The organism is Thiosocius teredinicola (assembly GCF_002009425.1).
Classification (GTDB): domain Bacteria; phylum Pseudomonadota; class Gammaproteobacteria; order Chromatiales; family Chromatiaceae; genus Thiosocius; species Thiosocius teredinicola.
This window is the reverse complement of record NZ_CP019936.1, coordinates 3068842-3125928: the sequence shown is the minus strand read 5'-3', so window position 1 is coordinate 3125928 and position 57087 is coordinate 3068842. Positions and strand designations below refer to the sequence as shown.

Here is a 57087-nt window from a genome sequence, read left to right as displayed (position 1 = left end):
GGCCCACAGTATGGGCGGTTTGGTCAGTCGAGAACTGCTGACGCACCCGAACCTGGTCTGTGCACCGCCCACCTGCTACCGCCCGCACGTCGACCGCCTGATCATGGTGGGCACTCCCAATCATGGCTCTCACCTGGCAATGCTTCGCGAGCTCGGCGAAGCAAGAGAGCAGTTGTACCGGATATTCACCGGGCAGGCAGGCTGGTTCGATGGTTATTTCGACGGCGCGGGCGAGGCGGGCATCGACCTGTTGCCCGACAGCGTTTTTCTGACCGATCTGAATGCAAGGCCGCACCCCGCAGGCACGCAGATGTACGTGATCGCCGGGGTGATGGGGCTCGAGGAGGCACAGCAACTTGCCGACCTTTTCGAATCGGAGGCCGACGAGAACAGACTACGTCAGCCGCTACCGCTTGCCGAGTCTATTGGCGATGGCCTGGTCAGCTTCGATTCGGCACGTCTCGATGGCGTTCCCTTGTATCGTGTGCCGGGCAATCATCTGTCGATCGTGCGCAACGTCAGCATGACCAGCGATCGGGTGCCGCCGGCGCTGCCGATTGTATTCGACCTGCTCGGTGGCGAAGCACCGGTGATCGATTGAGCAACCCTTCAGCCGGCCTTGAACGAATTCAACAGCTGTTGATAGGTGAGCTGATCGCGCTCGAAGAAATGCAGCGTCGGCGCCTGGTAGGTCACAAGGTAGAATCCCGCATCGGTTGCGAACCCATGTGCGATGCGCTCGTAGCGCAGTCCGTCGTGGCTGACGAAACGCACATGGAGTCGAAATGCGTCGTGGCCATCGACCGTACTCGGCGAGTTCGACAGGACCTCCAGGCTCGGCAGGCCGTTGCTATCGCTTGCTTTCATCTCGGCAATATAACGATCTGCCAGTTCGGCGGGCAGCAGGTCGGTGCCGGCATCCTGCTCTGAATTTTCGAAGGCCTTTTCGTGTTCGCGAAATGCCACGCTGATCTGCTGCACCCCAACGCCGTCGCGTGTCACGTACAGAGTCTCGAAGACCTTGACGCGCACCCAGCCATCCGGCAGATCGAGTTCGTAGCGTGGGTCGGTGTAGTGGGCGTTGGTGTTGTCCACCCGGGTCCAGGTGCCGGCGCAGCCGCCAAGCAATAGGGCCAGGATCGATACGATAAAAAGTTTGTACGGCATGGTCTTCCTTTACGGTTGCAGTCGTTGCAGATAACGGCTGACGTAGGCGCGGTCTTGCGCCTCGGGCGATAGCGCAAGGTAGCGTTCGAACGCTGTCGACGCCTCGTCATTCTTGCCCTGTTTCATCAGCAATACGCCCATTGAACGGTAAGCCGGCGCGAAGTCGGGTGAGCTGGCGATGCTGTCGGAAAACGCCTCTACCGCCAGCTCGGCGTCGCCTTCGGCATTGCGCAGGCGATAGGCCTCGCCGAGGAAATAGTCTGGATGAGCGGTATAACGACTGCGCAACTCTTGGTTGCCGAGTATCAGCAACAGCACCTTGTAGTTGTTCATTTCGAGATAACGCGTCAGCGTGAATTCGCGTAGCGATCGCGTGTGTTGCAGAAAAGTCTCTGCGTTCAGCGTTCCGTCTGATCCAGGGGCTTCCCGGGCCAGCGTTTCAAAGGTATCGATCCGATCTTGCAGCTTTGGGTGGCTGCTGAACAGGAACGGTTGTTCGATCTCGAGGACCACCACCTCGTCGAGCAGCTTCTTGAATGTCTTGGCCGCTTCGCGCGGATCGTAGCCGCTGGCAACAATGCGCGCGTAGCCGTCGCTATCGGCCTGGCGCTCATAGGTGCGCGAGTAGCCTGAAAGAATACCCTCGGTAAGCAGCGTGCCGGACAAGGGGATACCGGTCAGCGCTGTTAGCGTGATGCCCACCATCACTGCGCCATCTGCGCTGTTGCGCTGGCGCAGCGAATGCTGGCGAATGAAGTGCGAGGCCTCGTGGGCGAGGATGGTCGCCAGCTGCGCCTCGTTGTCCAGGCGGGCGAGCAGGCCGGTGTTGAAATAGATGTGGCCATTCGGCAGGCAGAAGGCGTTCAGGTGCGGCGAATCGAGCAGTTTGACCTTCAGCGTCCCGACGAACTCGGGATACAGGCGATCCATCACCGATTGCACATAGGCCTCGAGGATGTCGTTCTCGAACGTCAGGTTGCGCTTTCTGATCGTTTGTTCGAGATTCTCGGCTGCATACCAAAGCCGGCTTTGGTCCTCGGTCAGGTTGGCCGCGTCGCTGCCGGCGTCCAGGTCGCGCACCGGGGCATTACTGCAAGCCGCGAGCATAAGGCACCCAGCGAGGCTGAAAATCAAACGCGGTCGCTGCATCACTGAGCGTTCTCGACCGCGGCGGTTTGCGGTTTCAAGGCGGGGTGTTCCTTGAACAACTCGGTCAATGCGGTGTCGACGTCTGCGCGGTTGCGGAAGGAACGGCTGGATGCAGAGGCGGTGTAGTTCAGCCACAACACATCGCCGCTTTCCAGGTCGACCAGTCCGCCGATCAGAAAGGAGTGCCCCATTGGTATACGCGCGCTGAACGCGGCGGCCACGATGAAAACGGCCTTGCGGCCCGATGAAGAGATGACATCTTCGCCGAACAGAAACAGCGCCTTGTCAGCCCCGGTCTTGTCACGCAGAAACGCCAGGCCGGGCCCGATCGTGTAGTCAAAGTGATCGGATTTGTGCTTCCACGCCGCGGTCTGCGGTCCGATCATCGTGTGCCCGACGGCAGCGCCGCCGACGATGTCAAACAATGCGATATGTTCATCGAGCATTCTCTTCTCGTCGTCGCTCAACTCGGGAAGGTCGATGATCTCCAGCTTGCCTCGCAGCGGGCCATCGACAAGCGCGTGATTGATGTGTCGCTTGGCTTCATCGGTCCAGGTGGGGACGGCTTCGTGCAGACCACTGGCCGACATCTCTTTGACCTCCACTGACAGCGGGAGCAGAAGCAGCCTCTGCGGTTGGGTCGACAGCGAGGCTTCGCCCTCCAGCACACGATGGTGCAGTTTTTGGCTCGGCCCCGACGCACAGCCAGCCAGCAGGGTCAGGACGATCAGCAAGCCCGGGAGGCGAGGCCGTGTGAAATCCAACATTGCTATTCGTTCTCTTCCATGGGGAGGTCTGCCGATTTTATCAGTTTGTTCAGCTGGGCCGTGGGAACGAGTATCATCGATAGGTCCGTATCTGGTGACGGGATCGGAGTAGCGATCATGAATCCGAATGAATTGTCGATGGTGGTCAAAGCCATGACTTTCGCGGCCGACAAGCACAAGAATCAGCGGCGTAAAGATGTGGCCGCGTCGCCTTACATCAACCATCCGATCGGCTTGGTCGATGTGTTGGTGCACGAAGGCGGGATTACCGATGTGGCGATCCTGGCGGCTGCCTTGCTCCACGATACGATCGAAGATACCGAAACCACGGCCGACGAAATCGAGTCGGAGTTCGGCGCACTGGTCTGTTCCATCGTGCTCGAGGTCACGGATGACAAACGCCTCGACAAGCAGGCGCGCAAGCAGATGCAGATCGAAAAGGCGCCCGACCTGTCGGTCGAAGCCCGCGCGGTGAAACTGGCCGACAAGATCTGCAACCTACGCGATGTGATCTGCAGTCCGCCCAGGGGGTGGGAAGTCGAACGCTGTGATGCCTATATCGAATGGGCGAAAGCGGTCATTGACGGTCTGCGCGGGCATCATCCGAAACTCGAAGCGGTGTTCGACAGTACCTACGCCAGCCGTCTGGAATCCTGAATGATGTCGTCTTGCCAGCGCGGGGTTGGGGCAGCTCAGGAAGCATAGTGCCTGCGCGTCGCCTCGATCTGCTCAGTGATCTCTTTGCGTAACTGCTGTGGCGCCAGCACCTCGACGTCGGCACCGTGCTTGAGGATCTCCATCAAGAGTTCCCGACTTTGCGCGTAAGGCACTTCGAGGATCAGGTGGTCGCCATCCCAATTCTGTGTCTGTCTCGGGTGCCAGGTCTCGTTCGCCACCCAGCGCGATGCGACCGGCGAGAAGCGTAGTCGGGCAAGTTGATCGGCGCGGCCGCCGAAGATGCCGAAACCGCTGCCCATGGCCGTATCCAATCGCTGTTTGCCGACACTGCGCGCTTTGCTGTTGAGTAGCTGTACGCCGCGGCAGGCGTCGAGGGCGAACAAACGCAGGTCATTGACCTGGTGGCACCAGGCGAGCAGGTACCAGTTTTCGCGGTAGTGCAGAAGACGCTGCGGTGAGACCTCGCGTTCGCCGAGTTCGTCGCGGCTGCGCGTGTAGTAGGTGATGCGCAGCCGGCGCCTGCGCACCGTGGCGGCAGCCACCACCTCGAACCCTTCGCTGCTACCTCTCTTGGTGGCCGAGTGCAGGATCTGGATGTACGACAATACGTCTTGAGGGTCGTCGTCTGCCGTGCCCAGCAGCTGCGTGATGCGCGTTAGCAGCGCCTGCGATTCGGCAGGTATCAGGCCTGGCTGCATGCTACCCGCCAATTGATGCATCATCAGCAGCGCGTAGATCTCGCTCTGGTTGAACCACAGACCGCGAATCCCATAGGCATGGTTCGGGTCGGTCTGATCTCCGCCGAGATAGTAACCTCCCGGTTGCCCATCCACCCCGCGCCGCCACAGGATCGGTGCGCCCAGTCGATCGCGCAGGTACTCGATATCGCGCTTGAAGGTGGCGCGCGAGATCTCCAGTTCATCGAGAAATCTGCGAATGCCGACCGGATGGCGGCTGTACTCGAGCATATGCACGATCTGATGGATGCGTTCGGTCTGGCTCATTTCCCGTCGTCCGACAGCGGTTGCCGATAACGGCCATTTTACCAGCCAACTGGCTCATTTTATGAGCCAGTTATCGCCGCATGCTGTCGGCAACGGCAGGCATCCGGGTGCTGCATGGCAGCTCCGATGTCGGTGTCGGCATCAACCTCGCTGGGAAAGGAGCAAGCTATGGCGAACTGGCAAGACAATCTGGAGATCATCGGCGCGGAACTGTTTCAGCGGTACCGCAAGCGGCTGATGAAGAACGGGATCGCGTTGGAGATCTGGCAGGACTATCCGGGGCTGTCGCTACCCGATCTGTGGGTAAGGGTGCACGCCGGTCGACAGATTCTACTCAACGGCGACGACTTCATCGCATTGCAGGCGATCCGCGACGGTTCGTGGGATAGCTATCGCCGCTCCGTGCCGATACGCGAGAAGAACGCCGGTCTGCGACAGGACCGGTTGTCGCAGGTGATGGTACGGGTGGGTGCCACGATATTCGCTGCCTTTTGCCTGCTTACGATCATCGGCATCGCGATACGCCAACCCGGCTTGGGGGCGATGATTGTTCTGGCGGCACCGTTGGTGAGCGTCGTTTATCTGAAGCGGCGAAGCAGGCGGGCACACGCCACTAGCCCGGCATGGCAATAACGCAATTGCGTCCCTGGCGTTTGGCCGTCAGCAACCCCTGGTCGGCCCGATCGAGCAGGTCGGCAATGCTTCTGGTCGTGCTGCCGGCCTGAGCGACGCCGAGGCTGATGGTTACGTCGAGCGGCCCGACCGTGGTCTTGATCGGTTCCGAGCCGACGAACTCGCGCAAGCGCTCTGCAACCTGCACACCGGCTTCCAGATCGGTGTTAGGCAGAACCACGGCGAATTCTTCTCCCCCGTAGCGCGACAACAGATCGTCGTCCGACAGTGCCCGGCTGATGCGTCGTGACACGATCAACAGCACCTCATCACCGACGGCGTGTCCATGCTCATCGTTGATCGGTTTGAAGCGATCGATATCGATCATGATGGCGGTAAACGCGTGACCGTCGCGCACAGCGTTGGTCATTCGCCGACCCGCAGTCTCGTCGAAGCTACGGCGGTTCATCAGGCCGGTGAGCGGATCTTCGCGTGCCTGGCGCTGCAATGTGTAAATCGGGCGCAGCACAAACAGGCCGATCGCAATAGCGGCCGTGATCGTGAGCAGGCTCATTGCGATGCCCAGATAGATGCTCTCGCGCTGACCGTCACGGATGGTCTTGGCCAGTTCATCTTCCGGTGCGTAGACACCCATGACCCATTGGTTCTGGCCGTGCGCCAACAGCGGAACGAACATGCTCACGTAGCGTTTGTCGCCGATATTGAAGGTGTCGTAGTGGGTGTAGTTGAGGGCGATCAGATCGGGGAAGCGCTGCTTCAGGCGGGAGCCGGCCCGCGCTGTGATCTCATCCATTTCGTGCAGGCGTTTGAGGCGCAGGTTGCTGCCATTGTCGCGCTGCGCGAGATCGGCAGCGTTGGGGTGGGCCAATACGCTGCCGTTGCTGTAGACGATGAAGGCCGCGCCGGATTTACCGATGCGTTGTGCGGTCAGGAAGTCCGATAGCGCGGAAAGCTCGATGTCTGCGCCCATCACGCCGGTGAGTTCGCCGTCCCGGTTGTAGACGGCGCGCGCCACCGTCAGTCCCGGCCGCTGCGAGGTATAGAAAATATAGGGATCGGTCCAGACCTCACCATCCGCCACCGTGGCGCGTTCGAACCAGGGGCGTTTGCGTGGATCGTAGGTGTCGTCGACATCGAACTGGCGATCCAGTTGATTCAACTGGGCATCGCGGTTGATCAGTTCAACGCGCGATTCGTCCGGCTTGGAGTTCTGCACGATCTTGCTCAGAAAGCCACCGAGCGATTGGGCATTGTGGCGCTTGCTGAATACGAAGTTGCCTTCGGTGTCGCCGAAGTACAGACCATCGATCTGTGGGATCACGCGCAGTTGTTCGAGGAAATAGCGTTCGAGCTTCTTCGGGTTTCTGCACGATAGTAATCCGGCTTCGAAAAGGCTGGATGCGAGGGATACGCTGTCTTGTGCCTGGCGCAGATAGCCGACCGCGTTCTCGCGGGTTTCATCGACGACATTCTGCAGGAGTTCGTGGGTGTGTTCTCGCAATGCCTGATCGGCGGCGAATTGCTGCGACGCCAGCACGACGAAGACCGTGAAGGCCTCGACCAGAATCAACAGGCCCAACAGGCTGATCAGCAAACCGTGTTTGCGTGAAGACCGTTCGGCACGATGTCGGATAGGCAACGTCATTCAGTTGTTGATTCTTTGTTGCATTCTTACCTTGTCTGCGCCGGCTTCGTCTTGCAAAGAACAAGACAGTTGCTCAACCGGGGCATAGATAGCGCTATGCATCCCGTAGATCGGCCAGCGCCGAGTGCAGTGATCGACGATGGCCGGTGCGGCGACAAATCTCACGCTGCAGCAGCGAGCGCGCAAAACCAGATGTAGGGAAACGCTTTGGCTCGGAAGTCGGCCGTTCATGCGTCGCCAAATCACAACGGGCGGCGACGCCATTTTGGCACCATTAGCCTCGTTGGCATAGACGTATCGGGCATTGACACAGGCAGGCCCGCTTTTGCGTGATTGTCAAGAGGGTCTCGCCACCCGGAATTCGCGTCTCAAGACCGTTGCGGCTCACAGACCGATCGGTCAAATGATCGTTGGGAGCAAATCGCGACTCCGCGAAGGCATGAGTTAACCCCATCTGGGCCCGCCGTCCGTATCAATGCATGAGAGAACTGTCGATACAAGGAGAATCAATTATGCAGTTGTTGAAAGTCGCAGCCATTGCGGCAGCCATCGCGTTGACCGGCTGCACCGCCAGTTTCGAGCCATCGAGTAGCAAAACCCGGATGCCGGCGCCGTCGGCACCGCCACCATCTGTAGAGCAGAGCATCGGCCTTGCCAGCCCGATCAGCGCCGTACTGCACGGCGGGCCGGGGCAGATAGTCGATCGAGAGCGCTATGCAGAAATCGAGAGTCACGGCATCAAGCTTGTAGCCAAAGAGCCCGTCTCGACGTTCAGTATCGATGTCGACACCGGGTCATACAGCAATGTCAGAAGAATGCTGATGGAGGGGCATATGCCGCGCAAGGACGCCGTGCGCGTTGAAGAACTGATCAACTATTTTGCCTATGACGACCCGGCGCCGCGCGATCGGACGAAGCCGTTCCTTGTATCCACTGAACTGGCCCCGACGCCGTGGAATCGGCAAACGCGCCTGCTGCGGATCGCGTTGAAGGCCTGGGAACTGCCCGAGGCGCAATTGCCGCCGAGCAATCTGGTGTTTCTCGTCGACGTTTCCGGATCGATGCACGCCTCCGACAAGCTGCCGTTGCTAAAACGATCGATCAAATTGCTGACCCGGCAGCTACGACCGCAAGATCGCGTCAGCCTCGTCGTCTATGCTGGTGCTGCCGGTGTCGTGCTCGAGCCCACCCCCGGCGACCGCCAAGCCGTTATCGAAAATGCCCTCGACCAATTGAGTGCGGGCGGGTCGACGCATGGCAGCGCCGGCATCATGCTGGCCTACGCCAAGGCCCGTGAGGCATTCATCGAACGTGGGGTGAACCGGGTGATCCTGGCGACCGATGGCGATTTCAACGTCGGCACGGTCGATCACCGCGCCTTGCTCGACCTGATCGAACGTGAACGCGAAGCGGGCGTCTCGCTCAGTGTGCTGGGATTCGGAACGGGCAACCTCAACGACGAAACCATGGAGCAGCTGGCCGATCATGGCAATGGCAATTACGCGTATATCGACAACCTGATGGAGGCACGCAAGGTGTTGGTCGAACAGGTGGGCGGCACGCTGCTGACCGTGGCGAAGGACGTGAAGATCCAGGTCGAGTTCAACCCGGCCCGGGTAGCGGAATATCGACTGATCGGCTACGAGAATCGTGCCCTGCAGCGTGAGGATTTCAACAATGACCGTGTCGATGCCGGCGAGTTGGGTGCGGGTCACAGCGTGGTGGCCCTGTACGAGATCGGGTTGGTCGGCGAGGGCGGATCGCGGGTCGACCCGCTGCGTTACGACGACCAGCGCCGGCCGTCATCGCCCCCGTCGCACGTTGCCGAGCTTGCCTTCGTGAAGCTGCGCTACAAACAGCCTGACGCCGACGTCAGCGAGTTGCTGCAGTATCCTGTTCTCGAACGGCAGTCCACGACGGCTGCATCTGACGATTTCCGGTTCTCGGCCGCCGTTGCCGCCTTCGCCCAGCGCCTGCGCGGGTCGGCGTTCATCGAGGACTTCGACTACGCCGATATCCAACAATTGGCAGGCGGCGCGCGAGGGCAGGATGTCGCCGGCTATCGCTCTGACTTCCTGCAACTGGTTAAACTCGCCGCAGACTTGCAGCCGGTCAAAGGTGCGATGGTTGGGCAACATTCGGATGACGCAGACCGATGAACAGCTGATGAAACGATATTGCGATGGCGAAGGTGAGGCCTTTGAGCAGCTCTACCGGCGCCATCGCGGTCCCGTATTTCGCTACGTTAAACGTCTGTGTAGCGAAGGTACGGATGTCGAAGCGGTGTTTCAGGATACCTGGATGCGTGTGATCGGCCGTCGTGACCAGTGGCGGCGCGATCAGTTGTTCAAGCCGTGGCTGTTCCGCATAGCGCACAACCGGGTGATCGACCTGTGGCGGAGTGAAGGACAGCAGATTGCCGATGACGACTGTGCGCCCGATGAGCTACCTCACCAGGGATTGGCGCAGGAGACGATCGAGTTGTTGCGTGATTGCGTGCAACGCCTGATGGCGTTGTTGTCGGCGTTGCCCGAAGTTCAGCGCAGTGCATTCCTGTTGAAGGAAGAGGCCGGCCTCAGCCTGGCGCAGATCGGCGAGGTCACCGGCGTTGAACGCGAAACCGTGAAGAGCCGGCTGCGCTATGCGATGCAGCGACTACGGCGCGGCCTGGACGGATGCGATGACTGATCTCGACGACGAACACATCGCGGCGTTGTATCGGCGCACCCGCGACGATCAGCCGACGGCCGACAGCGATCGATTGATTGTCGATGCCGCACGGCGTGCTGTCGCCCGACGTCGGCGTCAATGGGTGGGGCAGTGGCTGGCCGTGGCGGCGACACTGGTGCTCGGCGTCGGTGTCGGCTGGCAGGTCTGGCTGTCGGATGAAGAGCTCGAATTTGAGGCGCCGAGTGAAATCGATGTGGACGGCGCGCCGCCTGCTGCGCCTGCGGCGCCGATCACCGAGCCGACACCCCGTGGTGCGCCACCGGGGCAGAGTCGTCCTGCGCCGGGGGCTGACCATCCGCTCGGCTGGCACGCGCTGCCGGCGCCGCCGGCCCAATCGTCAACAGAGTCTTCTGCCGCATCGCCCGCTGGTGCGCCGCTCGCGCCGACCTTGAAAGATGCGGTGCGCGGCGAGCTCAAACAGCGTCAGCAGCGGCTGTCTCCCTCCGCCATCGTTGCGATGCCGCAATGCCCGGATGCGCTACCGCTCGACATTGACGATCAAGCCGCCTGGCAGCGGGCAATCGATAAGGCGCGTGAACAAAATGACCGGCAAACACTCGATTGTCTGCGCATGCATTACCATCAGCGATTCGGCGTACCGGCACGGTAGTCCGGTGCGTGTCACCAGATGGCGATCACCGGGTGGGTGAACTCGATGTTGGCCAGGGAGCGCGGGCCGCCCGGCGGGGCGAAGTGCATGAGCGTTGCGTTGACCTCGGGCGGGATTGCGCCGACGCGATGCACCAGGTCTTCGCGGTCGATGCCCTGACGGATCAGAAAAACCACGTAGCTGTGCCATAGCGCCATCGCATTGATGCTGCCCGGGTCGGTCAGCTGTGCATCTCGTGCCGCACCGGCGACGCCGGCATCGAGATCGGGCAGCGACATCAATCCCCGCGTCTGGGCCAGCATCGACCGTATCGGCTCCAATCGGCGCCATACTGAGTCAGCGACGCTGATGGCGCGCGGGCTCGAACCCGGTACGTCGATGTAGCGGTCGGCGGGGTGCAGACAGCCGGCATGCAGCAGTGGAAGCTCGAAAGGCGACACGCCGGACAGCAGCAGGGCGGCGTGCGCTGCGACTTTCGGATCGGCCACCACGATCAGCGAGCTCAATTCGGCGACAGTCAGTTCGCGCGGCAGCACCGGCAGGTTGGGTGGCGGTGCGTTCGCCGGTCCGCCGTGGCCCGGCTGGTAACCCAGGTGCGCATTGGCCTGCGGGGCGCCCAGGGCCTGCGCCTGTTCGCCGGGATAGATACGAATGCCGAGATAGGGCGGGGTGGCAGCCGGTTTGCTGCGTTCGGACAGGTATTCGACAAGCCAGGTGGCCAATAGCGCCAGCGCAAAGGCGATCCCCAGCGCGATCAGGATGTCGCGCTCGTAATCCGGGTAGATCGGCGTTGTCGGTTCACGCGCCCATTCGACGACCTGGATCGGGGGAAACTTCTCAAGGTTGGTGACCTGAATGGCGGCCAGGCGTTCCTTGTTCTCGGCGTACAGGCGTTCCAGGCGCGCCAGGCTTTCTTCGAGCGCCTTGAACTCTTTGAACTGCTCGGTAAACGATTGCACGTTCTTCTGGTGGTCGGCGTGTTTGCGTTCCAGTTCCTCGACCGAGACCTCGGCCGCTGCAACTGCCTGCAGCGCCTCGTCGCGCACCGTGACGCTGGCGCGCTCGAGCGTCTCGGTCAGTTCGATCTTGAGTTCTGCGACCTCGTCGGGCAGCGCTTTGAGTTTCGGGTCGCGCTCGATATACACCTGGGTGTACTTGCTGCGCAGATTCGCCAGCTGCGATTGCTTGCGGCGCAACTCGCGCTGCAGCTTGCTGACTTCGGATTTCAACTCGTTGGGGATTACGGTTTCGCCGCGCGCGATCGCCTCTTCCACTGAGCGTTGATGCGCCTGCGCATCCACCAGTTTCTCGCGCGCCTTGTTGACGGAGTCGTTGAGACCTTTCAGGCGCGACAGGCTGCGGTTTTCGGACCGCTCCAGGCTGATGATGTCGTTGTCTTCGCGAAAAGCCAGTATCTCGGCGCGCGCCGCTTCGATCTTGCCTTCGAGTTCGACCTGTTGGTCTTCGATCTCGGCGGAGGTTCGGGCAGTGATTTCTTCGATCTGTCGGGCGCGCAGTTTTTCGTAGTACTCGGCCCATAGGTTCACGATCTGCTTGAGCGCGGCCGGCTCGGTGCCGTCGGCGCGCAGTTCGAGCAGGTTGGTGCTGGGCACCGCGACCACGTCCAGCTGTTTGCGCAGGTCGTCCGCTGTGAGGTCAAAGCCGCTGCTACCCTCCATCAGGTGGCGCGAGAGCTCGTCCAGCATGTCGTCGCCGAGCAGCAGCCGGCTCTGGATCGTGACATGCTCGACATCGGCCGCGGCACTGCGGGTGTCCACCGCCTTGGGCTTGACCGTGAGTACCGACGCACTGGCGCGGTAGACCGGCGAGCGGCCGTAGACGAACGCTGCGCCGATAGCGACGCCCAGGAGCAAGACGAGAAAGAAGACCTTCCAGCGGCGCCAGCCGCGTTTTTCGTGGGCCGGTTCGGCGTGTTGTGGTCCCTGGACGAGTTCGACGCTGGGCAGCAGCGGTGTGTTCACGTGACGTAGTTCCTGGTTGACGATTTTTTTCGGCAATAGCGATGCCGCTTGGGCCGTTCCTGGCCCATAAGGCGATCATGCCATGCGTCGGCCAAAGCGCGAAGTGTACCCCTAGGCGCCGGTCGATGTGTCGGCCCGGCGTGACGCAGTTGGCACGTCGTGAGCTGGAACTGTGTCGAAAGACGGCGTTTGGGCGGGCGCCACGCTGTGCTCCACCGTGTGGCCATTCACATCGCTTCAAAATGACATGAATTAACGATATATAACAAATAGTTGTAATTAATTATTAATGTTGATTATCGATATTCTGGCATGCTGCGGCAAGCTGGTCAGGGGCCCTCACCGTGGCCGTTGCAGCAGCGTTCGAGCAGCGCCGTCTTCAATTGTTCGAGGTCGGCGCATGCGGCAATGGCGGCGGCATCGAGGCAACACAGCGGCGCGTCGTCTTGCAGCCGAAATACCGCCGGCAAGCTTTGTCGTGTGTCTGGGTAGCGTTTGCAGAACTCGTCGCGGTGTAGGAATTCGCACCGGCAGTCGAGTTGCTCGACGAATGCCTGCCACTGCCGGCGCTCGCTGAAGTAGCCGTGCGTCAGCGAGCACAAGGCGCACTGATAGGTCGATGGTGAGAATATCTTGTGGCCGATGTCGGCGAGCGTGTTGAACAAACCGCTGTCGGCGTTGTAGACGAACAGCAACGACCCTGGTCGGTCGTTCATGCGGCGGAGTCGGAACGTCGGGTCAATGTTCTGGTGAGTTTTACCGCCAACAGCGCCCAGGGTGCGCCGTGGAACACCAGGTCGAAGATGTCGAGCGGCTTGGTGAGCGTGCCGTTGAACAGCATCTTCAGCTTCTCCCAGACATGCGGCTCGGGCACGAAAGGCGCAAGGCCGAGTGTCAGCGCGATCATGATGAACAATCCAAGCGGTTGGCGATCGATCCAGTTCACGGTAGTCCTGCTAAACGATAGTTGGGTTATATGCCGATCCGACGAGGGCTCGCAGTTGCGGGTAATGTTCGAGATCGTCGATGTCGTCGACGTCGCGCAACGCAGGTAGCTCAGTCCACGACCAGTTCAACGCGCTGAGGCGGCTGCGCGTCGTGCTCAGCACCTCGCCGGTTCCCCAGGGTACCCGATCGAACAGACGTTGATCGAGTCGTCGTGCGCCGATCAATACATAACCGCCATCCAGCGCCGGCCCCAAGACCACGTCGTGGTCATCGAGCGCGCGGAACGCGGCGGTGAGAAAAGGTGGATCGATAGCCGGGCAGTCGCTGCCGATCAACACGACCTTCGCGCAGGCTTGCAAGGCACACTGCATGGCGTAAAACATGCGTCGACCGAGATCGTTGCCGCGTTGCTCATGACAGGTCATGCCATAGCGATGCAGCAGATCGCCTATCCATTCATCAAGCGGTGGGTCATCGTGTGGCGGGGCGTCGAGCCACAGCTCGCGGTGCTGCGCCGTCGACTTCGCTGCGGTTGCGAGGGTCTGTTGCGTCATGGCGCGGTGCAGTCGGGTAGCCCCTTCGGTGCCAAGCGTGGGAATCAGTCGTGTCTTCACCCGGCCGGCCACGGCATTGCGTGCGAACACGATCAGGCATGTAGAGGAATCGGGCGATGTCATCGATACAGCTTCGCCAGCGTACTGGGTGGAACGCCCAGGGCGTAGGCCATGCGCAACCGCCACATCAACAGGATCGTGCGCACGATCCCGGCCGATTCCCAGCGCCGACTGGAGGTGACGATGCGCGGTTGTCTAAGACGCACTGGCCGCGCCAACGCTTTGAGCGACTTGCTCAGCGCGATGTCTTCCATCAGGGGGATCGACGGAAAACCGCCGAGCTGCTCGAAGATCGAACGCTGCACGAAGATGCCCTGATCGCCGGTCGCAATCCCGCTGGCGGCGCTACGAAGGTTCATCAGGAATTCGACCACACGAAGCAAACGCGCAGCACCGGACAGGCGCACATCGACAAAGCCCCATACCGGCGGCGAGGTTCGCTCCAGCAATGTTGCCGCCGCCGTGGGGGCGAGCCGCGAATCGGCGTGCACGAACCACAGCGTGTCTGCGCGGGCGAGCGCAGCGCCCGCATTCATCTGCGCAGCTCGCCCTCGTGCGGCGGTAGTCACCACGCTGTTGAAGGTGCCGGCGATCGAGCGGGTTGCATCATCGCTGCCGCCATCGACCACGATGATCTCCAGCAGTGCTTGATCACAGGTTTGTGCCGCCAGGTCGGACAGCAACAGCCCGATGGCCCGTGCCTCGTTGAGCGTCGGAATAATGATCGAAAGTGCTGGCGCGTGCGGCTGCATGCTCAGTTGTCCGACAATGCGCCACCACAACTCGAACCCTGGCCGGCGGTGCAGCCAAAGCAGTGATCGGCGACACGAATGGGATTGTCGAGCAGCGAAAGGGCAGACAGATCGGCCAGGTGCAGGCGCTTTTTGCCGTCTGCCTCGAGTGTCAGGCCAAGCATCTGGTTGAAATCGCAATCGTACAGATACCCCTGCCAATCGACCGAGATCAATGAGCGACACATAACCTGGTCGAGATTGGCGTCCTTGTGGTTACGCTTGAGCAGCGCCATGTAGTCGTCGAACTCGCCACGCGACAGCAGGGTGCTGCCGAAGCGCTGGATGGGCAGATTGGCCAAGGCCAGCAGGTGGTTGAAGCGCACGCCATAGCGGTCCTGCAAGACACGTCGATAATCGGCCTCGAGACCGCCTTGCGCCGGCGGCAGCGTGGGGCCCTGCGGGTTGTAGACCAGGTCGAGTTGCAGCGGTGAAGCGAAGTTGCCGTAGCCCAGGGCATTGAGTTTCTTCAGGCCGTCGATACTGCTCGCGAACACGCCCTTGCCGCGCTGCCGGTCGACGTTGTCTTCGAGGTAGCAGGGCAGCGAAGCGACAATTCGTACGCGGTGTTCGGCAAGGAACGCCGCAAGGTCTTCCTGGTCCGGTTCGTCGAGGATCGTCAGGTTGCATCGATCGATGATCTCGACACCCAGATCGGCTGCACGGGCGACCAGGCGACGGAAATCGGGGTTGAGCTCGGGAGCGCCGCCGGTCAGGTCGAGCGTGGTGAACAGCTGTCTGCCCAAGATGTCGATGACCAGGTCGATCGCCTCGGCCGACATCACCTCGGAACGATTCGGCCCGGCAGCGACATGGCAGTGCAGGCATTGCTGATTGCAGCGATAACCGAGGTTGATCTGCAACGTTTGGGTTCGGCCCCGCCGTATCGCGGGAAAGCTTGACGGCAGGAGTCTGTCGAGCGTATCTAGCATCGGTCGTTGACCTAAGAGTTGTCGCTTGCCGAGGTCGAGTTACCTGGTTGGTGGTCGCTATACCTGTATGACCGGATTGTCGTCGATTGGTTGTCGGTTGCCGAGCGTTAAACCCTTGTGGCGCATCGGTAAATCCTGACTATCCTTAGTTGAACGGGTTCTATTGAATCTATGTTCTTCAAATTTCGTCGTTTTTTCCATTTTGGACGCGTACGTACAGGGGGCGTCGGCGTGGAAAGGGCAAGGCTTGGGGGCCGGACGGGCGTCCGGCTGGGGCATTGCAGGTTAAGGCTGTCATTGGTGTGAGCAAGCTAGACAACGCTGATGGACAATTGAGTATGCCGTCGTCGACCTTGATGTTCGACGTCGATGACGCGGATCAGGCCGCCGAATACCTGCGCGGTGCGCTCAACATGCTGGGCAAGCTCAGCGTCGCACCCTCACCACTGTTTTATACACTGCTCTACACCTATTGCGCGGGCAAGAGCGTGCGCCTCAACAAAGAGCTCGATACCTTGCTGGAGAACCAGGGTAGCCTGGCCCAGGACGAGGCAGCAGCGCTGTTCCAGCGGTTTTTCGGTGGTGCGGCCGAGGCCTTGGTCGAGGATATCCGTAAAGAGCTTGTGGCCATGGTGGCGCAGGTCATCGGCTCGCTGGTCGACATCGCCGGCAAGACGTCGTTGAGCAGCGACAGCGTGTCGTCGCAGATCGAGAAGCTCGCCGATACCAAAAATCCGACCGAGGTCGTTGCCGCGGCGACCGCGATTCTTTCCGAAACCCGTCAGTTCGTAACCGATTCGCGGGCGCTCGAAGCCGAGTTGCTGTCATCGGTCGAAGAGATGCACAAGCTCAAGGAGGAGTTGTCGAACGCCAAGCGCGAGGCGACGATCGATGGGCTGACCGGGGTCTTCAACCGCCGGGCGTTCGACAAGCGGCTGACGGACCTGATGTCGATGAGCGACGGTCTGGCGTCGGGGTTCTGCCTGTTGCTGCTCGATGTCGACAATTTCAAACGTATCAACGACACCTACGGGCACATCGTCGGCGACAAGGTACTCAGCGAGTTTGCCAAGCAGATCAGCCGACTCACGCGCCGCAGTGATTTCATCGCACGCTATGGTGGCGAAGAGTTCGCCGTGCTGTTGCCGGGTACCCGCATCACCAATGCCTTCACGGTGGCCGAGAACATCCGGGCAACGCTCGAAAGGGTGCGTCTGCGTCGTTCCAGTTCCGGTGAATCGCTCGGTGCGGTGACCGTGTCGCTGGGTGTCGCCTGCTTTCGCGAGGGCGAGACTGCCGAGCAGTTCGTCGCGCGTTCCGACAAGGCGCTCTACCGTGCCAAGCGACTGGGGCGCAACCGCACGATCCTGGCCGACTGAGCGTTTCGCCCACGCGCTGCACGGATCATTCGACTGCATCTTGCAGGCCGCCCCGATCGTGCCGGCTCGACTACCTTTATCAGTATGGGCCCTGCATGCCCGGCACCTTGATGCGTGCCGAACCGATCCGCGGAAAGAATGATGACAAGAAGCAACGGCAATCGACTGATTCAGACATTGAGCAAACTACTGGCGGCGAATCCCCCGGACGGGGTGGGGCACGTCGAGGTCGCGCAGGTTGAACAACTACTGCGCGTCTACTACCGGCATATCCCGCCGGGCGATCTCGAAGAAACCGATCCGCAGGATCTGCTGGGCGCCTTGATCGCACACTGGCGGTTGATGCGCCAGCGGCGACCGGACGAGTGCAAGGTGCGCGTCTACAACCCGGAACAAGAAGAGCACGGTTGGCGCAGTGCCGATACGATCGTCGAAGCCGTCGCCAAAGACATGCCCTTCCTGGTCGATTCGGTATCGACCGCGCTCAACCAGCGCGGATTGACCATCAGTCTCACCATTCACCCGGTGTTCGGGGTGGCGCGCGACAGCAACGGTGTACTGACGAAGCTGCGCGACCCCAAGGCCGATATCGAAGACGGCACGCTCGAAGCCGTGATCCAGTTCCATGTCGACCGACAACCGCAGGAGGCGCTCGCTGAACTCGAGGCGTTGGTGAGCGCGGTTATCGCCGACGTCGACCTGGCGACATCCGACTGGTTGAAGATGAAGCGTCAGGCGGAAAAGTTGCAGGAGGAACTGGGCGCCGATGAGGGTGCAGAACCCGGCGAGGTCAAATCCTTCATCAACTGGATGATCAACGATCATTTCCTGTTCATCGCCAGTTGTACCTTCGATCTCGACACCAGTGGCGAACAGGCTGTCATGAACTTTCTGCCCGGGTCGGGATTGGGCGCGCTGCGCGGTGGAGAAGATGCCGCCGCACGGGCACAGCAATGGATCTCGGGCATCGGCATCGACCTGTCCGCTTTTGACAACGACCTGATCGTCACCAAGGCGAATGCGCGATCGACGGTGCACCGTCCGGCATTTCTCGATTGCGTGGCCTTGAAACGCCACCACGCCGAAGGTGATCACGTTCAGGTGCATTGCCTGATCGGCTTGTTCTCGTCGAGCGCCTACAGCACGCCGCCGCGACAGATACCTTTGTTGCGTAAGAAGATCGAGAACGTGTTCAGCGGCGCACAAGTATCGCCGAACAGTCATTCTGGCAGGGTGGTCGCCAACATCCTCGATAACTTTCCGCGCGATACCTTGTTTCAGATCAGCACCGACGATCTGCTGGCGACAACGCTTGGCGTGTTGGGCTTGCAGGAGCGGCAGCGCACGCGGCTGTTCATCTTACGTGACCCGTTCAAGCGCTTCTTTACCTGTCTGGTCTATCTGCCACGCGAACGCTACAGCCGCGAGGTGCGCATCGCCATACAGAATATTCTGATCGAAGTGCTTGGCGGTACCGATGTGGTATTCGAGACGCAGTTCTCCGAATCGATCCTGGCCCGCGTGTACTTCGTGGTGCGCGTGCCGGTCGGCTCGGAACCGGAATACGAGATCGACGATCTCGAGGCGCGGGTCGTCGAGGTCGCGACGACCTGGCTGGACGGCCTGCGTAGCGCCTTGTTCGCGCAGGTGGACGAGGTGGTGGCCGCGCGCTATCTGCACGAATACGGCCAGGCCTTTCCGGGCGGCTATCGCGAAGACTTCCACCCGCGTATCGCGGTCAACGATATCCAGCGCATAGAACAGGTCCGCAGTTCCGGCGAACTCGACCTGCATCTGTATCACCCGATGACCGAAAGGCCCGATCAGCTACACGTGCGCGTCTATGCGCCGGGTGAAGGGGTGTCGCTGTCGCAGGTGATCCCGATGCTCGAACACATGGGCCTGCAGGTTGTCGGCGAGCGGCCGTATCGCATCCGTCATCCGCAGGCCGATCTGTGGATTCACGATTTCTCGACACGGCGCAGCAGCGATGCGCCGACCGTGTCGGCCGAGGTCAGACAGTTGTTCGCCGACACCTTTCTGCGGGTGTTCAATGGCGACATCGATGACGACGGCTTCAACGGCCTCGTGCTACGCGCGCGACTGTCGTGGCGCGAGGCCTTGCTGTTTCGCGCCTACAGCCGATATCTGCACCAGATCAAGGTGCCCTATACCCAGGCGTATACGATCAACGTGCTCAATCGCCACCCGGAAGTCGTCGGCATTCTCAACCAGATATTTCGCCGGCGGTTTTCACCGCAGTCGTCGATCGACGGTCCGAGCGAGGCCGCATTGCGCACCCAGTTCGATGTGGCCCTCGAATCGATCGCCAGCCTCGACGAAGACCGCATCCTGCGCGGCTTTCTCAACCTGATCGACGCCACCTTGCGCACTAATTTCTTTCATCCCAACAGTGAACAGGCGCGTTGCGCCTACCTGTCGTTCAAGATCGATCCGGGCAAGGTCAGCGATATGCCGTTGCCGCGCCCCATGTTCGAGATCTTCGTGTTCTCGTCGGAGATGGAAGGCGTGCATCTGCGTGGCGGGCGCGTGGCGCGCGGTGGCTTGCGCTGGTCGGATCGCATGGAAGACTACCGAACCGAGATACTCGGCCTAATGAAGGCGCAGATGGTCAAGAACACGGTTATCGTGCCGGTCGGTTCGAAAGGCGGTTTCGTCGTCAAGCGCTACCCGGAAGGCGCGGATCGTGAGCAGCGTCTGCAGACCGGCATTGCCTGCTACAAAACCCTGTTGCGCGGCATGCTCGATATCACGGACAACTTGGAGGGCGCGCAAGTCGTGCCGCCGCAAGGCGTTGTACGTTTCGATGGCGACGATCCCTATCTGGTTATCGCTGCCGACAAGGGTACGGCCACGTTCTCTGATATCGCCAACCAGGTGTCCGCCGATTACGGTTTCTGGCTCGGCGATGCCTTTGCCTCCGGGGGCTCGGCCGGGTACGACCACAAGGCCATGGGCATCACTGCCCGCGGCGCCTGGGAATCGGTCAAACGCAATTTTCGCGAACTGGGGCTGGACACCCAATCGACTGATTTCAGCGTGCTGGGTATCGGCGACATGTCCGGCGACGTGTTCGGCAACGGTATGCTGTTGTCGCAACACATTCGTCTCGTCGGGGCCTTCAATCATCTGCACATCTTCCTTGACCCGAACCCCGACGCGGCCGCCTCGTTCGCCGAGCGTGAACGGCTATTCCAGCTGCCGCGCTCGGGCTGGTCCGACTATGACCGCAGCTTGATATCGGAAGGCGGCGGCGTGTATGCCCGCGATGCCAAATCGATCGACGTCTCGCCGCAGGTGAAGAGCATGCTCGGTCTGCAGGTCGATCGTCTGACCCCGAACGCCCTGATCCGTGCGATGTTGCGTGCCCCGGTCGATCTGCTGTGGAACGGCGGCATCGGTACCTATGTGAAGGCATCCTTCGAGTCTCACGATCAGGCGCGCGACAAAGCAAACGATGCGGTCCGTGTCGACGCGACCGAGTTGCGGTGCCGCGTCGTCGGCGAAGGCGGAAACCTTGGTCTGACCCAGCTGGCGCGTATCGAGTATGCAGGGGGTGGCGGCCAGATCTACACCGACGCAATAGACAACTCGGCCGGCGTCGATTGTTCCGACCATGAGGTCAACATCAAGATACTGCTCAACAAGATCGTCGCCAACGGCGATATGACCTTGAAGCAGCGCAACCAGTTGTTGGTCGACATGACCGACGAAGTCGCGCGCCTGGTGTTGGCTGACAACTATGCGCAGACGCAGGTGATCAGCATGGTCGCGGCTGCGGGTGGAGCGAGGCTGTATGAGCATGCGCGCTTCATGGAACTCTTGGAGAACAAGGGCGTTCTGAATCGCGAACTTGAAGGCTTGCCGCCCAAGAAGGTGCTAACCGACCGGATGGCGCAGGGGCAGGGTCTGACCAAGCCCGAGGTTGCGGTGCTTTTGGCCTACAGCAAGATGAACTACTTCGAGGCCATCGTCGCCTCGGATATCCCCGACAACCCTTTCATGCTCGACCGCTTGATCGGGTATTTCCCCGACGTGCTCGGCGAGCGGTTTGCCGAAGACATCAAGGAACATCGCCTGCGCCGCGAGATCATCGCAACGACGGTTGCCGGTGACATCGTTGACCACGTCGGCCCCGGCATCGGGTTCCGCGTGCGCGAAGAGGTGGGCACCGATATCGCGGGTGTCGCATTGGGCTATGTGGCGGCAAGCAGCATTTTCGATACCGCCGAGCTGTGGAATCGCGTCGAAGCCCTCGACAACCAGGTCCCGGCAACGATCCAGATCGAGATGCTGACCACGATCGCCGACTTCCTGGAGTTCTCGCTGACGGCGTTGTTGCGCGGTTACAAGGATTGCTTCGATCTGCAGGCGCTGGCCAGTCGTTTTCATGACGGCGTGGCGCTGTTGAAGAAGTCAATGCCCAAGCCGTTGGCCAAACAGGAAAAGTCAGAGTACGAGCGCCATGTCCGCCACCTGGTCGCCAACAGCGTGCCTCGCGATCTTGCGCAAGAGATTGCGGCGCTGATACCGCTCAGTGGTGCGCTCGACATCGTCGACGTCGCGACCAGTGCCGATACCGAGATCGCCGACGCCGCCTGGGTGTACTCGGCCCTGAGTCACACCCTGGAACTGGACTGGATTCAGAAACAGATCGAATCCCTGACGGTACAGACGCATTGGCATCTGTTGGCGCGCACCAAGTTGCAGGCGGCGTTGAACAAGCATCGCCGCGACCTCGCAGCGGACGTGTTGCACGCGGGCAAGAAGGAACGCACCGCGCGCGGCAAGCTGGAGCACTGGATACATCGCAACCGCAGCATGGTCGATCGTCACGAAATGCTGATTGCCGAGTTCAAGGCCGGCAATATCTTCGACTTTGCGATCCTGTCGTTGGTGGTGGCCGGCGTCGGCGAGCTGTTGCCGAGCGGCCTGCCGCAACCGGCGTCCTGAAACCTCAGGGGCGGACCACCATCACGGAACAAGGTGCGCGTTCGACCACGTGCGTTGCGCTCGAGCCGAGAAACAGCTTGCTCACATCCTTGGCGCGCGACGGGATAATGATCAGGTCGACATGGTGCTTGTCGGCATACTTCACGACCGCCTTGTGCGGGCTGCTGCCTTGGCGCACGTCGGTTTTGACTTTGTCGGGCTGGCGAAAGTGCTGCGCGACGAACCGTTTGAGTTCGGCACAGACCTCTTTGTTCGCCTGCTTCATTGTGTCTTCCGGAAAGAAGTTGGCGACCAACGGCAGACCGAAGTCGGGTATCACGGTGATGACCGTGATGTTGGAGTCGTAGTGCTCGGCGACGTCTTGGGCGATCGCGATCGCCCGTTCCGACAGCGCCGTTTCCTGCAGATCCACGGGTAACAGGATTTCCTTGAACATGAGCGGTATCTCCGGTCAGGCGATTTGCGGTTGCGCTGCAGGGGGACCCATTCGGCGTCGTTGCAGCCAGGCGACGAAACCCAGCAGCAACAGGGCAGGGATGAACATCAGGTGTTTCGGCGGCCGGTCGGCTGCGATTTCCAGGTTCACGATCTCCCAATCGAAGTCGATGCCTACCTGCTGGGCCGAGCTGCCGAACATGACATTGTCGGCGTACACTTTGCCGTCTTCGGTGCGCACCTCGAGGCCGGCATCGGCAAGCCGCTCGGCACCGTCACCGGGCTTGCCCAACGGCAGCATCACGACCTTGCTGATGAATTTGCCGTCGAGGTTCTCACCTTGCACCGACATCCGCAGCTTACCGTTCTCCGGTATTGCGGCCGCACGCTCGGTGATCTGCGTGGCCGGCAGGGTTTCGGTCGGCGGGTAGATTTCATCCCACCAGTAGCCGGGCCGGAACAGCGTGAACGCGACCAACAGCAATGCCAGCGATTCCCACAGCCGGCTCTTGGTCAACCAGAACCCCTGGGTGGCGGCGGCGAACAACAGCATGGCAATCGTCGCTGACACGATCACGATGATCAGTTCGAACCAGCTCTCGATGCCGATCAGCAGCAACTCGGTATTGAAGATGAACAGGAAGGGCAGGATCGCGGTACGGATGTCGTACATGAAACCCTGGATGCCGGTCTTGATCGGGTCGCTCTTGGCGATCGCGGCGGCAGCAAAGGCCGCGAGGCCTACCGGTGGCGTGTCGTCGGCCAATATGCCGAAGTAGAACACGAACATATGTACGGCAATCAGCGGCACGATGATGCCGTTGGTGGCTGCCAACGACACGACGACCGGAGCCATCAGGCTCGACACCACAATGTAGTTGGCGGTGGTCGGCAGACCCATGCCGAGGATGATGCAGATCATCGCGGTGAAGATCAGCGCTGCCATCAGATTGCCGCCGGAGATGAACTCGACAAATTCGATCATGACTTGACCGATGCCGGTCAGGGTGATGGTGCCGACGATAATGCCGGCCGCAGCAGTAGCCACACCGATGCCGATCATATTGCGCGCACCGTGTGCCAGACCGTCGACGCAATCGAGCAGGCCGCGTTTGAATTCACCTTGGGTTTGATGCTTGCGGAAATAGGCGAGCAGCGGGCGCTGGGTAACGACGATGACGATCATCAGTACCGTTGCCCAAAATGCCGACAGGCCGGGCGAGAAACGCTCGACGATCAGGCACCACATCAAGACGACGATTGGTAGCAGGAAATACAAGCCAGCTTTGACGGTCGGACCGGTTTCCGGAAGCTCCAGCACCGGGTTGTTCGGGTCGTCCATTTCCAGTTCGGGGTAGGTCGTCGCGAATTTCAACAGGCCGATATAGGCCGCCGCGACCAGTACGCCGACGATATAGATCGCCGCATCGCCGGCAAGATCCTTGATCCAGCCGATGCCGTAATACACCGCAAAGCCGATGATGCAGGCGCCGGCGACGATGCCGGTAAAGCTCAGCAGCTTCTGTGCGATGGTCGGGTTGTTGCGGCGCGGCAGGCCGCTCATGTTGGCCTTCAATGCCTCGAGGTGAACGATATACACCAGCGCGATGTACGAGATCACGGCAGGCAGGATCGCGTGTTTGATGACCTCGATATACGAGATGCCGACGTATTCGATCATCAGGAAGGCTGCGGCGCCCATGACCGGTGGCGTCAGCTGGCCGTTGGTTGAGCCGGCGACTTCGACTGCGCCGGCCTTGGTGCCGGGGAAACCGACGCGTTTCATCAGCGGAATCGTGAAGGTGCCGGTGGTCGCGACGTTCGCGATCGACGAGCCTGAGATCAAACCGGTAGTCGCCGATGCGACGACTGCCGCCTTGGCCGGTCCGCCCTTCATGTGACCCAGCAGCGCGAATGCCACCTTGATGAAGTAGTTGCCGGCACCGGCCTTTTCCAGCAACGCGCCGAACAGCACAAACAGGAACACGAAACTGGTCGACACGCCCAGCGCGATGCCGAACACGCCCTCGGTGGTCAGCCACTGGTGCGACATCACCTTCTGCAGACTTTGTCCCTTATGCGCAATCACGTCCGGCATGTACGGTCCGCCGAACGTGTAGGTCAGAAATACGATCGCGACGATCATCAACGGCGGGCCGAGCGCCCGTCGGGTCGCCTCGAGCAGTAACAGCATGCCGATGATCGCGGTCACCAGATCGAACGTCGTCGGTGCTCCCGAGCGACCGGCAAGATCGGTGTAAAAGATATAAATGTAGGCCGCACTGAAGGCGCCGAGGGCGGCGAACACCCAGTCTTGGATCGGGATGTAATCCCGGGGCGACGATCTCAGTGCCGGGTAGGCGGTGTAGGCGAGAAAGATCGCAAATGCCAGGTGGATGGCCCGCGCCTCGGTATCGTTGAATACGCCGAAGCCAAATTGAAAGGGGAGTGGTGAGGCGTACCACAGTTGAAACAGCGACCAGACGATCGGTACGCCGTAAAGAATCTTGCCGGGTAATCCGGCGGGATGCCGAGCGCCTGTGTCGACTTGTGCGACCAGCTCGTTGACATCGTTATCCATCGCGTCGGTTTTGTTTTCTTCTGCCACGACTTTCTCCCACGGCTTACGGCATCGCCAAAAGGGCTCTCGACATCGAGTGCCGACCGTTGCGCGAAGGCCGACACGTCACCCGCAGTGGGCACCGCGGGTGGAACGCCCGGCCGAGCGAGAGTCGCGCGGCCGGGCATCGACCGGTCTTACATCAGGCCGGCTTCTTTGTAGTACTTGGCGGCGCCGTCATGCAACGGGGCCGACAGACCGTCCTTGACCATCTCTTCTTTTTTCAGATTGGCGAAGGCGGGATGCAGCTTGCGGAAGTCGTCGAAGTTTTCGAAGACGGCCTTGACCACCTGGTAGACGGTATCGGCCGGTGTGTTGGTCGACGAGACAAAGGTGGCACCGACACCGAAGGTTTTGATGTCGTCCGGGCTGCCTGAGTACATGCCGCCGGGGATGGTGGCGACACGGTAATAGGAGTTGTCGCCGACGAGCTTCTCGATGACCGGACCGTCAACCGGTACCAGCACCGTGTCGCACGAGGTGGTGGCCTCTTTGATCGAACCGTTCGGGTGGCCCACCACGTAGACCATGGCGTCGATCTTGTTGTCACACAGCGCTTTCGACTGCTCGGCAGCCTTCAGCTCAGAGACCAGCGAGAAATCGTCCTTGGTCCAGCCTTTGGCCTGCATCACGACTTCCATCGTGCCGCGCTGACCGGAACCGGGGTTACCGATGTTGACGCGCTTGCCTTTGAGGTCGTCGAAGGTCTTGATGCCCGAGTCTTTACGCGCGACCACGGTGAACGGCTCGGCGTGCACCGAGAACACGGCGCGCAGGTCTTTGTTCGCTCCGGCCTCTTCGAACTTGCTGGTGCCGTTGTAGGCGTGGTACTGCCAGTCCGACTGGGCGACACCCATGTCGAGTTCACCGGCACGGATGGTGTTGAGGTTGTATACCGAGCCGCCGGTCGATTCGACCGAGCAGCGGATACCGTGTTCTTTGCGGCCTTTGTTGACCAGGCGACAGATGGCGCCGCCGGTGGGGTAGTAGACGCCGGTAACGCCGCCGGTACCGATTGTGATGAATGATTGTGCGCTTGCGGTGGTGACGCCACCTATTCCGATCGCCGCCACGAGTGCTGCGCTGAACAGAGTGCTTTTGCCAAGCATAGAGATTCCTCCGGGCTGTTATTTGTTGGTTGTGCGAATGGCTGATCACCGCCACCACGTTAGCCGAGAGAATGACACGCTCCGCCGTCTGCGACGCGAATATCCACCAGACATTTCGCTTTCGGTGGTGATTGATCCATGCGCTGGGACTTGGGTATGGACTTCTTAACAGATATTAGGCTCGAAGGCCACGATTTGGGGCTTTTTGACGTCGAATCACACCGATATCAGAATGCCAAGCGGGCCTGTTTCATCGTTCGCTAATGATGTTTCGACCTTAGCCGCAGGCAATGCCTTGGATACATCATTGAAGTTGTTCGGGGATGAAGCGCAGATTGTCCTGCATGCTCGAAAACCAGATCTCGCCGTCCTGAACAAGACATTGCAGCGTCATGTTGCGCTCGGCAAAACGGGCCAGGTGCTCGCTGACGCCATCGGGCAGTTTATAGACACTCAGGGCATCGAGATTTGCCACCTTGGAGGCGATCTGCTGCCACCATACATCCGCCGACCGCTGTTGATAGCAATAGACGACCACGCGCCGGGCGCGTCCGAGTGCCTTGCGCAGCCGACGCTCGTCCGGCTGGCCCACTTCTATCCACAGATCGATGTCGCCGGTCAGCGACTTCTGCCATATGTCCGGCTCATTGTCCTGGCTCAGACCGCGCGTGAAATGCAGATCGGGATGTGCGTGCAACGCAAAAGCCAATAGCCTCACCATCATCCGTTCATCGGTCTCTGAAGGGTGGCGCGCGATCGTCAGTGTGTGGTCGTTGAAGTATCCGCGGTCGAGGTCGGAGATCTGCATAACGCAGCGAAAGATGGTGGCATTCAGCGCCATGGCGGTCAGTTGTTCCTTGCGGTTCCGTTCCGAGGTGGGCGAGTGGGATCGCTAGAGTCGATGCGCCATATAGGGCATGATCGACCAAAGCCTGCTGGTAGAAGCGTTACCCCGGCACCCCGATTCCGCGCAATATGATACCCAAGGTTCTCGATAAGATCAGAATGCGACTGGCGGAGCGACTCGACGAGTCGCGCATCCGCCTCGCGCGACCCGATGCGTTGATCCAGTTGGCGGCGCTGGGCTTGCTGACCGGTCTGATCGCCGGCGGTGTGATTGTGCTGTTCCGTTTGTTCGTCGAGGGTGTGCAGGAGGCGCTGCTGCCCGGAGAAGGGCCGGAGAACTTCGAGGCTCTGCCGCTGTGGGCGCGCCTGGCCCTGCCGGTTGCCGCGGCGATACTGCTCGCGGCGATGTTTCGCCTGGGCGGCAAGGGGATTCAGGTGCTCGGTGTGGCGCGCGTGATGGAGCGCATGGCCTATCACCAGGGGCAATGCACCTGGCGGGCGTTCTTTCTGCAATTCTTCGGCGCAGCGATTGCGTTGATCGGCGGCCATTCGGTGGGGCGCGAAGGTCCGCATATCTTTCTGGGCGCGTCTTCCGGCAGCCTGCTCGGTCAGCGTCTGTCATTGCCCAACAACGTAATCCGCGCGCTGGTCGGTTGCGGTACCGCGGCGGGTATCGCCGCATCGTTCAACACGCCGTTGGCGGGCGTGATCTTCGCCCTCGAAGTGGTGATGATGGAATACACCGTCGCCAGTTTCATCCCGGTCATTCTTGCGGCGGTCAGCGCGACCACCTTGTCGAACCTGGTGTTTGGCAGTGAGCCGGCGTTTGCCGTGCCGGCGATGGACATGGGGTCGTTGACCGAACTGGTACTGGTGTTGGTTCTCGGCATCGCGGCCGGTGCGGCGTCTGCTGCGTTCATCCAGATGGTGCAGACCGTTGCGCGCTACGCCAAGCCGCTGTCGATCGGCTGGCGGATGCTGCTGGCCGGCGTGTTCGTCGGTGCCGCGGGCTGGATGCTGCCGCAGGTCATGGGTATCGGCTATGACTCCGTCGATGCGGCGTTGCACGGCGACTTTGTGTTATCGATGCTGCTGCTGTTGTTGGTCGGCAAGTTGCTGGCGACTTCCGTGTGTATCGGCCTTGGCGTGCCCGGCGGCATGATCGGGCCGGCGTTGTTCATCGGCGCGATGCTGGGTGCGCTGTTGGCGCACATCGCGATGTTGACGCCCTACGGGCTGGATACGCATATCGGCTTTTTCGCCCTGGTCGGCATGGGTGCAATGATGTCGGGCAGCCTGCAGGCGCCGTTGGCGGCGCTGACTGCGATGCTCGAACTCACCGATAACCCGGAGATTATTCTGCCGGGGATGTTGGCCGTGGTTGTTTCGGGTCTGACGGCGAGCGAGATCTTCGGCAAGCAATCGCTGTTCATCACCATGTTGCGCGCCAACGGTCTCGACTACGGCACCAATCCCGTGTTCCAGGCACTGCGCCGCATCGGCGTGGCCAGCGTGATGAACCGCGACTACGTGCGCCTCGATACCGAAATCTCCATTGAACGCGCACGCGAGGTGTTGAAGGACAATCCCAGCTACCTGTTGATCGATCACGAGGGCGAGCACGCGGTGGTGATGCCGGCCGTCGATCTGGCCAAGCATCTGGGGACGCTCGATGAAGAAGGCAGCGAGGAGACGACCGTCGACCTGATGTCGATCCCGGGCAAACGACTTGAAGTGGACACCATCGAGTTGCAGGCCAATCTGCAGGAGGCCTGGACGCGGTTCAACGACACTCACGCCGAGGCATTGGTCGTATGGCGCATGACCGCGCCCGGTATTCGCCGTGTTTACGGCATTCTGACGCAGGACACGGTCGAACAGTCGTATCGCTGAGTGCTGTTACTTTTCGAGCAGACGCGGCATCAATTCGACCAGGTTGCATGGGCGGGTGCGATAGTCGAGCTGATGCGAGATCAGTTTGCTCCAGCCGTCTTTGCAGGCGCCCGACGAACCGGGCAGGCAGAACACGAAGGTTGCGTTGGCTACGCCGGCAATCGCGCGCGACTGCATGGTCGAGGTGCCGATCAGCTCGTATGACAACACGCGGAACATCTCGCCGAAGCCATCGATGATCTTGTCCAAAAGGGGCGTCACCGCTTCGGGTGTGCCGTCGCGACCGGTAAGACCCGTACCGCCGGTCGTGATCACCGCGTTCACGTCATGGTCTGCAACCCAGCGTGAGACGACCGCGCGAATCGCGTACTTGTCGTCGGGCACGATGGTCTGCTCATAGACCGTGTGGCCGCCTTCGGTGACCATTTTTTTCAGTACGGCGCCGGACTTGTCGTCGGCCTCGGTACGCGTATCGGAGATGGTCAGCAGACACAGGTTCAGTGGGATGAAGTTGCGCTCTTCGCTCATTGGGATGTCGCCACGATCAGGTTTCGAAGTCAGGCCGCATATTCAACACCACTCGACAGCCAGATGCGACAGGCACCTTCATCCGACACCATGCAGGGGCCGATCGGGTGGCGCGGTGTGCAGGCCGAGCCGTACAGGCGGCATTGGTTGGGGTAGAGCTTGCCGAGCACCACGCGTGCGCAGTCGCAGCCCGGTGGCATCTCGCCGATTCTGCGGCGTTCGCTATCGGCGTGGTCGGCAAAGCGCCGGCGAGCGTCGTGTTGCGCATAGTCCGGCCGCAATGCATAGCCCGAGTCAGCAATCTCGCCGATACCGCGCCAGTTGGCCGCGACGATATCGAATGCCTGCGCCATCTGCTCGCGTGCGACGGGGTTGCCGCCCGGCCGCACGACGCCGGCATAGCAGTTGTCGAGAAACGGTCGGTGTTCGAGGTGCTGGCGCAGCACCGAATAGGTCGCCGTGACCAGGCTGTCGGTCGAGAAACCGGCGACGGCCACCGGTATGCCGTGTTGTTCATGGACGAAGGCCCATTCCTCCGGGCCCATCACGGTCGCTACGTGACCGGGCGCGATCAGGCCGTCGAAACCGGCCTGCTCGGTATCCAGCAACATTGCCACCGCCGGCCAGGTCAGCCGACCGGAGAGCAGTAATGTCAGGTTGTTTGGGATGCCTTCGAGCAGCATCGCCGCGACCGGCGCCATCGTGGTTTCGAAACCGGCGGCGAAGAACACGACCTCGCGCGTCGGATTGTCGTTGGCGATCCGCCGGGCTTCGAGCGGCGAGGCGATCGGCCGCACATCGGCGCCGGCCGCGCGCGCCTCGGTGAGTGATCGGATCTCGCCTTTTGCGACATTGACCGGCACGCGCAGCATGTCGCCGAACGCCACCAGGATCACGCCATCGTGCACTGCGAGTTGGATCGCCTGGTAGATGTCCTCTTCGGGACACACGCAGACCGGGCAGCCCGGTCCGGGAATGATCTCGATGTGATCGGGCAGGGCGCTGCGCAGGCCGGACTGGCTCACGGTGCGTTCATGGCCGCCGCACACGTTCATGATGCGCACCTTGTCGCTTGTCGGCAGCGCCGCTATGCGGCTCAGCCAGGTGCGGGCATCAGTCATGCGTATGCGCGTGGTGATGAGGGTGTGCGTGCAGCTGCTGGCCTTCCGGTTGGATCGCCGGGCGTACCGTTGCGCCGTCAGCGACTTTGGCCGCTACAGCTTCGCGCGCCTCGCGCAACCAGGCCAGCCAGTCGTCGAGGCCGACGCCGGATTTGGCGGACAGCGCGATCAGCGGCGCAGCGCTGGCCAGTTGACGCAAATGACCCTCGGCCTTGCTCGGCGAGAAATCATCGAGCACCGGCAGCAGGTCGGCCTTGCTGATCAACACCAGGTCGGCAGCACGGAAGATGACCGGGTACTTGGCCGGCTTGTCGTCACCTTCGGTGACCGACAACAGCGTGACATTGCGGTGCTGACCGAGGTCGAAGCTCGCCGGGCACACCAGGTTGCCGACGTTCTCGATGAACAGGATGTCGACGTCGTCGAGATCGACGGCATGTAGCGCGCCGTGCACCATGTGGGCATCGAGGTGGCAGGCGGTGCCGGTGGTGATCTGCACCGCGTTCACGCCCTTGTCGCGAATGCGCTGTGCATCGTTTTCGGTTTCCAGATCGCCTTCGACAACGGCGATACGCAATTCGTCGCCGAGCGCCGTGATGGTCTCTTCCAACAGACGCGTTTTGCCCGAACCGGGCGACGACATCAGGTTGATCGCCAGTACGCCGTGCCGGTCGAAGTGCTCACGGTTGTGTGCGGCGACGTGATCGTTTTCGCTGAGCAGGCCTTCGAGCACCTGCACCGCCTCGCGACCCGACTCGGTGCGCGCGAGCTTGCCATCGCCTTCGAGCAGGTATCGGTTGCCGTCGGTAATGTTGCATCCACAGGTATCGCACATAGCGTACTCCTCAGGCGTGTTGACGCCTCTCCAGTTCCACACTGGTGAGCAAGAGTTCATCGCCGCTGAGCAACTGCGTGCGAAAGTCGCCGCAACTGCCGCAGACCAGCTTGTTCATCGTTGCATCCGATTCGGCGCCGCAAGTCAGGCAGCGTACCCGGATGGGTTGGGATTCGACCTCGAGGGTGGCGCCTTCGGCGATGCTGCCGGCCGATGCAATGGGGAAGGCATCGGCGAGCAGTTGCGGTTCGACACCCGAGAGCGGGCCGATGCTCAGGCGGATCGCCGTAATGCACTCGGCCTGTTCACGTTGCGCCAGCAATTCGATCTGGCGCATCAGGCCCTGGCATACGGCGAGCTCATGCATGACCGCCGTTTTCCCTGGCGAGCATCTCGTCGTAGATCTCCCACGCGGTCGCGGCGTCTTCCGGCGTGACTTTCTGAATGGCGTAACCGACGTGCACGATCACGAAGTCGCCGGTATCGAGCGGCTCGTGCTGCAGCATGAACAGGCTGACGTCACGCTCGACGCCCTTGGCCTCGCAGCGTGCGGTGAAGCCGTCGATCTGTTTGATTTGCATCGGGATGCCCAGGCACATGTTCTGTTACGTTACCCTCACGCTTCAGTTACCTCTTATCGAACGAGCCTGCTCATGTGTCGCACCCTCATACTCGGCATCGGCAACAACCTGCTTTCGGACGAGGGCATCGGTATCCATGTCGTACGCTACCTCGAGCAACACCACGCGGATGCGCCCAATGTAACCTACCTCGACGGCGGAACACTGAGCTTCACGCTCGCGGAGCCGATCGCCGAGCATGACAACCTGATCGTTGTGGATGCGGCGCGCTTCGGCGAGCCGGCCGGCACCGTCAAGTGTCTCGAAGGCGAGGCCATGGACCGCTACCTGACCGGCAATCGTTCCAGCGTGCACGAGGTCGGCCTGATGGATCTGTTCGATATCTCGCGACTTTCCGGTACCTTTCCGCAGCATCGCGCCCTGATCGGCATAGAACCGGCGAAACTCGATTGGGGAGAGTCGCCGAGCGCAGCGCTTGCGCCCACCATTCAGCCGGTCGCCGCGGTGGCTTTAAACCTGGCCAATCGTTGGTGTCATTGATTATTACCGAGACTAACGACGTATCTGTTGACGCACGTCATACCGCCGAAATTCAAATGCTTTAGATTGGAAATCGTCCATATTAGCGGGCGTTAATAAAGCATGAGCGGTTTGGATTCGATTCCTGTACGGGTCGACGACGGTCTGCAAAAGGATTTCCGCACCGACAATCTCGCCCCGGTCCTGCGCCAGCTGGAACAGGCACTTGCCGATCTCGCTGAAACCGGTGCCGAGAGCACCATCGACCTGGCGGCGATGCCTTTCAGCGAGCGTGACGAACGCGAGCTGCGCGACCTTTTGGGGCGCGGCGAGGTCAGCGCCGACATGGATGCATTCGGCCCGACCGAGGTCTACGAGACGGCCTATTCTGGCGTCTGGTTCGTCGAACACCGCAACGCTGATCAGTGTCGACTGACGCTGCACATTGAAGTAACCCGCATGCCGAAGATTCTGATGACGCCGCAGGGTGACGTTGTCGACGCGTTGGCGCGTCTGCGCGCGGCGCTACAACAAGAAACCGACTCCCAAGAGGAAGTCCAATGAGCGATAAAGATACTTTGGCCGTACGCCTGCGCGAACATGGTATATCGCGTCGCGGTTTCATGAAGTTCTGTGCGGCGACGGCGTCGATGATGGCGCTGCCTGCAAGCATGATCCCGCGCATCGCTGCGGCGTTGGAATCGGCAAAACGGCCGTCGGTGATCTGGCTTTCGTTTCAGGAATGTACCGGTTGCACCGAGTCACTGACACGCAGCCACACGCCGACGATCGAAGGGCTGATCTTCGATCACATCTCACTCGACTACCATCACACCCTGCAGGCCGCTGCCGGCGATGCCGCCGAACAGGCGCGCGAAGCAGCGATGCATGAGAATCAGGGCAAGTACCTGCTGGTGGTCGATGGGTCGATACCGATCAGGGACAACGGCATCTATTCAACGATTGCCGGGATGACCAATCTCGACATGCTCAAAGAGGTTGCCAAGGGGGCAGCGGCGATTGTGTCGGTCGGCACCTGTGCGGCCTACGGCGGACTGCCGAAGGCCGACCCGAACCCGACCGGTGCGGTCGCCGTGTCCGAGATCATCACCGACAAGCCGATCGTCAACGTACCCGGATGTCCGCCGATCCCGACGGTGATCACGGGTGTACTCGCGCACTACCTGGCGTTCGGCCGTTTGCCCGAACTGGATGAACTGAATCGACCCAAAGTGTTCTTCGGGCAGACGATTCATGACCGTTGCTACCGCCGGCCGTTCTACGAGCGTGGCCAGTTTGCCGAGACCTTCGACGACGAGGGTGCACGCAAAGGCTGGTGTCTGTTCAAGCTCGGTTGCAAAGGGCCCATCACCTACAACGCCTGCGCCACCGCCAAGTGGAACGAAGGCACGAGCTTTCCGATCGAAGCGGGACACGGCTGCATCGGCTGCTCGGAGCCTGCGTTCTGGGATAAAGGCGGCTTCTACGAAGCCTTGTCGAAGGGTACGCACGGCTCGGCCGAAGGCATTGCGATGGCCGCCGGCATCGGGGCGGCAGTAGGTGTCGCCGCGGCGCTCGGTTCACGCTCCCGGCAGGCCCAGGCCGACCGGAAGGAGGAGGTATGACTCTGCTCGATTTTGCCCGTGGGCCGGCGCTCGAATGGGCGTTGATCATCTTCGTCGCCGGCAGCCTGTGGCGCCTGGTCGGCGCCTGGCTGGTACGCCGTGAGGCCGATCTGTCTGCACCGCGTTCGGAAAGCACGGCAGCCGGCGGTGTGCGTACCGTATTCAGCCGCTTCTGGCCGCGCAAGGAATTCCAGTCGAAGACGGTGTATGCCTGGGTGCTCGCCTATGTCATGCACATCGGGTTGGCGATCGTCGTGTTCCTGTTCACGCCGCACATCCTGTTCATTGAGGGATTGCTGGGCATCTCGTGGCCCGGTGTGTCGAACGACTTTGTGATGTTCGCCGGTGCAGTCACCATCGCCTCGATGGTTGCGCTGCTGGTACGACGCTTGACAACGCCGTATCTGAAAGCGATCAGCAACGTCGACGATTACATCAGTTGGCTGCTGACCCTGCTGCCGGTCGTGACCGGAATGATGGCCTATGCCCATATCGGCGGCCCGTATCCGACGGTGCTGGCGCTGCATATTCTCAGCGTCGACCTGATGCTGGTGTGGTTCCCGTTCGGCAAATTGTTCCACGCGATTCTTTGGGTGCCGTCGCGCGCCCAGCTCGGCGCTGCGATGCAACGCAGGGGGGTTAAGGCATGACCGTCAATATGGAGATGTTCAAGCAGTTCGCGGAGATGCTGCCGCGACTCGGTGACAATGCCCAGCCGCCGCAGATGACCGATGCCGAACGCGTGTCGACCGCCAAGGAGACATTCATCCGCAAACTGAACGGGCGCATGGCGATCGACCTCGAATCCTGCATTCATTGCGGACACTGCGCCTCGGCATGCCATTACTTTGTCGGCACCGACGATCCCAAATACGTGCCGATCCGTAAGCTCGACCTGCTCAAACGTGTCTACCGGCGCGAGCTGTCGCCGCTGCGTTGGCTGCACCGCCTGTACACCCACGACATCACCGTCAAGGAACTGCAGGAATGCCAGGAGCTGGTGTACGACAGTTGTACCGAATGCGGACGCTGCTCGATGGTCTGCCCGATGGGCATCAACATCGCCGGCATGGTCAACGTGATGCGCCAGGGCATGGCCAACGCCGGTATGATTCCCGCCGAGCTGATGGCGATGGAACAGGAGCAGGGTGGCCACGAGTCGCTGTTCGGTGTCGGACCGGAACAGATGAAAGGCGCCATCATGAAACTGCAGGAGTCGGGCCTCGACATCCCGCTGGACAAAGAGAAGGCCGACATCCTGATCACCACCAGCGTCATCGATATCCTGCTGTTCACCGATGGCCTGATCGCGACGGCGCGCATCATGAATCATCTCGGTCTCGACTGGACCTTGCGTTCCGACGGTTACGAGGCAGCCAACTTCGGCCTGCTGTCCGGTTATGAGCGGGTACAGAAGGCGGCGTCCGAGCGCATCATCGCGGCCGCCAACGCCTGCGGCGCCAAGACCGTGATCATTCCCGAATGCGGACATGCCTATCCCTCGATGCGTTGGGAGGCCGCCAACGAACACGGTGGACCGCTGCCGTTCGAGGTGTTGGCGATCTCCGAATTCCTCGGCCGCGAGGTGAAATCGGGGCGGCTCAAGCTGAACGCCTTGGGGCGCTCACGCAAGGTCACCTTCCACGATCCGTGCAAGCTCGCGCGCCATTCGGGCACGATCGAAGAGCCGCGCTGGGTATTGGATGCACTTGGCGTCGACTTCCGCGAGGTCGAGTCGTCGAAGGAACTGAACTGGTGCTGCGGCGGCGGCGCCGGGGTATTCCTGATCAACAGCGCGGCGGACCTGCGGCAGAAGGCGTTCCAGATCAAGATCAACCAAGTTGAGAAGACCGGTGCCGACTCGGTGGTTACGGCATGCGGAAGCTGCCGCCTCAACTTCCTGAACGGTGCGATGCGATCGGGATGGGACAAGGGAATCGAATCGCTGGTCGAACTGGTGGCCGAGGCGTTGCCCGAGCAGCAGCCGACAACCCATTGACGCGTCTCTTGAGGCACAACAGCGATCGGCATCAAGGAGCCGGTCGGCGAGACCAACAGAAAGGTAACGAAAATGACTGAACGTGTCGTTGTCGATCCGATCACCCGCATCGAGGGACACCTGCGCATCGAGGCGCAGATGAACGGCAAGCAGATCGATGCCGCCTACTCGTCGGGAACCATGGTGCGTGGCATCGAGTTGATCATGCAGGGGCGCGACCCACGCGACGCCTGGGCCTATGCGCAGCGTATCTGCGGGGTGTGCACCTTGGTGCACGGCATCGCCTCCGTGCGCGCAGTGGAAGATGCGCTGGACTACGAGATTCCGCCGAACGCGCAATTGATCCGCAACCTGATGATCGCCGCGCAGTATGTGCACGATCACGTGATGCACTTCTACCACCTGCATGCACTCGACTGGGTGGATGTGGTCAGCGCCTTGCAGGCCGATCCGAAAGCGACCGCCGAGCTGGCGCAGAGTTTGTCGAACTGGCCGAAGGCCTCGGCGGGCTATTTCGCGGACACGCAGAAACGGCTGAAGACCTTCGTCGAGGCCGGTCAGTTGGGCATCTTCGCCAAGGCCTATTGGGGGCACCCTGCATACAAGCTGCCGCCGGAGGCCAACCTGATGGCGGTATCGCATTACCTCGAGGCGCTCGAATGGCAGCGCGACGTGGTCAAGCTGCATGCAGTGTTCGGCGGCAAGAACCCGCACCCGATGTTCCTGGTCGGCGGTACGCCCAACCCGATCGATCTCGATTCGGATTCGGCGGTCAACGCCAGCCGCCTGGCGTTGGTGCAAACCATCATCGACAAGATGCGCACCTTCGTCGACCAGGTCTACGTGCCGGACACGTTGGCCGTCGCCGGCTTCTACAAGGATTGGTTCTATCGCGGCGAAGGGCTCGGCAACTTCCTGGTGTTCGGCGATTTCCCGTCTGCCGAAGCGGGCACCAACCTGCGCGATCCCGGCAGCTGGTGGATCCCGCCGGGTGCGATCGTCGACCGTAATCTCAACGAGGTGCAGGAAGTCGACATGCGCGCCGATGCCGAGATCCAGGAGTTCGTGGCGCACAGCTGGTACGACTACGAGGACGGCAACGACAAGGGGCTGCACCCGTGGAAGGGCGAGACCAAGTTCGATTACCAGGGCCGCGGCGGGCCCGATACCCCGTACAAGCAACTCAACGTCGACGACGGCTATTCGTGGTTGAAGTCACCACGTTGGAAAGGCAAGCCAATGGAGGTTGGTCCGCTGGCACGGGTGCTGGTGTTGTATGCCAAGGGTGACGAGGCAACCCGCGCCCTGGTCGACGACACGTTGGGCAAGCTCGGCGCCGACAAGCGTGCCTTGTTCTCGACCCTGGGGCGCACAGCCGCGCGGACGCTCGAAACCAAATTGATCGCCGACAAGATGCAGAGCTGGATGGATTCACTGATGGCCAACATCAAGGCCGGCAACACGCGCACCTTCAATGAGACCTTATGGGAACCTTCCAGCTGGCCGAGTGAGGCCAAGGGTGTAGGCTTCATGGAAGCGCCGCGCGGTGGCCTGGCGCATTACATCGTGATCAAAGATGAGAAAATTGATAACTACCAGGCCGTCGTGCCATCGACCTGGAATGCCGGTCCGCGCGACCCGCAGAACCAGGCCGGTGCTTACGAGGCTGCATTGGCCGACAATCATGAGTTGCACGATCCCAAACAACCGGTTGAAATCCTGCGCACGATCCACAGTTTCGATCCCTGTATTGCGTGCGCTGTTCATCTGACCGACGAAGACGGCGAGGAGATGTTGCAGGTCAAGGTGCGGTGACGTCGCGAAAATAATAAGGGCGCACCCTAAACAGATTTAGTGCAAACAGGTAAAGTGGAGTTGGCATTCGTATAGCGGCAGTGTCGAGAGCAGTAAGCCGCAGGAGTTGAACGTGCACGATAGCCACATCGGTCTTGCCCATGGCAACGGCGGGCGCTTGATGCGCGAGCTGATCGACAGTGTTTTCGCCCGCCACCTCGGCCGTGGAAATCCCATCCTCGATGTTCACCTCGATGCCGCGCCGATCGAGTTGCCGCGTGGCCGCACGCTGATAACCACCGATGGATTCACCGTGCAGCCGCTGGAGTTCCCCGGCGGCAACATCGGTTCTCTTGCCGTGCATGGTACCTGCAACGATCTGGCGGTGGCGGGTGCTACGCCTTTCTATCTGACACTCAACGCCTTTATCGAAGAAGGCCTCGAAGTGCAGCTGCTCGAGCGTATCGTGATGTCGATCGCCGAGGCCGCCAAAGATACGGGCGTGGCCGTCGTCGCCGGGGATACCAAGGTGGTACGGCGCGGCGAGGGCGGAGGCCTCTACCTCGCCACTACCGGCGTCGGTATCGCGCCCAAGGCCAAGGTGTTGAAGATGTCCGCTATTCGGACCGGCGATCGCATCCTGGTCAGTGGCCCGGTCGGCGATCATGGCGTAGCCGTGATGCTGGCGCGAGAGGCCTTCGGTATGCGCGGTGACCTGCAGTCGGATGCGGCGAGCGTTCTGCCTCTGACGCAGGCGGCGTTGGAATTCGACGGGCTGCGTTTCATGCGCGACCCGACCCGCGGTGGACTCGCCACCGTTATGCATGAGCTGATGCACGTTACCGGTCTGCAGATTCGACTCGAACAGACCGCGATCCCGGTGCGCGAGCCGGTCTCGGCGGTCTGCGAGATGCTCGGATACGATCCCTTGTTCCTCGCCTGCGAGGGCAGGGTGGTGGCTGTGGTCAGTGAACAGGATGCCGACCGCCTGCTGACGCGCTGGCGGATGCTGAGTAAAGGCGAGCACGCCAGTTGCATCGGTACGGTCTGCTCAGGCAAGCAGCGCGTTATTCTGGTTACCGAACTGGGCGGCGAGCGCGTGCTCGAGGAACTCGAGGACGATCCCCTGCCGCGCATCTGTTAGCCGATCGGCATCCCGTCGCTGTCGGCAGCGCGCCGGCCGGCATTGATCGACGATCGATATTAAGCCAGGTAAAGCCCCCAGCTTACTTGGCGTTGAAAAAGCCAAGGCTGTCACATTTCACCCGCCCGCCACAGCATTGCTGTACCACCCCATGCGAACATAATTCCTCACGCAAGCGAGAAGGAACATCGCTTCCGATCCACATCGGATAGCGATCGAGGCTGTTTTTGTTTCTGAATATCCGCCTGGGAGGGATGGGACATGCAACTGATCCGCTACGGTGAAGAGCAGAGTTATCCTTTCAGAAGCCAGCGATTGTTCAGTGAGAACGGCGATTGGTATTTCCAGACCCGCGAAGGCGAACTGGTCGGGCCGTTCCACAATCGGAGCGAGGCGAAACATGGCCTTGCCGTCTTCCTCGCACAAACCATCTATACGGTACCCAGCCGGCTACGTGCAGTGAATGACGAGATCGTCGGCGTGCAAGACGGGGTGCATGATCTGGTGCAGGAACTGAGCAGTTTTTTCGAATCGAAAACCAGCTCGGGTGAATCGGCAGCCCTTGCATGGGCGAACAAACGGATCGCGGAGTTGCGAGGCGCTCAACCGACGGGTTCGGAAAAGGCGCGCATCGACGTGCTGTATTACGTGATGGATCAGGATCACCGCTTTACGGCCCGATAGCAACGATTCGCACGTGGGCACCCAGCACGCCTGCGCTGGATGCCCATCGTTCACTCGATATCAGGCCAGATCAAAACGATCCAGGTTCATGACCTTGTTCCAGGCGGCGACGAAGTCGTTGACGAACTTCTCTTGCGCGTCCGCCGTCGCGTAAACCTCGGCCAAGGCACGCAGTTCGGAGTTCGAGCCGAAGATCAGGTCGACCCGGGTAGCCGTCCACTGGGTTTCGCCGGTTTTGCGATCGGTCCCTTCGAACATGTCGTTATCCGAAGACATCGGCTTCCAAACCGTGCCCATGTCGAGCAGGTTGACGAAGAAGTCATTGGTCAGGGTCTCGGGCCGGTCGGTAAAGATGCCGTCTCCTGAATTCGCTACGTTGGTGTTCAATGCGCGCATGCCGCCGATCAATACGGTCAGTTCGGGCGGCGTCAACGTCAGCAGTTGTGCCCGATCCAGCAGCATCTCTTCGGCCGAGCAGGCGTACTTGGCTTTCTGATAGTTGCGGAAGCCATCGGCCACGGGCTCGAGTACCTCGAATGCCTCAATGTCGGTCTGTTCCTGCGATGCATCCATGCGCCCGGCTGAGAAAGGAACGGTGACCGAATGGCCCGCGTCTTTCGCTGCTTTTTCGATCGCTGCGCATCCGCCGAGCACGATCAGGTCGGCCAAAGACACTTTTTTACCGCCCGACTGTGCTTCGTTGAATTCACGCTGCACGCGTTCCATTGCCTCGAGCACTGTGGCCAGTTGCTGCGGACGGTTCACCTCCCAGTCCTTTTGCGGCGCGAGTCGGATGCGCGCACCGTTCGCGCCGCCACGCATGTCCGAACCGCGATAGGTCGACGCCGAGGCCCAGGCCGTGGCAACCAGGTCCGACACCGACAGGCCGGTCTCGAGAAGCTTGGACTTGAGGGCGGCGACATCACCGTCATCGATCAGTTCGTGGTCGACTTCGGGAATCGGGTCCTGCCATAGCAGTTCTTCGGCCGGAACCTCCGGGCCGAGGTAGCGCGAACGTGGGCCCATGTCGCGGTGGGTCAGCTTGAACCAGGCGCGCGCAAAGGCATCGGCGAACTCTTCCGGGTTTTCGTGGAAGTGGCGCGCGATCGGTTCGTAGGCCGGATCCATACGCATCGACATGTCGGCCGTGGTCATGATGATCGGCCGTTTCTGTGAGGCGTCTTCGGCCGCAGGTGCCTGATTGCTGTCGGTGGTCTCTTTCGGCGTCCATTGCCATGCACCCGCCGGGCTCTTGGTCAGTTCCCACTCGTTGCCGAACAACATATCGAGATAGGTCATATCCCAGGTTGTTGGCGTCGGTGTCCAGGCTCCCTCAAGACCGCTGCCGATCTGGTCACCGCCTTTGCCGCTGGCGTGACTGCTACGCCAGCCCAGACCTTGTTCCTCGATGCCGGCAGCTTCCGGTTCAGGTCCGACCAGTGCGGCATCGCCGGCGCCGTGACACTTGCCGAAGGTATGACCGCCAGCCGTCAGCGCCACAGTTTCGTAGTCGTCCATCGCCATGCGCGCGAAGGTCTCACGCACGTCACGGCCCGAGGCCAGCGGGTCGGGCTCGCCATCCGGGCCTTCGGGGTTCACGTAGATCAGGCCCATCTGTACGGCTGCCAGCGGGTTTTCCAGATCGCGTTCACCGCTGTAGCGGCTTTTCGGCTTGTCACTCGTGGCGAGCCATTCGTCTTCATTGCCCCAGTAGATGTCTTTTTCGGGTTCCCAGATGTCTTCGCGGCCACCGGCGAATCCGAAGGTTTTGAACCCCATGGATTCAAGTGCAACGTTGCCGGTGAGAATGAACAGGTCAGCCCACGAGATCTTGCGGCCATATTTCTGCTTGATGGGCCACAGCAGTCGGCGTGCTTTGTCGAGGTTGACGTTGTCCGGCCAGCTGTTGATCGGTGCAAATCGCTGGTTGCCGGTCGCTGCACCACCGCGCCCGTCATTGGTTCGATAGGTTCCGGCGCTGTGCCATGCCATGCGGATGAAGAACGGTCCGTAGTGTCCGTAATCCGCCGGCCACCACTCCTGCGAATCGGTCATCAGTGCGTGCAGGTCCTTTTTGACGGCATCGAGATCGAGACTGCGAAATGCCTCGGCGTAGTTGAAGTCTTCGTCCATCGGGTTCGACTTCGACGACTGCTGACGCAGGATGTCGAGGTTCAAACGGTTCGGCCACCAGTCGCGATTGGACATACCACCGCCGGCGGTATGATGAAAAGGGCACTTGCTCTCTGTCGACATCGGTATTTTCTCCTGTGGCACGAACCACGTGGTTATTGCTGTCTGTTGATAGGTATAGCCGGTCGCTGTTCGCGAGACCAATTGCACTTTCCAAAGGCGTCAATAGCTTGCGGCAATTGGACGCAACGCCGCGGTGGCGGGGCGACGTCGAAAACGGCGATCCGGCCGGTATAGTGCGTGGTTGAGTGCTTGCGACAGAAACAGCTACAGATCGAACGACGGGGGCGATATGCATGATGATGGCCTGGTTTTCTCTTATTTGATCGACGGCGACGGTAAGGGGAGCCGCTTTGATTGGGCGGAGGTGGCCACGTGGAATCCAGGCGATGGGTTGCTGTGGGTGCATCTGAATCGTGATTCGGAAGACAGTCGACATTGGCTGCGCGAACAAAGCGGCCTCGATCCCCTGGTGGTCGATGCGCTGCTTGCTGAAGATACCCGGCCGCGATGTGCGCAGATGGGTGGTGGCGTGATGCTGTTTCTGCGCGGAGTCAACCTGAATCCCGGCGCCAATCCGGAAGACATGGTTTCGATCCGCGTGTGGTTGGAAGAGAGCCGTATCATCACGGTGCGTATCCGCAGGCTGCTCTCAGTCCACGATCTGCGTACCGCTATCGAACAAGGCCATGGCCCGACCAGTACCGGCGATTTTGTCGTGCAGCTCGCGCAACGCCTGGTGTCACGTATGGCCGGCGTGATCGGCGATATCGATGACGAAGTGGACGCGCTACAGGATAGAGTCTTGGTTGAAGAAAGCCGGCAGTTGCGTGCTCAACTCAATGACCTGCGACGAGAGATCATCGCATTGCGTCGCTACGTTGCGCCGCAACGCGATGCCTTGGCGCAACTTACCGTAATGCGCACGAGTTGGTTCGAGGATCGCGATCTGTTGCGTCTGCGCGAAGAGGCCGATCGGGTTACGCGCTATGTCGAAGATCTGGATGCAGCGCGCGAACGCGCTGCCGTCACCCAGGAAGAGCTCGGCAATAAGCTCTCCGAGCAACTGAATTCACGCATGTATGTGCTGTCAGTCGTCGCTGCGGTGTTTCTGCCTTTGGGATTCCTGACCGGCCTGTTCGGCATCAACGTGGGAGGCATCCCGCTTGCCGACAATCCGCGCGGGTTTGTCGACATCCTGATCGTGCTGCTGTTGATTACTGGTCTGCAGGTGTTGCTGTTCCGATGGCGACGTTGGTTCTGATCGAACCGCGTAGCACCAGGTCGAATTGACAACATGGGTTTGGCAGAGTGGGTGTGCGCTTGTTTGCGTTTAGCGGGCGGCTGCGACAGGTGGTGGTGTCGATGTCGGTAACCTGGCGCTTGCAAGCGCAGTCGATGCGATATCCAGTTCACTATCGTCGCTTGTACAAGTGAACGCCGTTCATCGCGACCACCGTTAATTCATGACAGTGCGCTTTTTATTCCGCAGCAGGTTGTCGGAAGCGCGACTGGTTCGCAATCTGACGCTTACCGGCAAAGATTGAAGCTCATCGGCCGATAAACAGTACCTCGTAGTGCAGGTTGTGGAACTACCGGGTGAGCAGACGCAGATCGGCCAAATTGATGTTCCTGTCGGGACTGCTTGCAGTCGTAGTCAGCCTGTTGGTTATCGTTGGGATTGCATTCGATCCCAACGACTACAAAGACGAACTGGCCGCTGAAGTGCAACGCCTCATCGGCAGGCAACTCATCATTGAGGGGGGCCTGCATCTGCGTCCTTCCCTGAATCCCACGCTCGAGATCGGTAATGTCGCCCTGGCCAACGCAGACTGGGGATCGGACCGGGAAATGGCGCGGGTCGGTACCTTGAGAGTACAGCTGGCCTTGCGTCCTTTGCTATCGGGCAAGGTGCATATACAGCGTATCGAGATCGAAGACGGAACACTGCTTCTAGAGTCGAACGCCGACGGTGAGTCGAACTGGGAGCTGCAGACGGTCGACGGGGATGGCGATGGCGTGGTCCCGCAGATCGACGTTGTTTCCTTCACCAACGTCACACTCGCTCGCAAGCAGGCGGACGGCGATCTCACTGAATATGCCGTCGACAGTCTGCGCGTCACACCGGAGATCCTGGCGAATGGGCTGTCTTTGCACGAAGTCCACCTTCAGCTCGGCGCCGGTACCTATCGTGGCGAACTGTCCTTTACGGTCGACGAGGATCGCCAACAGCTTGTCGGTGAACTCGCAACGGACGTTGTGCGTGTCGAACCGTCAGCCGAAGGCGTTTCAGATCGTTCGTCGCAGGGCTCACGCGCAAAGCTGTTCAGCAGCGAGAGGCTTGATTTGAGCGTGCCGACGACGCTGGAGACGGACGTTCGCGTGCAGATCGGCAAGCTCGTCAATGGATCCTTGAGTCTCGATCGGGTGTCTCTGCAGATCACGACGAAGGACGGTGTGCTCGAAGTCAAAGACTTCGCTGCGCAGCTCGGCAGCGGTCAGTTGTCGGCGCAGCTCACTATCGATGCATCCGTCGAGCCGCCCCGGTCGGCATTGTTGTTCACCGGCAAGAACCTGGATGCCGGTGCGCTCCTGCAGTCGAAAAGCGGTAACCGTTGGCTGAATGCACGTGGTGAGCTTCACGTCGACGTGCACGGGCGAGGGAATTCGCTGGCAGAGATCATGGCCGGCCTGCAGGGTACGAGCCGCTGGATCATCGGCAAAGGCCGTGCCGACCTGAAAGACGTCGATACACTGGTCGGCGGCCTGAGCACCGCCTTGGGTTCGTTGTTCAACGACGATTCGCGGTCCGCGCGTCTGAACTGCTCCGTCGGTGACTTCAAGATTGCGAGAGGTATTGCCAGCAGTCGCCTGTTGCTGGCCGATTCAGAGAACTCGACGCTATACGGCACGGGAAAGATCAATCTGCGCTCCGAGCGGCTGCAACTCGTCCTCAAACCGGAGCCGAAGTCCATCACGCTGAATGTCGCTGTGCCGGTGGAGGTTGGCGGTAGCCTGACCTCACCGACCTTTACCCCGGAGAAATTTGGTGCGGCCCGCAAGGCAGGGGGCTGCTGGCTGCGGTCGGAGTGATCTCGTTTCCGCCGGCGGTGTTGCTGGGTTTGGGTGAACTGGGCAGCGGTGAAGACAATCCGTGCCTGACGCTCGCCACCAAGGGCCGACAGCGCGTCGCGGTGCGGCGCAAAGACAGCAACGTGATCGAACGCGCTGCCGATGACGTCGGCGATGCGCTGAAGGGTATCGGCGGCGCGGTGAAAGGCTTGTTCGACTGACGGCGGATATCGTGGATAGCCGCGCAGTGCGTCCACGCTATGCCGAGGTCGGCGGGACGCTCTCTGCTTTCGTCCGACTCATGACAAACGCTGTTGTTGTCCACCGCCATCAATAGTTGGCTGGCCCAAGTCACACTGCTGACGCAGCCTCACGCAATGCTAAATTGCTACCGCAAAGATGACCGAAAGCAGCAACAGAACGGCAAACGATAGGTTGATCCGGCGTGACAATCTGGGATCGTGCAGAAAGTGCCTCAACGTGCTGCCGGCATAGAGCCAGGTGAAGTCGATCACGGTCAGCATCGACATGATCACCAGCCCCTTGAGCCAGGCGTTGTCCACTGCATCGTCGGGTATCACTGCGAATCCGGAAAACAGGGCGGCGAACACGGCATAGGCCTTTACGTTGGTCATCGCCAGCAGCAGGCCGGCAGCAAAGCCCGGCGCCTCCGGTTGCGTAGCATGCCGGCCAAGCGCAGAGGCGGTGGCGATTCGGTAGGCGAGGTAGATCATGTACGACATCGCGACCACCGTCAGTATCGGCCCGATAAGCGGTTGCGCCAATATCGCACCGGCCACGCCGCTACCGACCATCAGCAGCGTCATCGCCGCGCCGCACAGCAGTCCACCGAGAAAGCGGCGCGCGGCGCGAAACCCAAAAGCGGCGCCGGCGCCCGCCAGGCCTAGAGTCGCCGGCCCAGGTGATGCCACCAAAGCAACAACCGCGGGCAGGAAAGCGGCCAGTTGGGCAGAGTCGATGGTCACTAGCGGCTATCTCATGGTACTCAGGCCGAAACGTTCAATGCGTATTCTGCAATGGCGACACGCCGTCGCGCCCCGATTGATCGCTGGTCTGTCCACCATGGTCGATGCATATCCGTCCGGCTGAACGGTGCGTCGAGCCTGATGAGACGCTTGATAGTTACAAGCCGCATTGTTTATTCCGTAAAAGGCGCAGCGGCTACGCAATAGCTATCGTTCGACAAACCATTGAACGGCTCAAGCTTAGTCGTCACCCACGAGTCGGGCTGCAGCGCTCAATGAGGACGTGTAAGCTGCCGCGCACCACATCCAAACCATCCGGCGAGCATGGCAGTCATCTGGACCAAGGCAACACGTGATACGCATTTTGAGGTGCGCCGTGCCGGCAGGTCGATACGACTGTACACCAACGGTGTGTTTCACAGTCAGTTCAATGCGGCGAACCCGATTAGCGATACGGTCTGGAATCTGCTGTTGCTACCGGCCTTTTTTGGGCCGTCGAATCGGATGCAGCGGGTATTGGTACTCGGCGTCGGCGGTGGTGCCATCGTCCGCTTGTTGCGGCAGTTCGTTCAGCCCGAGCGGATCGTCGGTGTCGAGCTCGATCCGACCCATATCGAAATTGCCCGCCGGTTTTTCGGTGTCACACCACAGATTGCCGAGCTGGTCGAGGCCGATGCCGTTGATTGGCTGGATCGGTACCGCGGGCCGCCGTTCGATCTGATCGTCGACGACCTGTTTGGCGAACAGGATGGTGAACCGGTGCGGGCCGTCGAAGCGGACAAGAAATGGTTGGGTCTGCTGTCACGCAACCTGAGCGACGACGGTGTGCTGGTGATGAACTTCATCGGCACGCACGCGCTGCGCGCCGCAACGGCAGAGTTGCGGGAGGCTATGCCGGGCCGTTTTGGCGGGGCGTTTCACCTGAGCCTGCCCGACTATGAAAATGCTGTGGGCGCGTTCATCCGCGAACCGTTGTCGGCGAGGCGACTGCGCGATGCCTTGCGCACGGCAAGCGCACCAGGCGTAGCGAAGCTCGGTCGGCTGCCGTTTCGCATTCGTCGCATTCAGTAGCCGCTGGCGTGTGCAACGCTGCTTGCACTGTCGGTGCGGAAGCAGTGGCGGCGTGCACTCAGCCAACAAAAAAGGGCCCCGAAGGGCCCTTTGCGAGCTATTGCTCTGGGCTGAATCAACCCCAGCTGTCGTTCTTGATGTTCTCGAACCAGCTGTAAGCGTACTGCACCTCGCGGGAACGCATCTCGGGGCTGCTGTCTGACGGCGTCAGACCGCCCGAGCCCGAAACCTTGCCCAGCTTGCCGTCCTGCAGGTCGTAGACCATGGCGACCGAGATGGCATCGTTCGGCCCGACAACCGAGTAGCAGGTGTTGACCAGCGCCGGATCGCCCGGCTCGCGACCGTTGAGCAGTTCGACAATCGCTGCGGCGCAGACTTTTGCCTCTGAGTTGGCGGCGTAGCCCGACTTCGGTAGCGGAGAAGCCACCGAGGCATCGCCGATCACGTGCACACCCGGCTGCATCGAGGATTCGAACGAACGTCCATCGATCGGGCACCAGCCTGCGTCGTTGGTCAGGCCGGCCTTTTCAGCGATCGCTGCTGCTTTTTGTGCCGGGATGACGTTGGCGACGTCGACCTTGTGCGCGGTGTCACCGACATACAAGGTGTTGGTTGCCGCATCGACGCGCGTTACCTTGCCGCCGTCCGATGCACCGACCCACTCGATGGTGCCTTTGTAATAGCGCTCGAATGCCTGCTTGAACAGGCCCATCTTCGAGAACTTGTCTTTGGCGTCCATGATGATGAGCTTCGACTTCGGCTTGTGCGCCTGAAGGTACATGCCGATCTGACAGGCACGCTCATAAGGCCCAGGCGGGCAGCGGAACGGGTTCGGCGGTGCGGCGATTGCGACGACGCCGCCGTCGGGCATCGCCTCGAGCTGCTTGCGCAGCAGCACGGTCTGTTCGCCGGCCTTCCATGCATGCGGCATCTTTTCCATCGCGGCAGCGTCGTAGCCTTCGATGTTGTCCTGGAAAGAGATACCCGGAGCGACAACACAGCGGTCGAACTCGAAGGTCTGGCCGCCGGCCGTCATGACCTTTTTGCCGGCCGCGTCGATATCGGTGACCGTGTCGTGCACAACGTTGACGCCGTGACCCTTCAGGCCATCGTAGGTCACCTTGATCGATTCCATCTTACGATGACCCGACAGCACCTCGTTGCTCATGAAGCAGGTGTAGTACTCGGTGTTGGGTTCGATCAGCGTGACGTCGATCGAAGAGTCGGCCATACGGATGTACTTGGCTGCCGTCGCGCCGCCGACACCGCCGCCGACAACGACCACTTTTTTGCCACCGGCCGCGCCGACAATTGCAGGGAATCCGAGCGTGCTGATGGCGGCTGCGCCGCCGGCAACCTGGATGAACTTTCTACGTGTGAAATTTGCCATTGTTCTTGATCCCCCTGATTACTTCTGGCTGGCGAAGTAGTTCAACACGGCAGCGATTTCGTCATCGCTGAGTTTCTCTACCTGCTTCTTCATCTTCTTGGGCATCTCGCGATGTCCGCCCTGGAAGTCAGCCATGCTGTACTCGAGGAAGGGCAGCCATTGGCCGGCGAGGATACCGGCGTCGTCATCCGGCAGAGCGCCATTCTCGTCGTGGCATTTTGCGCAGCTCTTGTCGTAGACCTCTGCACCCATCTTGGCCTTGGCCGCGTCGTGCGGTACCTCGGCCTTGTAAACGGGCAGCCCGGCGAAGTAAGCGGCCATCGCATCGATCTGTGCCTCGGAATAGCCCTTGGCGATGCGGTTCATGATGGTGCCGGGGCGTTCGTCGTTCTTGAAGCCGTTCATCGAATCGATGAAGTAGGCCTTCGAAATGCCGGCAAGGTTGGGTGAAGCGGGGCCGACACTCTTACCTTCGGTGCCGTGGCATCCGGCACAGGTGTTGGCCAACATGGTAGCGGTGGGTTCGGCGTTCACCTGGGTGGCGCCGACCATCAAGACAGAGCCGATCAGCGCGACAAGCGCCTTCTTATTGCAGCCCATATTTCCTCCTAAGGTCTCTTTGATGGAAGGGTGGTCTTTATTCAAATGTGCGATGGTTGGATCGATTGACTGACGGCGGTCGTCATCATCGTGCCCGGCGTCACTGGGTTTCGTGACGTTTGTATCCTGGCATCGATAATCGCGACCGCTATCGCAACCGATATCCCACGCAGCACACCTCAACCTCGTCGATCTTTGTTTTTAGCAGGCGATCACTTTGAAGATACCGGTCGTGCAGTCCCGGTTGATTGTTGTATTGCCGGATTCGCCTTTACGTTTGCGTATCACAACGCAAACGCCCTCATTCTGGCCCGAAAATCTCAGTACTTCAATAAAGGTTATTTGGGCTAAAGCAAATAATGCTTTGATTGCATGGACAAGTTGCGCCCGAGGCGTTCCGCTTTTGCGCGTGCAACGTTGTCGTCAAGTGCAGAAAACAGCGCTTGGCAATATCGTTTTAAAACGGTGCGCCAGCACTGCCCAGAGGACTGAACAACAGGAATATCCAGCCGCCCAGCATCGCTAAACCGACCAATAGGATCAGGGCCCAGGTCGCCTTTGGTGTTGCTTCGAGTGATCGTTTGCGCTGCTCGTGAGAGAGTTCCGCCATCCCCAAGTCTCCGGATGAGATTTATCTGTAGACACCGTTGTTGGCCGAGCGGGGCGTTCATCGTCTTGTGCGAAACGGCGAAACGGTACGGCTGGGGTCGCAGTTCGTTTGGGGACGGAGGCGCGGTACTCCACAGAGCTGTTCACTGTTGACGCCCGGCCCCCTGTCGGCAAACGAAAGATACCGCTGCACGGCTCGGAAAGGAAGGGTTAGATGATATATAAGTGATTGGTTAAAAAAGGAATTAACTTAGACGTATATGCGTTAGCATGATGATTGAGAAGGGGTTTTTCAGCTGTTTGGTTTTCACATTCGGCTTTTGCCCGCGCCAATTGTTTGTACTGAACTTGTCTCAGCTCAAGGGTTGGCACTTTCGATACCGCTATCGTTGGCCGCCGACGAGATCGCCGGGTGACGCCAAGATCACCCGCGAGATCGATCGGGTCGACCAATTAACAAGAAATATTTCTGGCGGTTGATTGCCGCCACACATGTCGTTTCGACGCTCAAAGGGGGAGAAGATGATGAAACGCACGGCATCTGCATGGCTGCTGAGTCTGGTTACGATGGGATCGCTGCTGCTCAGCGCCATGGCAGTGGCAGGGGAGGAAGCGGGCAACGGCAAACCGATCAACATGCTGGTCGAGGTGCAAAGCCCCCTTGGATTCGATGAGACGCTCGAACGCCTCGAAGCCAACGCCAAGGAGTTGGGGTGGAAGGTGCCGTCGAAGTGGAAAGTCGATTTTCAACGCAACCTGAAGAAAGTCACCGGTACCGACATCGGCCCGAATCGCGTACTGAAGATGTGCGAACCCAAAGCGGCGGCCAAGTTGCTGTTGAAAGACGAGTACAAGCAGTTGACGGCCATGATGCCTTGCACCATCGCGGTCTACGAGAAATCCGACGGCAAAACCTACATCTCGATGATGAACCTCAAGGTCATGGCCGAGATGTACGGCGGCGATGTCCGCGACATGGCCGAGGAGCTCGGCCCGCAGATGGAGACCATGCTCACGTTCGATTGACGTAGAATGATGCTTCTACAGTTGATCGCCCGGGAGCAGTCTGGGCCGGGAGATGACGATGGCAGATCTGAGCGGGCTGACGCTGCTGCGCAACGATCCGGAAATGGCCGCACGCCTGATCGATGAAGCGCAACAGGGCGATCTTGACGCGCAATATGCCGCGGGCTTGATCTATGCCGAAGGTCGCGGGGTCGAGCCCGATCTGGTGCAATCCTACTTCTGGCTGACCCAGGCAGTGGAGCGCGGTGATGCCGATGCCGAAAAGCTGCGCCGTGTCGTCGCTTCGCAGATGAGCGACGCAGAGTTCGACGACGCCAAGCGGCTGGTCGCGGCCGCCAGGGCAGTGATGCCTGGATATTCTTCTGACCGTCGTCATCACTGAGTGTATTTATCTAAGGTTTGATTTGACGGAACGCCGGTTTCTGCATAGAATTCGGGCGCTGTCATCGGGACCGCAAGGTCGGAGGCAGTGGCGGTTCGAACAGGGGCCGCGTCCTGGAAAGCCCCGTTGATGGGGTTTTTTTGTATCGCGATGCACCGAGCGAAGTGTGTTCGGGGTAATGATTCAGGAATGGGCCTAAGGCCCATTTTTTGTTTTTGGGCGGTTGACGGGATTGAGCATGCAGAAGGCACCACCCTTTCTCGCAGATCTGGTGCGAGGCGCGGTCGATGCGTTGGGCTACGAGTTGGTGGGCGTTGAGTATCTGTCGCGTCCCAAGGCTGGGCATCTGCTGCGGATATACATCGACAGCGAAAACGGTGTCGGTCTGGGCGACTGCGAGAAGGTCAGTCACCAGGTGAGCGGCGTGCTCGATGTCGAGGATCCGATCAAGGGCGAATATGCGCTCGAGGTGTCCTCGCCGGGTATGGATCGCCCCCTGTTCGAGATAGCGCATTTTGAACGGTTTGCCGGGCAGGTGGCGCGCGTGAAACTGAACGCAGCGCTCAATGGCCGGAGTAATTTCAAAGGCACGATCGTCGGCGTAGACGGCGACGACGTGCTGATGCAGGTGGATGGCGAATCAGTGAGGCTGCCGTTTTCGCAGATGGCGTCGGCCCGTTTGGTTCCTCAGTTTTAGGCGGAAGGCGAAGCGATGAACAAAGAAATCTTGCTCGTTGTCGATGCGGTATCCAACGAGAAGGGCGTCGAGAAAGAGATCATCTTTCAGGCAATCGAAGCTGCCCTCGCGTCGGCAACTCGGAAGAAGAACGGTGGAGAGATCGAGGTGCGAGTCGCCATCGATCGAAAAACCGGTGATTATGAAACCTTCCGCCGTTGGCTGGTGGTCGACGACGCCGAGTCACAGATACTCGAGAATCCGATTGGCGAGATCACGCTGTCGGCGGCGCGTGCCGAGCAACCCGAAATCGAACCCGGCGACTATGTAGAAGACGAGATCGAATCGATCGAGTTCGGCCGTATCGCTGCGCAGACCGCAAAGCAGGTCATCGTACAGAAGGTACGGGAGGCGGAGCGCGCCAAGGTTGTCGAGGCGTTCGAAGATCGCGTCGGTGAGCTGATCACCGGTATCGTCAAACGTGCCGACCGCGGCTCGATCGTGCTCGATCTGGGCAACAACGCCGAGGCCCTGGTGCCGAAGAGCGAAGTGATTCCGAAAGAGACCGCGCGCGCCGGCGACCGTTTGCGCGGCTACCTGTACGACGTGCGTTCTGAGCAACGCGGCCCGCAGCTGTTCGTGTCGCGTACCGCCCCCGAACTGCTGATCGAGTTGTTCAAACTCGAGGTACCCGAGGTTGGCGAGGGACTGATCGAGATCGTCGGTGCAGCCCGCGATCCGGGGCTGCGCGCCAAGATCGCGGTGCGCGCACATGATCCGCGTATCGACCCGGTCGGCGCCTGCGTCGGTATGCGTGGGTCGCGCGTGCAGGCGGTATCGAATGAACTCGGTGGCGAGCGCGTCGACATCATCCTGTGGAACGAGAACCCGGCACAGTTTGTTATCAATGCCATGTCGCCGGCCGATGTCACCTCGATCGTGGTCGATGAAGACGCCCACAGCATGGATATCGCGGTCAAAGACGAAAACCTCTCGCAGGCGATCGGCCGCGGCGGTCAAAACGTGCGTCTGGCCAGCCAGCTCACCGGCTGGGAGCTCAACGTGATGAGCGAGGAGCAGGCCGCCGAGAAGAGTGAAGTCGAGGCGCAGGCCTACATCGAGCAGTTTATGCAGCAGCTGGATGTCGACGAAGAAGTGGCGGCGATCCTGGTGCAGGAAGGTTTCACCAACATCGAAGAAATCGCCTACGTCGAAGACGCGGAGATGGCCGCGATCGAGGAATTCGATCAGGAGATCATCGACGAGCTGCGCAACCGTGCGAAGGACGCCCTGTTGACGCGCGCCATCGCCAACGAAGAGGTGCTCGGCGATCAAGAGCCGGCGGAAGACCTGCTGACGATGGACGGCATGGATCGCAAGTTGGCCTACCAACTGGCGTCACGTGGCGTGGTTAACATGGAAGACCTTGCGGAACAGTCGATCGACGAACTGATGGAGATCGACGGAATGGATGAGGAGCGTGCGGGACAATTGATCATGACCGCGCGTGCACCCTGGTTTGAAGAGAGTGCCGAGTAAAGGGGATCGAATATGAGTGAAGTCACGGTCAGCCAACTCGCCTCCGATGTTGGTATACCGGTGGATCGGCTGCTCAAGCAGCTCAGTGACGCGGGCATCGCGAAAGCGACTGCCGAAGACGTCATCACCGAACAGGAGAAAATGGACCTCCTGAACCACCTGCGTCGTAGTCATGGCAAAAAAGAAGCAGCCGGTGGCGGTGGTCGCAAGATTGCGCTGAAGCGCAAGACGACGACCGAACTGCACCAGCCGGCCAGCGGCCGCGCTACCGCGCGCACGCCGGCAGCGCGTACCGGCAAAACGGTCAGCGTCGAGGTACGTCGCAAACGCACCGTCGTCAAGCCGAAAGACGAAGACGCCACGAAGCAGGAAGAATTGCTGCGTCAGGCGGAAGAAGCCAAGCGCGCGCTCGCCGAGCAGGCTGAGCAGCGTCGCCAGGCCGAGGAAGAGGCCGAGGCGCGTCGCAAGGCCGAAGAGGCCCGGCGTCAGGCTGAAGAGGACGAACGTCGCAAATCGGAAGAGACGCGGATCGCTGCTGAAGAAGAAGCGCGTCGTCAGGCCGAGGAAGAGGCGCGCCAGGAAGCCGAGAAATTGCAGCGCGCGCAGCAGGAGATTGCCGCAGCGACAGAACCTCGTCGCAGTGCGCCGGCCAAGAAGGCCAAGCGCAGCGGTGGCCGTGACGAAGAAGGTGACAGTGCCGAGCGCGGTCGTCATGGGCGGCGCGAGCTGCATGTGGCGTCCGGAAAACGCGCGCAGCGCGGCAAAGGTGCTCGTCGGCCATCGCGTGAGGCGGCTGCCGCCGCAGGCGACGGCCAGCACGGTTTCCAGCGCCCAACCGCACCGGTGATCAAAGAGATCCAGGTGCCCGACAGTATCTCGGTCGGTGACCTGGCGCAGCGCATGTCGATAAAAGCCGGCGAGGTGATCAAGGCCCTGATGAAAATGGGCATGATGGTCACCATCAACCAGACGCTCGACCAGGAAACCGCGATGTTGCTGGTCGAGGAGATGGGGCACAACGCCGTTGCGCAGAAGGAAGAGGATGTCGAAGAGGAAATCCTGGCGGCATCGGAAGAAGAGCAGCAGGGTGAGTTGAAGCCGCGTGCGCCGGTGGTCACGATCATGGGCCACGTCGACCACGGTAAGACCTCGTTGCTCGACTATATCCGTCGCACCCGTGTGGCGGCCGGTGAGGCCGGCGGTATCACGCAGCACATCGGTGCTTATCACGTCGATACCGACCACGGCATGATCTCGTTCCTCGATACCCCCGGCCACGCCGCCTTCTCGGCGATGCGTGCACGCGGTGCGCAGGCGACCGATATCGTCATCCTGGTGGTGGCCGCGGACGACGGCGTCATGCCGCAGACCAAAGAAGCCATCCAGCACTCGCGTGCCGCCGGTGTGCCGATCGTGGTTGCGGTCAACAAGATGGATAAACCCGAGGCCAACCCCGACCGCGTGATGCAGGAACTGGTGGCCGAGGAAGTGGTGCCGGAAGATTGGGGCGGCGATACCCAGTTCATTCGGGTCTCGGCGAAAACCGGCGAGGGTGTCGACGCATTGCTCGAGGCCGTCTTGCTGCAATCCGAGGTCTTGGAGTTGACCGCCGTACACGACGGCTTGGCGCGCGGCATCATCGTCGAATCGAGTCTCGATAAGGGACGTGGCCCGGTGGCTACCGTGCTGGTTCAGTCCGGCACCCTGCATCGTGGCGATTCGGTCGTCGCCGGCGCCGAGTTCGGTCGCGTACGTGCGATGTTCGATGAGAACGGGCGCTCGGTGAAAGAGGCCGGCCCGTCTATTCCGGTTCAGGTGCTCGGTCTGTCGGCCGCGCCATCGGCCGGTGACGACTTGGTTGCGCTGGCAGACGAACGCAAGGCGCGTGAAGTTGCCGAACTGCGTCGTGTGCGTCACCGTGACACGCGTCTGGCCGAACAGAAGGCCGCCAAGCTCGATCAGCTGTTCTCGCAGATGGCCGAGGGCGAGGTGGCTTACGTCAACCTGATCGTCAAGGCCGACGTACAGGGTTCGGTCGAGGCACTGAAAGAGTCGCTGCTGAAGATCGAGACCGACGAAGCCAAGGTGCGCATCGTCGCATCCGGCGTCGGCGGTATCACCGAGTCGGACGCCAACCTCGCGGTCACGTCGAACGCCATCCTGATCGGCTTCAATGTGCGTGCCGACGCCAGTGCGCGTCGCGTCGTCGAAGAACATGGTCTGGATCTGCGCTACTACAGCATCATCTACGAGGTGATCGACGATGTTAAGAAGGCCATCAGCGGTCTGCTGTCGCCGGTAATCAAGGAAGAGATCATCGGTCTGGCCGAGGTACGCGATGTGTTCCGTTCGTCCAAGCTCGGTGCGATTGCCGGCTGTATGGTCGTCGAGGGCACCGTCAAGCGTCACAACCCGATCAGGGTGCTGCGCGACAACGTGGTCATCTACGAAGGCGAACTCGAATCGCTGCGTCGCTTCAAGGATGACGTCAATGAGGTCAAGGCGGGTACCGAGTGCGGTATCGGCGTGAAGAACTACAACGACGTCAAATCCGGAGACCAGATCGAGGTATTCGAGCGCGTTGAAGTCGCGCGCGAGATCTGAGTCGGTCCATCGGGGCAGTCGAGATGCAGGAATTCGGTCGGGAAGAGCGTGTCGGCGCTGAGATTCACCGTGAACTCGCCACCTTGTTGCGCGACGAGGTGCGCGACCCGCGTATCGCCGGTGTCACGATCCAGGAGGTCCGCGTCGTGCGCGATCTGTCGCACGCCAAGGTCTTCTTCACCCAGATGGAGTCGTCACAGGCCAAGGCAACCGAGGCTGCATTGAACAAGGCAGCGTCGTTCCTGCGTCGCCGTCTGGCCGAGACGATGAACCTGCGCACCGTGCCGCGTCTGGCATTTGTCTACGACAAGTCCATCGAGGCAGGTATGCGCCTGTCCTCGCTGATCGATAGCGCCATCGCCAAGGACGAAGGGCACGGCGACTGATGGGACGTCGTGGGCGCAACCGCGGGCGCGCGGTCAACGGTATTCTGTTGCTCGACAAACCGCTGGGCCTGAGCTCGAATCACGCCCTGCAACGCGTCAAGCGCCTGTTTGATGCGCGCAAGGCCGGCCATACCGGCAGCCTCGACCCGCTGGCCGACGGCATGTTGCCGATCTGCCTGGGCGATGCGACCAAGCTCTCCGCCTTTCTGCTCGATGCCGACAAGTACTACCGGTTCCGCGTGCGCCTCGGCGAGACGACGGCGACCGGTGATACCGAGGGCGATATCCTGCAGCGGCGCCCGGTCGACGGGATATCGGCCGAGCAGATTCGCGAAGTTCTGCCGAAGTTCCTTGGCGAGATCGAACAGCTGCCGCCGATGTACTCGGCGCTGAAGCACCAGGGAAAGCGACTCTACGAACTGGCCCGCCAGGGTGTCGAGGTGGAGCGCGAACCGCGCAAGGTCACGATTCATGCGCTCGAACTCGGCGAGATCGACCTGCCGGAATTCGAACTGAGCGTTCACTGCTCCAAGGGAACCTACGTGCGCACCCTCGCCGAAGATATCGGTGAGGCGCTGGGCTGCGGCGCCCACGTCACGGCGCTGCGCCGCATCGGGGTCGGCCCCTACACGGGGTATCCGATGCACACCATGGAGGCCCTTGAGGCGGCCGCCGAGCAGGGTAGTGAGGCGCTCGATGCGCTGTTGCTGCCGATCGATACCGCGCTGACGGATTGGCCGGCGGTCAAGGTGAGCGCCGACATGGCTTTCTATCTCAAACAAGGCCAGCCGCTGCTGGTGCCCAAGGCGCCCACCGA

The 57087-nt window shown here is 60.8% G+C and carries 53 protein-coding genes (2 of these 53 cut by a window edge); 28 read left to right on the top strand and 25 right to left on the bottom strand.

The features are described from left to right. Nucleotides 1-601, top strand: the 3' portion of a protein-coding gene (locus B1781_RS14865) for an esterase/lipase family protein (protein WP_078120405.1). The gene continues 431 nt to the left of window position 1, outside the view; only the last 601 of its 1032 coding nucleotides appear in the window; the start codon falls outside the window, past its left edge; the stop codon is at nucleotides 599-601. An 8-nt stretch (nucleotides 602-609) separates the two neighbouring features. Here B1781_RS14865 and B1781_RS14860 read toward each other — a convergent pair whose 3' ends face one another. From B1781_RS14860 to B1781_RS14850, 3 genes are all read right to left on the bottom strand, one after another. Then, entirely contained in the window at nucleotides 610-1167 is a 558-nt protein-coding gene (locus B1781_RS14860) for a PsbP-related protein (RefSeq protein WP_078120404.1), read from the bottom strand. Nucleotides 1168-1176: 9 nt separating this feature from the next. Next, nucleotides 1177-2247 (bottom strand): M48 family metalloprotease, encoded by a 1071-nt coding sequence (locus B1781_RS14855; protein WP_164513411.1) that lies wholly within the window; start codon nucleotides 2245-2247, stop codon nucleotides 1177-1179. Between the two features lie 68 nt (nucleotides 2248-2315). Continuing rightward, a complete protein-coding gene (locus B1781_RS14850; RefSeq protein ID WP_078120402.1) occupies nucleotides 2316-3083 on the bottom strand; it encodes a hypothetical protein in 768 nt (255 codons plus the stop codon). Between the two features lie 117 nt (nucleotides 3084-3200). Between B1781_RS14850 and B1781_RS14845 the strand changes: the two genes are divergently transcribed. Continuing rightward, the gene (locus tag B1781_RS14845) at nucleotides 3201-3740 is read left to right on the top strand and encodes an HD domain-containing protein (RefSeq protein WP_334223743.1); all 540 of its coding nucleotides are present in this window, start codon (nucleotides 3201-3203) and stop codon (nucleotides 3738-3740) included. A gap of 35 nt (nucleotides 3741-3775) precedes the next feature. On the opposite strand, the gene B1781_RS14840 is transcribed toward B1781_RS14845, so the two are convergent. Then, the gene (locus tag B1781_RS14840) at nucleotides 3776-4765 is read right to left on the bottom strand and encodes a helix-turn-helix transcriptional regulator (RefSeq protein WP_078120401.1); all 990 of its coding nucleotides are present in this window, start codon (nucleotides 4763-4765) and stop codon (nucleotides 3776-3778) included. Between the two features lie 168 nt (nucleotides 4766-4933). On the opposite strand from B1781_RS14840, the gene B1781_RS14835 reads away from it, so the two are divergent. After that, nucleotides 4934-5398 carry a hypothetical protein gene (locus B1781_RS14835; RefSeq protein WP_078120400.1) on the top strand — a complete coding sequence of 155 codons (465 nt, stop codon included), beginning with the start codon at nucleotides 4934-4936 and terminating at the stop codon, nucleotides 5396-5398. Here the strand turns inward: B1781_RS14835 and B1781_RS14830 are convergent. Further along, nucleotides 5379-7043 carry a diguanylate cyclase gene (locus B1781_RS14830; protein WP_078120399.1) on the bottom strand — a complete coding sequence of 555 codons (1665 nt, stop codon included), beginning with the start codon at nucleotides 7041-7043 and terminating at the stop codon, nucleotides 5379-5381. The genes B1781_RS14835 and B1781_RS14830 overlap by 20 nt on opposite strands. Nucleotides 7044-7555: 512 nt before the next feature. Between B1781_RS14830 and B1781_RS14825 the strand changes: the two genes are divergently transcribed. From B1781_RS14825 to B1781_RS14815, 3 genes are read left to right on the top strand one after another with little or no spacing between them, the layout of a single operon-like run. Beyond that, nucleotides 7556-9202 (top strand): vWA domain-containing protein, encoded by a 1647-nt coding sequence (locus B1781_RS14825; protein WP_334223742.1) that lies wholly within the window; start codon nucleotides 7556-7558, stop codon nucleotides 9200-9202. A gap of 7 nt (nucleotides 9203-9209) precedes the next feature. Beyond that, the gene (locus tag B1781_RS14820; RefSeq protein WP_334223741.1) at nucleotides 9210-9731 is read left to right on the top strand and encodes a sigma-70 family RNA polymerase sigma factor; all 522 of its coding nucleotides are present in this window, start codon (nucleotides 9210-9212) and stop codon (nucleotides 9729-9731) included. Further along, on the top strand, nucleotides 9724-10383 hold the full coding sequence (locus B1781_RS14815) for a hypothetical protein (protein ID WP_125932111.1): 660 nt from the start codon (nucleotides 9724-9726) through the stop codon (nucleotides 10381-10383). Before B1781_RS14820 ends, B1781_RS14815 begins: the two co-directional genes overlap by 8 nt. An 11-nt stretch (nucleotides 10384-10394) precedes the next feature. On the opposite strand, the gene B1781_RS14810 is transcribed toward B1781_RS14815, so the two are convergent. The 6 genes from B1781_RS14810 to arsS all read right to left on the bottom strand — a co-directional run bounded on the left by B1781_RS14810 (nucleotide 10395) and on the right by arsS (nucleotide 15650). Beyond that, nucleotides 10395-12365 (bottom strand): GumC family protein, encoded by a 1971-nt coding sequence (locus B1781_RS14810; protein ID WP_164513410.1) that lies wholly within the window; start codon nucleotides 12363-12365, stop codon nucleotides 10395-10397. A gap of 329 nt (nucleotides 12366-12694) precedes the next feature. Beyond that, nucleotides 12695-13081: a hypothetical protein gene (locus B1781_RS14805; protein ID WP_078120394.1), complete on the bottom strand. Its 387-nt coding sequence runs from the start codon at nucleotides 13079-13081 to the stop codon at nucleotides 12695-12697. Continuing rightward, entirely contained in the window at nucleotides 13078-13272 is a 195-nt protein-coding gene (locus B1781_RS14800) for an RND transporter (protein WP_078122085.1), read from the bottom strand. Before B1781_RS14800 ends, B1781_RS14805 begins: the two co-directional genes overlap by 4 nt. A gap of 49 nt (nucleotides 13273-13321) precedes the next feature. Continuing rightward, nucleotides 13322-13990 (bottom strand): TIGR04282 family arsenosugar biosynthesis glycosyltransferase, encoded by a 669-nt coding sequence (locus B1781_RS14795; protein WP_078120393.1) that lies wholly within the window; start codon nucleotides 13988-13990, stop codon nucleotides 13322-13324. Then, on the bottom strand, nucleotides 13987-14679 hold the full coding sequence (locus B1781_RS14790) for a TIGR04283 family arsenosugar biosynthesis glycosyltransferase (RefSeq protein ID WP_078120392.1): 693 nt from the start codon (nucleotides 14677-14679) through the stop codon (nucleotides 13987-13989). The genes B1781_RS14795 and B1781_RS14790 overlap by 4 nt, the downstream gene beginning before the upstream one ends. Before the next feature lie 2 nt (nucleotides 14680-14681). Then, nucleotides 14682-15650, bottom strand: a complete 969-nt coding sequence (gene arsS / locus B1781_RS14785) for an arsenosugar biosynthesis radical SAM (seleno)protein ArsS (RefSeq protein ID WP_078120391.1) — start codon at nucleotides 15648-15650, stop codon at nucleotides 14682-14684. A 302-nt stretch (nucleotides 15651-15952) separates the two neighbouring features. Here arsS and B1781_RS14780 point away from each other — a divergent pair, with 302 nt between their 5' ends. Together B1781_RS14780 and B1781_RS14775 are read left to right on the top strand one after the other, a co-directional pair. After that, nucleotides 15953-17029 (top strand): GGDEF domain-containing protein, encoded by a 1077-nt coding sequence (locus B1781_RS14780; RefSeq protein WP_125932110.1) that lies wholly within the window; start codon nucleotides 15953-15955, stop codon nucleotides 17027-17029. 138 nt (nucleotides 17030-17167) lie between these two features. After that, complete coding sequence (locus B1781_RS14775; protein ID WP_078120389.1) at nucleotides 17168-22003, top strand: NAD-glutamate dehydrogenase; 4836 nt, start codon at nucleotides 17168-17170, stop codon at nucleotides 22001-22003. A gap of 4 nt (nucleotides 22004-22007) precedes the next feature. Here the strand turns inward: B1781_RS14775 and B1781_RS14770 are convergent, their stop codons facing one another. From B1781_RS14770 to B1781_RS14755, 4 genes are all read right to left on the bottom strand, one after another. Then, nucleotides 22008-22439 carry a universal stress protein gene (locus B1781_RS14770; protein WP_078120388.1) on the bottom strand — a complete coding sequence of 144 codons (432 nt, stop codon included), beginning with the start codon at nucleotides 22437-22439 and terminating at the stop codon, nucleotides 22008-22010. A gap of 15 nt (nucleotides 22440-22454) precedes the next feature. Continuing rightward, a complete protein-coding gene (locus B1781_RS14765) occupies nucleotides 22455-25019 on the bottom strand; it encodes a TRAP transporter permease (RefSeq protein WP_078122084.1) in 2565 nt (854 codons plus the stop codon). Between the two features lie 176 nt (nucleotides 25020-25195). Continuing rightward, a complete protein-coding gene (locus B1781_RS14760; protein ID WP_078120387.1) occupies nucleotides 25196-26167 on the bottom strand; it encodes a TAXI family TRAP transporter solute-binding subunit in 972 nt (323 codons plus the stop codon). 304 nt (nucleotides 26168-26471) lie between these two features. Then, nucleotides 26472-27008: a YaeQ family protein gene (locus B1781_RS14755; RefSeq protein ID WP_078120386.1), complete on the bottom strand. Its 537-nt coding sequence runs from the start codon at nucleotides 27006-27008 to the stop codon at nucleotides 26472-26474. Nucleotides 27009-27172: 164 nt separating this feature from the next. On the opposite strand from B1781_RS14755, the gene B1781_RS14750 reads away from it, so the two are divergent. Continuing rightward, on the top strand, nucleotides 27173-28906 hold the full coding sequence (locus B1781_RS14750; RefSeq protein WP_334223739.1) for a chloride channel protein: 1734 nt from the start codon (nucleotides 27173-27175) through the stop codon (nucleotides 28904-28906). A gap of 6 nt (nucleotides 28907-28912) precedes the next feature. On the opposite strand, the gene moaB is transcribed toward B1781_RS14750, so the two are convergent. The 5 genes from moaB to B1781_RS14725 are packed head-to-tail and all read right to left on the bottom strand — an operon-like array spanning nucleotide 28913 to nucleotide 31989. Beyond that, complete coding sequence (gene moaB / locus B1781_RS14745) at nucleotides 28913-29434, bottom strand: molybdenum cofactor biosynthesis protein B (RefSeq protein ID WP_078120384.1); 522 nt, start codon at nucleotides 29432-29434, stop codon at nucleotides 28913-28915. Between the two features lie 29 nt (nucleotides 29435-29463). Then, nucleotides 29464-30555 carry a hydrogenase formation protein HypD gene (hypD, locus tag B1781_RS14740; protein WP_078120383.1) on the bottom strand — a complete coding sequence of 364 codons (1092 nt, stop codon included), beginning with the start codon at nucleotides 30553-30555 and terminating at the stop codon, nucleotides 29464-29466. After that, on the bottom strand, nucleotides 30548-31390 hold the full coding sequence (gene hypB, locus B1781_RS14735) for a hydrogenase nickel incorporation protein HypB (RefSeq protein ID WP_078120382.1): 843 nt from the start codon (nucleotides 31388-31390) through the stop codon (nucleotides 30548-30550). The genes hypD and hypB overlap by 8 nt, the downstream gene beginning before the upstream one ends. Nucleotides 31391-31400: 10 nt before the next feature. Continuing rightward, entirely contained in the window at nucleotides 31401-31757 is a 357-nt protein-coding gene (locus tag B1781_RS14730; protein ID WP_078120381.1) for a hydrogenase maturation nickel metallochaperone HypA/HybF, read from the bottom strand. Then, the gene (locus tag B1781_RS14725; protein ID WP_078120380.1) at nucleotides 31750-31989 is read right to left on the bottom strand and encodes a HypC/HybG/HupF family hydrogenase formation chaperone; all 240 of its coding nucleotides are present in this window, start codon (nucleotides 31987-31989) and stop codon (nucleotides 31750-31752) included. Before B1781_RS14725 ends, B1781_RS14730 begins: the two co-directional genes overlap by 8 nt. A 54-nt stretch (nucleotides 31990-32043) precedes the next feature. On the opposite strand from B1781_RS14725, the gene B1781_RS14720 reads away from it, so the two are divergent. From B1781_RS14720 to B1781_RS14685, 8 genes are all read left to right on the top strand, one after another. After that, a complete protein-coding gene (locus B1781_RS14720; RefSeq protein ID WP_078120379.1) occupies nucleotides 32044-32511 on the top strand; it encodes a HyaD/HybD family hydrogenase maturation endopeptidase in 468 nt (155 codons plus the stop codon). Between the two features lie 102 nt (nucleotides 32512-32613). Further along, entirely contained in the window at nucleotides 32614-33054 is a 441-nt protein-coding gene (locus tag B1781_RS14715) for a hydrogenase expression/formation C-terminal domain-containing protein (RefSeq protein ID WP_078120378.1), read from the top strand. Next, nucleotides 33051-34115: a hydrogenase small subunit gene (locus tag B1781_RS14710; RefSeq protein WP_078120377.1), complete on the top strand. Its 1065-nt coding sequence runs from the start codon at nucleotides 33051-33053 to the stop codon at nucleotides 34113-34115. Before B1781_RS14715 ends, B1781_RS14710 begins: the two co-directional genes overlap by 4 nt. Further along, a complete protein-coding gene (locus tag B1781_RS14705) occupies nucleotides 34112-34765 on the top strand; it encodes a nitrate reductase (protein ID WP_078120376.1) in 654 nt (217 codons plus the stop codon). The genes B1781_RS14710 and B1781_RS14705 overlap by 4 nt, the downstream gene beginning before the upstream one ends. Continuing rightward, on the top strand, nucleotides 34762-36114 hold the full coding sequence (locus tag B1781_RS14700; RefSeq protein WP_078120375.1) for a (Fe-S)-binding protein: 1353 nt from the start codon (nucleotides 34762-34764) through the stop codon (nucleotides 36112-36114). The genes B1781_RS14705 and B1781_RS14700 overlap by 4 nt, the downstream gene beginning before the upstream one ends. Before the next feature lie 72 nt (nucleotides 36115-36186). Beyond that, on the top strand, nucleotides 36187-37929 hold the full coding sequence (locus B1781_RS14695) for a nickel-dependent hydrogenase large subunit (RefSeq protein WP_078120374.1): 1743 nt from the start codon (nucleotides 36187-36189) through the stop codon (nucleotides 37927-37929). A 112-nt stretch (nucleotides 37930-38041) separates the two neighbouring features. After that, on the top strand, nucleotides 38042-39052 hold the full coding sequence (gene hypE / locus B1781_RS14690; RefSeq protein ID WP_078122083.1) for a hydrogenase expression/formation protein HypE: 1011 nt from the start codon (nucleotides 38042-38044) through the stop codon (nucleotides 39050-39052). Nucleotides 39053-39313: 261 nt separating this feature from the next. Next, nucleotides 39314-39736 (top strand): DUF6316 family protein, encoded by a 423-nt coding sequence (locus tag B1781_RS14685; protein WP_078120373.1) that lies wholly within the window; start codon nucleotides 39314-39316, stop codon nucleotides 39734-39736. Between the two features lie 60 nt (nucleotides 39737-39796). Here B1781_RS14685 and katG read toward each other — a convergent pair whose 3' ends face one another. Then, the gene (gene katG / locus B1781_RS14680) at nucleotides 39797-41992 is read right to left on the bottom strand and encodes a catalase/peroxidase HPI (RefSeq protein WP_078120372.1); all 2196 of its coding nucleotides are present in this window, start codon (nucleotides 41990-41992) and stop codon (nucleotides 39797-39799) included. Between the two features lie 229 nt (nucleotides 41993-42221). Between katG and B1781_RS14675 the strand changes: the two genes are divergently transcribed. From B1781_RS14675 to B1781_RS14665, 3 genes are all read left to right on the top strand, one after another. Beyond that, nucleotides 42222-43193: a zinc transporter ZntB gene (locus B1781_RS14675; protein WP_078120371.1), complete on the top strand. Its 972-nt coding sequence runs from the start codon at nucleotides 42222-42224 to the stop codon at nucleotides 43191-43193. Nucleotides 43194-43528: 335 nt separating this feature from the next. Next, nucleotides 43529-45022, top strand: a complete 1494-nt coding sequence (locus tag B1781_RS14670; protein WP_125932109.1) for an AsmA family protein — start codon at nucleotides 43529-43531, stop codon at nucleotides 45020-45022. Further along, nucleotides 45019-45222, top strand: a complete 204-nt coding sequence (locus B1781_RS14665; protein WP_078120369.1) for a hypothetical protein — start codon at nucleotides 45019-45021, stop codon at nucleotides 45220-45222. Before B1781_RS14670 ends, B1781_RS14665 begins: the two co-directional genes overlap by 4 nt. A gap of 159 nt (nucleotides 45223-45381) precedes the next feature. Here B1781_RS14665 and B1781_RS14660 read toward each other — a convergent pair whose 3' ends face one another. Further along, entirely contained in the window at nucleotides 45382-45987 is a 606-nt protein-coding gene (locus B1781_RS14660; protein ID WP_078120368.1) for a LysE family translocator, read from the bottom strand. Nucleotides 45988-46311: 324 nt separating this feature from the next. On the opposite strand from B1781_RS14660, the gene B1781_RS14655 reads away from it, so the two are divergent. After that, complete coding sequence (locus B1781_RS14655; RefSeq protein WP_078120367.1) at nucleotides 46312-47058, top strand: spermidine synthase; 747 nt, start codon at nucleotides 46312-46314, stop codon at nucleotides 47056-47058. Nucleotides 47059-47173: 115 nt separating this feature from the next. Here B1781_RS14655 and B1781_RS14650 read toward each other — a convergent pair whose 3' ends face one another. From B1781_RS14650 to B1781_RS23225, 3 genes are all read right to left on the bottom strand, one after another. Next, nucleotides 47174-48448, bottom strand: a complete 1275-nt coding sequence (locus tag B1781_RS14650; protein WP_078120366.1) for an FCSD flavin-binding domain-containing protein — start codon at nucleotides 48446-48448, stop codon at nucleotides 47174-47176. 18 nt (nucleotides 48449-48466) lie between these two features. Beyond that, a complete protein-coding gene (locus B1781_RS14645) occupies nucleotides 48467-49048 on the bottom strand; it encodes a c-type cytochrome (protein WP_334223738.1) in 582 nt (193 codons plus the stop codon). Nucleotides 49049-49505: 457 nt separating this feature from the next. Beyond that, nucleotides 49506-49658: a hypothetical protein gene (locus B1781_RS23225; RefSeq protein ID WP_164513409.1), complete on the bottom strand. Its 153-nt coding sequence runs from the start codon at nucleotides 49656-49658 to the stop codon at nucleotides 49506-49508. 521 nt (nucleotides 49659-50179) lie between these two features. Here B1781_RS23225 and B1781_RS14635 point away from each other — a divergent pair. The 7 genes from B1781_RS14635 to truB all read left to right on the top strand — a co-directional run. Continuing rightward, complete coding sequence (locus B1781_RS14635) at nucleotides 50180-50683, top strand: DUF302 domain-containing protein (RefSeq protein ID WP_164513408.1); 504 nt, start codon at nucleotides 50180-50182, stop codon at nucleotides 50681-50683. Between the two features lie 58 nt (nucleotides 50684-50741). Then, on the top strand, nucleotides 50742-51065 hold the full coding sequence (locus tag B1781_RS14630; protein WP_078122081.1) for an SEL1-like repeat protein: 324 nt from the start codon (nucleotides 50742-50744) through the stop codon (nucleotides 51063-51065). Between the two features lie 238 nt (nucleotides 51066-51303). Further along, nucleotides 51304-51762, top strand: a complete 459-nt coding sequence (gene rimP, locus B1781_RS14625) for a ribosome maturation factor RimP (RefSeq protein WP_078120363.1) — start codon at nucleotides 51304-51306, stop codon at nucleotides 51760-51762. Between the two features lie 15 nt (nucleotides 51763-51777). Continuing rightward, nucleotides 51778-53280, top strand: coding sequence for a transcription termination factor NusA (nusA, locus tag B1781_RS14620; RefSeq protein WP_078120362.1), 1503 nt, complete (start codon nucleotides 51778-51780; stop codon nucleotides 53278-53280). Between the two features lie 12 nt (nucleotides 53281-53292). Continuing rightward, entirely contained in the window at nucleotides 53293-55884 is a 2592-nt protein-coding gene (infB, locus tag B1781_RS14615; RefSeq protein WP_078120361.1) for a translation initiation factor IF-2, read from the top strand. A gap of 23 nt (nucleotides 55885-55907) precedes the next feature. Continuing rightward, nucleotides 55908-56270: a 30S ribosome-binding factor RbfA gene (gene rbfA, locus B1781_RS14610; protein WP_078120360.1), complete on the top strand. Its 363-nt coding sequence runs from the start codon at nucleotides 55908-55910 to the stop codon at nucleotides 56268-56270. Beyond that, nucleotides 56270-57087 carry the 5' portion of a tRNA pseudouridine(55) synthase TruB gene (gene truB / locus B1781_RS14605; RefSeq protein ID WP_078120359.1) on the top strand. It continues 100 nt past the right edge of the window, so 818 of the gene's 918 nt are visible here — the first part of the coding sequence; its start codon is at nucleotides 56270-56272; the stop codon falls past the right edge of the window. Before rbfA ends, truB begins: the two co-directional genes overlap by 1 nt.

What these genes read in the sequence shown, in the direction of transcription:
- B1781_RS14715 (WP_078120378.1), top strand. Translation starts at nt 32,614, where the DNA reads ATGAGCGGTTTGGATTCGATTCCTGTACGGGTCGACGACGGTCTGCAA.
- B1781_RS14710 (WP_078120377.1), top strand. Translation starts at nt 33,051, where the DNA reads ATGAGCGATAAAGATACTTTGGCCGTACGCCTGCGCGAACATGGTATA.
- B1781_RS14720 (WP_078120379.1), top strand. Translation starts at nt 32,044, where the DNA reads ATGTGTCGCACCCTCATACTCGGCATCGGCAACAACCTGCTTTCGGAC.
- B1781_RS14705 (WP_078120376.1), top strand. Translation starts at nt 34,112, where the DNA reads ATGACTCTGCTCGATTTTGCCCGTGGGCCGGCGCTCGAATGGGCGTTG.
- B1781_RS14760 (WP_078120387.1), bottom strand. Translation starts at nt 26,167, where the DNA reads ATGCTTGGCAAAAGCACTCTGTTCAGCGCAGCACTCGTGGCGGCGATC.
- B1781_RS14635 (WP_164513408.1), top strand. Translation starts at nt 50,180, where the DNA reads ATGATGAAACGCACGGCATCTGCATGGCTGCTGAGTCTGGTTACGATG.
- katG (WP_078120372.1), bottom strand. Translation starts at nt 41,992, where the DNA reads ATGTCGACAGAGAGCAAGTGCCCTTTTCATCATACCGCCGGCGGTGGT.
- B1781_RS14650 (WP_078120366.1), bottom strand. Translation starts at nt 48,448, where the DNA reads ATGGCAAATTTCACACGTAGAAAGTTCATCCAGGTTGCCGGCGGCGCA.
- B1781_RS14755 (WP_078120386.1), bottom strand. Translation starts at nt 27,008, where the DNA reads ATGGCGCTGAATGCCACCATCTTTCGCTGCGTTATGCAGATCTCCGAC.
- B1781_RS14825 (WP_334223742.1), top strand. Translation starts at nt 7,556, where the DNA reads ATGCAGTTGTTGAAAGTCGCAGCCATTGCGGCAGCCATCGCGTTGACC.
- B1781_RS14795 (WP_078120393.1), bottom strand. Translation starts at nt 13,990, where the DNA reads ATGACATCGCCCGATTCCTCTACATGCCTGATCGTGTTCGCACGCAAT.
- B1781_RS14770 (WP_078120388.1), bottom strand. Translation starts at nt 22,439, where the DNA reads ATGTTCAAGGAAATCCTGTTACCCGTGGATCTGCAGGAAACGGCGCTG.
- hypD (WP_078120383.1), bottom strand. Translation starts at nt 30,555, where the DNA reads ATGACTGATGCCCGCACCTGGCTGAGCCGCATAGCGGCGCTGCCGACA.
- infB (WP_078120361.1), top strand. Translation starts at nt 53,293, where the DNA reads ATGAGTGAAGTCACGGTCAGCCAACTCGCCTCCGATGTTGGTATACCG.
- B1781_RS14845 (WP_334223743.1), top strand. Translation starts at nt 3,201, where the DNA reads ATGAATCCGAATGAATTGTCGATGGTGGTCAAAGCCATGACTTTCGCG.
- B1781_RS14750 (WP_334223739.1), top strand. Translation starts at nt 27,173, where the DNA reads ATGCGACTGGCGGAGCGACTCGACGAGTCGCGCATCCGCCTCGCGCGA.
- moaB (WP_078120384.1), bottom strand. Translation starts at nt 29,434, where the DNA reads ATGAGCGAAGAGCGCAACTTCATCCCACTGAACCTGTGTCTGCTGACC.
- B1781_RS14675 (WP_078120371.1), top strand. Translation starts at nt 42,222, where the DNA reads ATGCATGATGATGGCCTGGTTTTCTCTTATTTGATCGACGGCGACGGT.
- B1781_RS23225 (WP_164513409.1), bottom strand. Translation starts at nt 49,658, where the DNA reads ATGGCGGAACTCTCTCACGAGCAGCGCAAACGATCACTCGAAGCAACA.
- B1781_RS14645 (WP_334223738.1), bottom strand. Translation starts at nt 49,048, where the DNA reads ATGGGCTGCAATAAGAAGGCGCTTGTCGCGCTGATCGGCTCTGTCTTG.
- B1781_RS14685 (WP_078120373.1), top strand. Translation starts at nt 39,314, where the DNA reads ATGCAACTGATCCGCTACGGTGAAGAGCAGAGTTATCCTTTCAGAAGC.
- B1781_RS14790 (WP_078120392.1), bottom strand. Translation starts at nt 14,679, where the DNA reads ATGCAGCCGCACGCGCCAGCACTTTCGATCATTATTCCGACGCTCAAC.
- B1781_RS14805 (WP_078120394.1), bottom strand. Translation starts at nt 13,081, where the DNA reads ATGAACGACCGACCAGGGTCGTTGCTGTTCGTCTACAACGCCGACAGC.
- B1781_RS14775 (WP_078120389.1), top strand. Translation starts at nt 17,168, where the DNA reads ATGATGACAAGAAGCAACGGCAATCGACTGATTCAGACATTGAGCAAA.
- B1781_RS14800 (WP_078122085.1), bottom strand. Translation starts at nt 13,272, where the DNA reads ATGATCGCGCTGACACTCGGCCTTGCGCCTTTCGTGCCCGAGCCGCAT.
- nusA (WP_078120362.1), top strand. Translation starts at nt 51,778, where the DNA reads ATGAACAAAGAAATCTTGCTCGTTGTCGATGCGGTATCCAACGAGAAG.
- B1781_RS14730 (WP_078120381.1), bottom strand. Translation starts at nt 31,757, where the DNA reads ATGCATGAGCTCGCCGTATGCCAGGGCCTGATGCGCCAGATCGAATTG.
- B1781_RS14630 (WP_078122081.1), top strand. Translation starts at nt 50,742, where the DNA reads ATGGCAGATCTGAGCGGGCTGACGCTGCTGCGCAACGATCCGGAAATG.
- B1781_RS14840 (WP_078120401.1), bottom strand. Translation starts at nt 4,765, where the DNA reads ATGAGCCAGACCGAACGCATCCATCAGATCGTGCATATGCTCGAGTAC.
- B1781_RS14835 (WP_078120400.1), top strand. Translation starts at nt 4,934, where the DNA reads ATGGCGAACTGGCAAGACAATCTGGAGATCATCGGCGCGGAACTGTTT.
- hypB (WP_078120382.1), bottom strand. Translation starts at nt 31,390, where the DNA reads ATGTGCGATACCTGTGGATGCAACATTACCGACGGCAACCGATACCTG.
- B1781_RS14820 (WP_334223741.1), top strand. Translation starts at nt 9,210, where the DNA reads ATGAAACGATATTGCGATGGCGAAGGTGAGGCCTTTGAGCAGCTCTAC.
- rimP (WP_078120363.1), top strand. Translation starts at nt 51,304, where the DNA reads ATGCAGAAGGCACCACCCTTTCTCGCAGATCTGGTGCGAGGCGCGGTC.
- B1781_RS14700 (WP_078120375.1), top strand. Translation starts at nt 34,762, where the DNA reads ATGACCGTCAATATGGAGATGTTCAAGCAGTTCGCGGAGATGCTGCCG.
- B1781_RS14695 (WP_078120374.1), top strand. Translation starts at nt 36,187, where the DNA reads ATGACTGAACGTGTCGTTGTCGATCCGATCACCCGCATCGAGGGACAC.
- B1781_RS14655 (WP_078120367.1), top strand. Translation starts at nt 46,312, where the DNA reads ATGGCAGTCATCTGGACCAAGGCAACACGTGATACGCATTTTGAGGTG.
- B1781_RS14830 (WP_078120399.1), bottom strand. Translation starts at nt 7,043, where the DNA reads ATGACGTTGCCTATCCGACATCGTGCCGAACGGTCTTCACGCAAACAC.
- B1781_RS14860 (WP_078120404.1), bottom strand. Translation starts at nt 1,167, where the DNA reads ATGCCGTACAAACTTTTTATCGTATCGATCCTGGCCCTATTGCTTGGC.
- B1781_RS14725 (WP_078120380.1), bottom strand. Translation starts at nt 31,989, where the DNA reads ATGTGCCTGGGCATCCCGATGCAAATCAAACAGATCGACGGCTTCACC.
- arsS (WP_078120391.1), bottom strand. Translation starts at nt 15,650, where the DNA reads ATGCTAGATACGCTCGACAGACTCCTGCCGTCAAGCTTTCCCGCGATA.
- B1781_RS14815 (WP_125932111.1), top strand. Translation starts at nt 9,724, where the DNA reads ATGACTGATCTCGACGACGAACACATCGCGGCGTTGTATCGGCGCACC.
- B1781_RS14850 (WP_078120402.1), bottom strand. Translation starts at nt 3,083, where the DNA reads ATGTTGGATTTCACACGGCCTCGCCTCCCGGGCTTGCTGATCGTCCTG.
- rbfA (WP_078120360.1), top strand. Translation starts at nt 55,908, where the DNA reads ATGCAGGAATTCGGTCGGGAAGAGCGTGTCGGCGCTGAGATTCACCGT.
- B1781_RS14765 (WP_078122084.1), bottom strand. Translation starts at nt 25,019, where the DNA reads ATGGATAACGATGTCAACGAGCTGGTCGCACAAGTCGACACAGGCGCT.